The following is a 57,671-nucleotide window of genomic DNA, read 5'->3' as shown; positions in this document are numbered from 1 at the left end:
ATCGCGTCATCATGACCCGGATCGCAATCGAGAATAATAGGCTGTGCCATAGCGTTCTCCATACGTAGCGTTATTTTGTGACAAGGTTAACGCTGCAATGTGACGCCGACGAGAGGAAGTGAGTGAAAGCGTGAAGCAGTGCGCAATCCGCAGATTGCGCACTGAGAAGATTAATGCAGAATTTTTGCAAGGAAGTCTTTTGCACGTTCCGATTTCGGGTTAGCGAAGAACTCTTCTTTCGGCGAGTCTTCCACGATCTTCCCTTCGTCCATAAAGATCACGCGGTTTGCTACTTTGCGGGCGAAGCCCATTTCGTGGGTCACCACCATCATGGTCATCCCTTCGTGTGCCAGTTCGACCATGACGTCCAGCACTTCGTTGATCATCTCTGGATCGAGCGCCGACGTTGGCTCATCAAACAGCATCGCCACCGGATCCATGCACAGCGCGCGGGCGATCGCCACACGCTGCTGTTGGCCGCCAGATAGCTGTGCCGGAAACTTATCGGCATGCGCAGAGAGCCCAACGCGTTCCAGGAGTTTCAGCCCTTTCTCGCGCGACGCTTTTTTATCGCGCTTAAGCACTTTTACCTGCGCCAGCGTCAGGTTCTCAATAATGGAAAGGTGAGGGAACAGCTCAAAATGCTGGAACACCATGCCAACGTGAGAGCGAAGCTGGGCGAGATTGGTTTTTTTGTCATTGACTTTAGTGCCATTGACGACGATCTCACCCTGCTGCACCGGCTCCAGTCCGTTGACGGTTTTGATCAGCGTGGATTTACCGGAACCTGACGGTCCGCACACTACCACCACATCGCCTTTTTTCACTTCGGTGGAGCAGTCGGTCAGCACCTGAAAGTGCCCATACCATTTAGAAACATTTTTCAGGGAAATCATTATACCGTCCTTTTCTTCAGCCAACTGACCAACAGCGACGCGCTTAAACTAATCACAAAATAGACCGCACCCGCAAAGAGCACCATCTCGACCTGCGTACCATCACGCTCACCGATGGTGGAGGCGGTACGGAAGAAGTCTGCCAGGCTGAGTACATATACCAGAGAGGTATCCTGGAACAGCACGATACCCTGAGTCAGCAGGAGTGGAACCATGGCGCGAAACGCCTGCGGCAGAATGATGAGCTGCATGGACTGCCAGTGTGTCATCCCCAGCGCCAGGGCGGCACTGGACTGCCCACGCGAGATACTCTGGATACCCGCACGGATAATCTCTGAATAGTAAGCGGCCTCAAACATGGAGAACGCCACCATCGCCGAGATCAGGCGGATATCGGTTTTCGGTGACAGTCCCAGCACGTTCTGCAGGAAGCCGGGAACAATCAGGTAAAACCACAGCAGCACCATCACCAGCGGGATGGAGCGGAACACGTTAACGTAGGCGGTCGCAAACCAGGCGAACGGCTTAAAGCTCGACAGGCGCATGACCGCCAGCAGGGTACCCCAGACAATACCGATGATGATGGCGATAACGGTGATTTTTAAGGTAATCACCAGGCCATCAAGTAGGTATGGCATGGATGGAACAATGGAACTCCAGTCAAATTCGTACATTATTTGCCCCCCAGATTGCCCGGCAGGCGAATTTTGCGTTCAACCAGGTTCATCACCAGCATGATGAAAGCGTTAATAAGAACATAGGCGAGCGTGATTGCGGTGAAGGATTCCCACGCATGAGCGGAGTAATCCAGCAGCTTGCCCGCCTGCGCAGCCATATCCACCAGGCCGATGGTCGAGGCGATGGCCGAGTTTTTCACCAGGTTCATCATCTCAGAGGTCATCGGTGGAACGATAACGCGGTAGGCGTTGGGCAGCAGCACATAACGGTAGGTTTGTGGCAGTGTTAATCCCATCGCCAGGCCTGCATTTTTTTGTCCACGTGGCAATGACTGAATGGCGGCACGCACCTGCTCGCACACGCGCGCAGCGGTAAACAGCCCCAGACAGAGCATCGAGGAGACAAAGAACTGAACGTTAGGATCCAGTTCCGACTTGAACCACATGCCAATATTTTCCGGCAGCAGTTCAGGAATCACCAGATACCAGGTAAAGAACTGCACAATCAGCGGAACGTTACGAAACAGTTCAACGTACAAGGTGCCGAGGGTTGAAAGAAAGCGGTTAGGGACGGTACGCAAAATACCGAACAGCGAGCCGACAAGAAATGCGATGATCCATGCCGTTATGGATAAAGCGACAGTGACCTGAAAGCCGCTCCATAACCAGCCAAGATAGGTGGTGTTGCCGAACGGGGCTTGTTGCAGAAAGATGCCCCAGTTCCAGTCTATTGACATAATAAACTCCAGAAAAAAAAGGGTAGCAGCGCTACCCTCGAAGATTGGTGAGAAGCTCATTTTTCGCGCTGAGTGGGGAACGACCACTCAACGTATAGTCTGTCCATGCTTCCCGACAATCGAGAGGGCAGGAGATCCCGCCCCTGTTGTTCTAATTAGTTAAGAGCCTTGTCATTTGGTGATTTGAACAGCGCTTTCATGTCGTCAGACAGTTCAAAGTTCATGTTCAGGTTTTTTGGTGGAATTGGGTTCTTGAACCACTTGTCGAACCATTTTTCCGCTTCGCCGGAAGTTTGTGCCTGGGCGATGGTGTCATCGATCAGTTTTTTGAACTCAGCGTCGTCTTTACGCAGCATGCAGCCATAAGCTTCTTTTGACTGTGCAGTTCCGACGATTTCCCAGTTGTCCGGTTTCTTCGCTTTCGCGCGTTCGCCCGCCAGCAGGGCGTCATCCATCATAAACGCGACGGCACGGCCACTTTCCAGGGTACGGAAGGAGTCGCCATGGTCTTTCGCGCTGATGATGCGCATATCCATTTTCTTCTCATCATTCAGTTTGTGCAGCAGCACTTCTGAGGTGGTACCGGAGGTGACAACGACCGCTTTGCCTTTCAGGTCAGCAAAATCTTTAATCTCGCCGCCTTTTTTGGTCAGCAGGCGGGTACCTACCACGAAGATGGTGTCAGAGAAAGCAGCCTGTTTCTGACGCTCAAGGTTGTTGGTGGTGGAGCCACACTCAAAATCAAAGGTGCCGTTTTGCAACAGTGGAATACGGTTTTGTGAAGTGATTGGGATCAGCTTCACCTGCAGGTCAGGTTTGTTCAGCTTTTTCTTCACGGCTTCAACGATGGCGTTGGAGTAATCCTGTGAATAACCCACGACTTTTTGCGTGTTGTCGTAGTAAGAGAACGGAACAGAAGATTCACGGTGGCCGACCACGATCACGCCGTTTTTGGCGATCTTGTCGAGAGTGCTCCCGGCAGCCGGAGCGTCTTCAGCGTGGACCACGCCTGCAGACATCCCCATCACCAGCATTGCTGTGGCCAGTTTACGTAATTGCATACCCAACTCCTTTTTTATCAGCGCCAGAGACGCATTGATACCCATTGTGATGTTGTTATATCTCGCGCTATGCGAGTGCAGTGTTATGCAAGCTTGTTAACATTTAGTCTGGCTTAATGTAAAGATTTTGCTGCGTTATTGTTTATTTTTGCGAAGCGCGCCGCACCATTCAGAGGCAAAAATCTCTCGTTGCACCGTTTCGGTGCTACCGATGATCTACGCTGGTGCGACCAGGTTGCGCGTTAAGCCAAACTGCGTTTACCTGAATAAACAAAGCAATAGGCGTGCCAGAATTGGAGTCTGGAGGGAATGGTAGGATGGTAGCAACAGTATGGAAAAGTTGACCGGGTAAGCGTCAACGCCACCCGGCAACATAAGGTAAGGTTATTTACGACGCTGACGAAGACTCATCAACACCGCACCAAAACCAAACAGCGCGGTCAGGATCCACAGCGGCCAGTTGCCGGTGCGGGCGTACGGCGTCAGTCCCGTGGTTGGCGTGACGTTGGTGGTCAGCACCTCACGGGTAAACTGCGGGATCATGGCCTGAATTTCACCCTGTGGGCCAATTACGGCGGTGATGCCGTTGTTGGTGCTACGCAGCAGTGGACGCGCCAGCTCCAGGGAACGCATCCGCGCCATCTGGAAGTGTTGCCATGGGCCAATCGACTTACCAAACCACGCGTCATTGGAGATGGTCAGAAGGAAGTCCGTGTCCGGGCGGAAGTTATCGCGTACCTGCTCGCCGAGGATAATTTCGTAGCAAATGGCTGCGGTCAGGGCAAAACCGTGCGCATGCAGCTGCGGCTGAACGTATGGACCACGGCTGAAAGAGGACATCGGCAGGTCAAAGAACGGTGCCAGCGGGCGCAGAATGGACTCCAGCGGGACAAATTCACCAAACGGAACCAGGTGATTTTTGTTGTACCTGTCAGTGGAGTTGTAGCTGTATTCGCTATCTTTGCCGAGGGTAATGATGGTGTTATAGGTGTCATAACGGTTCTGCTGATTCAGACGCGCATCAACAATACCGGTAATCAGCGTGCTGCCGCGCGCGAGCAGCAGATCGTTCATCATGTTCAGGAACGGCTGCTGGTTTATTTCCAGGTCCGGGATCGCAGATTCCGGCCAGATAATCAGCTGTGATTTGCCCATGACCTCTTCGGTCGCGTTGGCGTAGATCTTCAGCGTATTCAGAAGCTGCTTTTCATCCCACTTCATGGCCTGCGGGATATCACCCTGCACCATGGAAACCTGCGTAGCGCGTTCTGGCTCCAGGGTATACCACTGGATATAGCGCAGCGGGAAGGGCAGTGCGAACAATACCAGTGCCGCAACCAGCGGCTTCCAGCAGCGCTTGGCCAACGCCAGTACCAGCAGGCCGCTGACAACCATCAGCAGGAAGTTAATCGCCTCAACGCCCATCACCGGTGCCAGGCCTTTCAGCGGCCCGTCAATCTGGCTGTAGCCGAACTGCAACCATGGAAAACCGGTCAATACCCAGCCACGCAGGAACTCGGTAATTTGCCAGACAACCGGTGCCGCAATGGCGACGCGCAGCCAGGTTGTTTGTGGCCACAGACGAGAAAGAATGCCGGCGAACAGACCGGTATAGAGCGAGAGATAGGCCGCGAGCAGGACGACCAGGAAGACGTTCACCGGCCCTGGCATACCGCCAAACTGAGCAATGCTGACATAGACCCAGTTGATACCGGAACCAAACAGCCCCAGTCCCCAGAAGTAGCCAATCGCAGCGGCCTGCACCGGACGACGATTCAGGGTCAGCCCCTGTAGCCCCATCAGGGAGAGTATGGCGGCGGGCCAGATATCGTAAGGAGAAAAAGCCAGCGTACCGCTGGCTCCGAGTAACAGCGCCAGCAGCAAACGGACGCGCTGGCGTTCAAGCAGTGGGGCAAATGCCATTTACATTAATCTTCCAGTTTTGGCACCGGTGAGTCATCCGGCGTTCTGACATGAACCTGTATAATACGTCGGCTGTCGGCCATCGCTACCTTGAACTGGTAACCGTCGATGTCAACGGTTTCACCGCGCGCCGGGAGGTGGCCAAAGGCCTGCATCACCAGACCGCCAATGGTATCAACCTCTTCATCGCTGAAGTGGGTGCCGAAAGCGTCGTTAAAGTCTTCAATCGAGGCCAGCGCACGCACAGTCCAGGTGTGGCGGCTCAGTTGACGGAAGTCGATATCTTCTTCTTCGTCATACTCATCTTCGATTTCTCCCACGATCAGCTCAAGGATATCTTCGATCGTGACAAGACCCGACACACCGCCAAATTCATCAATAACAATCGCCATGTGGTAACGCTGAGAGCGAAACTCTTTCAGCATCCGATCCACACGTTTACTTTCCGGCACAACCACGGCCTGGCGTAACACTTTTTCCATGCTGAAAGCGTCAGAATCGCTGCGCATAAACGGCAGCAGATCTTTCGCCATCAAAATCCCTTCAATGTGATCTTTGTCTTCGCTGATGACCGGGAAACGTGAGTGAGCGGATTCGATAATCACATCGAGGCACTCGTCCAGTGTCTGGTTACGTTTCAGGGTGATCATTTGCGAACGGGGGATCATGATATCGCGAACACGCTGGTCGGCGATGTCCATGACCCCTTCGAGCATTTCGCGCGTATCTTCATCGATAAGGTCGTTTTGCCCGGAATCACGAATCAGCTCCAGCAGTTCATCACGGTTTTTCGGTTCGCCGTGGAAAAGCTGGTTTAGAATGAGGGAGAAAAATCCCTTTTTACCGTTTGTCGTGTCGCTACTGTGTGAATTGTCGTCGCTCATGGCGTTTGTTAAGGGTTCTCTTGTTAGTTCAACGTTTACCGCCACGCGATTTCCTTTCGTGGCGGCATGTTAGTCAGTGGGGAGACTGACTATTCTTTCTCGGCAATGTACGGATCCTCATAGCCCAGAGCAAGCATTATCTCTGTCTCGAGGGACTCCATCTCTTCTGCTTCGTCATCTTCTATATGATCGTAGCCGAGCAGATGCAGGCTGCCATGTACCACCATATGCGCCCAGTGGGCTTCAAGGGATTTTTGCTGCTCTTTGGCTTCCTGCTCAACCACCTGGCGACAGATGATCAGATCGCCCAGCAGCGGCATCTCGATGCCCGGTGGGGCTTCGAACGGGAAAGAGAGCACGTTGGTAGGCTTATCTTTCCCGCGATAGGTCAGGTTAAGCTCATGGCTTTCGGCTTCATCCACCAGGCGAATCGTGACTTCTGATTCTTCCTGAAATTGGGGGATAACGGCATCCAGCCATTTCTGAAACTGCGCCTCTTCTGGCATACCGGAATTATCTTCACAGGCCAGCTGTAAATCGAGGATCACCTGACTCATTTCTGTTCTTGCTCCTGCGCTTCGCGCTTACGTTCTGCTGCCAGTTCGGCCTTACGCTTCTGATCGGCTTCTTCCCAGGCCTCGTAGGCGTTAACAATACGCGCGACGACCGGGTGGCGTACCACGTCTTCACTGTGGAAGAAGTTAAAACTGATTTCTTCGACCTCGGCCAGCACCTCAATGGCGTGACGCAGGCCAGATTTGGTGCTGCGCGGCAGGTCGATCTGGGTGACGTCACCGGTAATGACCGCTTTCGAGTTAAAGCCGATACGCGTCAGGAACATCTTCATCTGTTCGATGGTGGTGTTCTGACTTTCATCGAGAATGATAAACGCATCGTTCAGCGTACGGCCTCGCATATAAGCGAGCGGAGCAACTTCGATAACGTTACGCTCAATAAGTTTCTCAACTTTTTCAAAACCGAGCATTTCAAACAGCGCGTCGTATAAAGGACGCAGATATGGGTCGACTTTCTGGCTCAGGTCGCCTGGCAGGAAGCCCAGTTTCTCGCCCGCTTCAACCGCAGGGCGAGTCAGCAGAATACGGCGGATCTCCTGACGCTCCAGCGCATCCACTGCTGCTGCTACCGCCAGATAGGTTTTACCGGTACCGGCCGGTCCAACGCCGAAGGTGATGTCATGGTCGAGGATATTCGCGATGTACTGTGCCTGGTTTGGCGTACGCGGTTTAATCACGCCACGTTTGGTTTTGATGTTAATTGCCTTGCCGTAGTCAGGCACACTTTCCGCGCTCTGCTCGAGCACTCGCGCTTCTTTAATGGCGAGGTGGATCTGTTCTGGCTCGATATCCTGAATTTCGCCACGCATTGGGGAGGTATCCACATACAGGCTACGCAGAATATCTGCAGCGGCGTTGACGCAGATAGGGCGTCCGGTCAGTTTGAAATGATTATCGCGACGATTGATTTCGATACCCAGACGTCGCTCCAGTTGCTTGATGTTGTCATCAAACGGCCCGCACAGGCTCAGCAGGCGAGCGTTGTCTGCTGGCTCAAGGCTAATTTCACGCGTGTCTATATTCAAACCGTTCCTCTTTGAGTGTTTAGTAGGGCTGGCATCATAAAACTGTCATTACCGAAATTATTCACGCCACAGAATAAAGGCGCAAGCATTGCGATGGATATTGGGGGCGAAGAGGGGAATTACAAGGCCTGCCAGAAAGGCAGGCCTGGACGCATTACGGCTGATAGATACCCACGCCAGAATCGTTTTCTTTTCGGGTGCGGGAAATGACGGATTCCGGAGATTCTGCAATGCGCAGACCCATTTCATCCTCGGTACGTACCACCTTCGCACGCAGCGAGTTGGTCAACACTTCCACAATCTCGACGTCCACGAATTTACCGATCATATCCGGGGTGCCTTCGAAGTTTACCACGCGGTTATTTTCGGTACGACCGGAGAGTTCCATAATGCTCTTGCGGGAAGTGCCTTCAACCAGAATACGCTGTACAGTACCAAGCATACGACGGCTCCAGGCATTGGCCTGCTGGTTGATACGCTCCTGCAGAATATACAGACGCTGCTTTTTCTCTTCTTCCGGCACATCGTCAACCATATCTGCCGCAGGGGTTCCAGGACGTGCAGAGAAGATGAAGCTGTAGCTAACGTCAAAATTCACGTCGCCGATGAGCTTCATGGTGCGCTCAAAGTCGTCGGCAGTTTCGCCTGGGAAGCCGACGATAAAGTCCGAGCTAATCTGGATATCAGGACGGGCTTCACGCAGTTTACGAATGGTGGATTTGTACTCCAGCACCGTATGCGGGCGCCCCATCAGGTTCAGCACACGGTCAGAACCACACTGAATCGGCAGGTGCAGAAAGCTCACCAGTTCCGGCGTGTCGCGATAAACATCGATGATGTCATCGGTAAATTCCATCGGATGGCTGGTGGTGAAGCGAATGCGGTCGATACCGTCAATGGCTGCGACCAGACGCAGCAGTTCAGCAAAGCTGCCGGTGCTGCCGTCGTAGTTCTCGCCGCGCCAGGCGTTAACGTTCTGGCCCAGCAGGTTCACTTCGCGTACGCCCTGCGCGGCAAGCTGCGCGATTTCAAACAGAATGTCATCCGCCGGACGGCTGACCTCTTCACCGCGCGTGTAAGGCACCACGCAGTAAGTGCAGTATTTGTTGCAGCCTTCCATGATAGAGACAAAAGCGGTCGGGCCATCCGCGCGCGGCTCTGGCAGACGGTCAAATTTTTCAATCTCCGGGAAGCTGACGTCAACAACCGGGCTACGATTACCGCGAACCTGATTGATCATCTCAGGCAGGCGGTGCAGGGTCTGAGGGCCAAAGACAATATCCACATACGGGGCTCTCTGGCGGATCAGTTTCCCTTCCTGCGACGCAACACAACCGCCAACACCAATGATCAAGTCCGGATTTTTTCGTTTGAGAAGTTTCCAGCGACCTAACACATGAAAGACTTTTTCCTGCGCTTTTTCACGAATAGAACAGGTGTTTAGCAGTAGCACATCGGCTTCTTTCGCATTTTCAGTCAGCTGGTATCCGTGGGTTGTATCCAGCAGATCGGCCATCTTGGATGAATCGTATTCGTTCATCTGACAGCCCCAGGTTTTTATATGGAGTTTTTTAGTCATCGACTTGCTCAGCTCAGGATTGCAAGCCGCGTATTGTAATGCTTTGGTGCGGTTGTGACCAGTATGAAGGTTGTCAACCTCCTGACCCCAAAAATCCGGTAAACTTAAGGGATTCTGCAATAAGGAAAATTGACCATGACACTCCAACAAACCGAAATCGCCGTTGTCGGCGGCGGTATGGTCGGCGGCGCACTGGCGCTGGGGCTGGCGCAGCAGGGATTTGAGGTAACGGTTATCGAGCAGGCTGCTCCTGCTACGTTTGACCCGACGGCAAAGCCGGATGTGCGTATTTCCGCGATCAGTGCCGCCTCAGTTGATCTACTGCGCGGGCTGGGCGTTTGGGACGCGGTGCTGACGATGCGTGCTCACCCTTACAGCCGCCTCGAAACGTGGGAGTGGGAAAATGCCCACGTCGCGTTTGATGCCGCTGAACTCAAGCTGCCCCGTCTGGGCTATATGGTGGAAAACAACGTCCTCCAGCAGGCGCTCTGGCAGGCGCTGGAGGCACACCCGAAGGTGACGCTGCGTGTCCCATCGTCACTCAAAGCCTTGCATCGTCATGACAACGGATATCGCCTGACGCTGGACAATGATGATGAATTAGCCGTGAAGCTGGTGGTGGGCGCTGATGGCGCCAACTCTCAGGTCAGAGAGATGGCGGGGATTGGGGTTCATGCCTGGCAGTATCAACAGTCTTGTATGTTGATTACTGTCCAGTGTGAGAATGCGCCAGGAGAGAGCACCTGGCAGCACTTTACGCCGAATGGTCCGCACGCGTTTTTACCGTTGTTCGATAACTGGGCATCGCTGGTGTGGTACGACAAACCGGCGCGTATTCGTCAGTTACAGGGGCTTTCGATGGCGCAACTGCAAGACGAAATTATGCGCCACTTCCCGAGCCGGCTGGGGTATGTGACGCCGGTTGCGGCAGGAGCATTCCCGCTGACTCGTCGACACGCGTTGCAATATGCCCGCGAAGGGCTGGCTCTGGTAGGAGATGCGGCACATACCATTCACCCGCTGGCAGGGCAGGGGGTAAACCTGGGGTATCGTGATGTTGATGCATTACTGGATGTGCTGGGTAGTGCACGCGGGCATGCGGAGGACTGGTCAAGCCATCAGGTACTTAAGCGTTACCAGACGCGGCGTATGGCGGATAACTTCATCATGCAGTCAGGGATGGATCTGTTCTATGCCGGGTTCAGCAATGACGTAGGGCCGGTGCGTATTCTGCGTAATATTGGATTGATGGCGGCTGAGCGTGCCGGAGGTCTGAAGCGTCAGGCGTTGAAATACGCCCTCGGACTCTAAACTTTATTCCCTCTCCCGGTGGGAGAGGGCCAGGGTGAGGGCATCAGGCCGCACAATACTAGCAACAAAAACAAAAAAGCCCGCAGAGCGGGCTTTTTTGTTACTAAGTGGCTGGGGTGCAGGGATTCGAACCCCGGAATGCTGGTATCAGAAACCAGAGCCTTACCGCTTGGCGACACCCCAATTGCGTTAAACAGTGTTTAACGGCTTTTTTAAATTGGCTGGGGTACGAGGATTCGAACCTCGGAATGCCGGAATCAGAATCCGGTGCCTTACCGCTTGGCGATACCCCAACAATTTGTCTTGATTACCGAAAAATCGACAATCTAAATATGGTGGCTACGACGGGATTCGAACCTGTGACCCCATCATTATGAGTGATGTGCTCTAACCAACTGAGCTACGTAGCCAGTACTGCAATCTTCGATGGCTGGGGTACCTGGATTCGAACCAGGGAATGCCGGTATCAAAAACCGGTGCCTTACCGCTTGGCGATACCCCAATACCGCGGAGAACCGCAAAATCGAAGAAATATGGCTGGGGTACCTGGATTCGAACCAGGGAATGCCGGTATCAAAAACCGGTGCCTTACCGCTTGGCGATACCCCATCCGTGCAACGCTTACCTGGGAATGGTGCGGGAGGCGAGACTTGAACTCGCACACCTTGCGGCGCCAGAACCTAAATCTGGTGCGTCTACCAATTTCGCCACTCCCGCAAAAAAGATGGTGGCTACGACGGGATTCGAACCTGTGACCCCATCATTATGAGTGATGTGCTCTAACCAACTGAGCTACGTAGCCATCTTTTTTTCGCGTTACCTTATCGGCGTTGCGGGGCGCATTATGCGTATAGACCCTTGCAGCGTCAACACCTTTTTCAACGAAAATGGCCGGAATGTGACTGTTTGGTTAGGTTGCGAACAGCGTGACCGAATATTCGGCAATTATTGGTTATTAATCAGATTTAGGTGGTGAAATGTGAGGCAAAAAAATCAGGCCCCTGAGGGGCCTGATTGCGATCTGAGCGATTATTTGTAGGCTGACTGGTGAACGCCTACCGCGCGTCCTGATGGATCGTTCATGGATTTGAAAGATTCATCCCATTCAATCGCTTTTGCTGAAGAGCAGGCGACGGACGGGCCACCCGGCACACATTCCGCAGCACTTGGAACCGGGAACAGTTCTTCAAAAATTTCACGGTACAGATAGGCTTCTTTGGAACCCGGCGTGTTGTACGGGAAGCGGAAGCTCGCTGTTTCCAGTTGTTGGCCGGAAACCTGTTTTGCCGCCACCTCTTTCAGGGTGTCGATCCAGCTGTAACCTACACCGTCAGAGAACTGCTCTTTCTGACGCCACGCCACGCTTGCCGGCAGGTAGGATTCAAAACATTCGCGCAGGATATGTTTTTCCATTTTGCCGTTGCCGCACATCTTGTCCTGCGGGTTGATACGCATCGCGACGTCGAGGAATTTCTTATCCAGGAACGGGACACGCGCTTCCACACCCCAGGCCGACATCGCTTTGTTGGCACGCGCACAGTCAAACATATGCAGCGCCTGAAGTTTGCGCACTGTCTCTTCATGCAACTCTTTGGCATTCGGCGCTTTGTGGAAATACAGGTAGCCACCGAATACTTCGTCAGAACCTTCGCCAGACAGCACCATCTTAATGCCCATCGCTTTGATCTTACGGGACATCAGATACATAGGCGTAGAGGCGCGGATGGTCGTCACATCATAAGTTTCGATGTGATAGATAACATCGCGGATCGCATCCAGACCTTCCTGCACGGTGAAATGAATTTCGTGGTGCACGGTGCCAAGATGGTTTGCCACTTCCTGTGCGGCTTTCAGATCCGGCGCGCCTTCCAGGCCCACGGCAAAGGAGTGCAACTGTGGCCACCAGGCTTCAGAGCGTTCCTGATCTTCCACGCGACGGGCGGCAAATTTCTTGGTGATCGCGGAGATCACGGAAGAATCCAGGCCGCCGGAGAGCAGCACGCCGTACGGCACGTCTGACATCAGGTGGCTTTTAACGGAGTCTTCCAGCGCCTGACGCAGCTCGGCTTTGTCCGTGACGTTGTCTTTTACCGCATCATAGTCGAACCAATCGCGCTGATAATACTGACGGATCTCGCCGTCTTTGCTCCACAGGTAGCTACCTGCAGGGAACTCTTTAATGGTGCGGCAAACCGGTACCAGGGCTTTCATTTCAGAGGCAACATAGAAGTTGCCGTGTTCATCGTGACCCATATACAGCGGGATAATGCCGATGTGGTCACGGCCGATCAGGTAGGCGTCTTTTTCGCTGTCGTACAGTGCGAAGGCAAACATGCCCTGCAGGTCGTCCAGGAACGCCGGGCCTTTCTCCTGATACAGCGCGAGGATCACTTCACAGTCAGAACCGGTCTGGAACGCGTAGCGGTCGCCGTACTCGGCACGCAGTGCCTGATGGTTGTAGATTTCACCGTTGACAGCCAGCGCGTGCGTTTTTTTCTCGTTATACAGCGGCTGAGCACCAGCGTTGACGTCTACGATCGACAGACGTTCGTGAGCCAGAATGGCTTTATCGCTGGCGTAAACGCCGGACCAGTCCGGGCCGCGATGGCGCATCAGGCGGGACAATTCGAGTGCTTTTTTACGCAGTTCGCCCGCGTCAGTTTTAATATCCAGTACGCCAAAAATAGAACACATAACCTTCTCCGTTAACCCTGTTGCATTGTGATGTTGCTTGCTTATGAAAATGCCGCAAAGGGACAGGGTGCGCAAGCGTTTTACGGGCTAAAACGGAAATAGTGCAATGGTAATTGCTGAATAGTGAAAAACGAGTATGTCATGCATGCTTTTATTGATGATTATTCAATAAAACGTGGTTTTTGTTAGATGGGTTTTTATTTGGCTGGGCTGAAAATGAAAAACCACGCCCTGAGGCGTGGTTTGGTATCAGATAATGTCAATTTCATCAACGGAGGGGTAAATCCAGCTCGGCCGGAACGGCATCGAATCAATGTCATCAAGCTGAGAGACGCCAGAGAGCACCAGAATAGTTTCAAGACCCGCCTGGAAACCGGCCAGAATATCGGTGCGGAGGTTGTCGCCGACAATGACGGTTTCTTCAGAGTGAGCCTGCATTTTGTTCAGTGCGGCACGGATGATCCACGGGCTAGGTTTCCCGACCACAAACGGCTGACGACCAGATATTTTCTCGATACCGGCGCAGAGCGCACCACATGCCGGATAAAAGCCACGGCCGTGCGTATCCGGGTTGGTGGCGATAAAACGCGCGCCGCTGGCGACAAAGTATGCCGCTTTATGCATCATCTCCCAGTTAAAGGAGCGCGTTTCACCCACAATCACAAAGTCCGGGTTCACATCGGTGATGGTAAAACCGGCTTTGTACAGTTCGTGGATCAGCGCGCCTTCACCGACCACGTAGGCTTTTTTTCCTTCCTGACGTTTCAGAAAATCAGCCGTTGCCATCGCCGAGGTATAAAACACGCTGTCCGGCACGTCGACACCGGCTGTGGCAAAACGGTTCGCCAGATCCTGACCGGTCTGAGAAGGGTAGTTCGTGAGAAGAACCAGAGGCATTCCTTTGTCGATGATGCGGTGAAGAAACTCCGCAGCACCCGGCACAGCAACGTTGTCGTGCATCAGCACGCCGTCGATATCACAAATTACATTCTTAATGGTCATGGACAGTCCGACATCAAAAAAAGAAGGCGTTACTATAAGGTTCGATCAACTTTCCAGCAAATGCTGCAACAGAATGCCGTTGAGCATCGCACGTTTTACCAGCGCGAATGCGCCAATCGCTGAACGATGGTCAAGCTTTGAACGAACAACCGGGAGATTCTGGCGGAATGCTTTCAGCGCCTGGGTATTAATACAGCCTTCAATGGCGGGCAGCAGTACCTTTTCTGCCTCAACAATTTCACCGGCGATCACCACTTTTTGCGGGTTAAACAGGTTAATCGCGATAGCAATGGTTTTACCCAGGTGGCGTCCAACCTGCTCGATCACCTCACAGGCCAGCGCGTCGCCTTTATTGGCGGCTTTACAGATAGTTCCTATCTTGCAATCGTCCAGCGTGACGCGGCTTTGATAACCCTGTTCAAGCAAATGGCGAACACGCTGCTCAATGGCCGTGTTGGCGGCAATGGTCTCAAGACAACCAAAGTTTCCGCAGTGGCAACGTTCGCCAAGCGGCTCGACCTGAATATGGCCTATCTCGCCGACGTTACCGTTGCGACCAATAAAAATACGCCCGTTAGAGATAATGCCTGCACCTGTACCGCGGTGAACGCGCACCAGAATAGAGTCTTCGCAGTCCTGACTGGCACCAAAATAGTGCTCCGCCAGCGCCAGAGAGCGAATGTCATGGCCTACAAAACAGGTCACTTTAAAGCGCTTTTCCAGCGCATCGACCAGCCCCCAGTTTTCAACCTGGATGTGCGGCATATAGCGGATCACGCCGCTTTCCGGGTCGACCAGACCAGGCAGAATCACGGAGATGGCGATGAGTTCACGGATTTTACGCTGACAGCTTTCAATAAACTGCGCGATGGTATTCAGCAGCGCGTGTTCCAGGGTCTCCTGAGTGCGTTCAGGAAGGGGGTAGTGCTCTTCCGCAATGGCTTTGCTGCTCAGATCGTAGAGCGTAAGCGTGGTGTCATGACGGCCAAGGCGGACGCCAATGGCCTGAAAATTACGGGTTTCGGTAATAATAGAGATAGCGCGGCGGCCTCCGGTGGAGGCCTGTTGATCGACTTCTTTGATCAAACCGCGCTCGATGAGCTGGCGGGTAATTTTTGTCACGCTGGCGGGAGCAAGCTGGCTTTGTTCGGCTATCTGAATTCGCGAGATAGGCCCGTGCTGGTCAATCAGACGATAAACCGCCGCACTGTTAAGTTGTTTAACGAGATCGACATTACCTATTTGAGCTTGTCCGCCTGGTGTCATACTTTTACTTACTCAGTGACGACCTCGTTACCATTAACGATGGTCTTAATAATTTTATAATCGTGTGTGAATGCCGTCAGGTTTGCAACCATACCTGGTGCAATTCCGCCAAGCTGTTTATCGACGCCCATTGCGCGCGCCGGATAAAGCGTCGCCATACGCAGCACTTCATCGAGGGCAATACCGCAATGCTCAACCAGGTTGCGTACCCCTTCAATCATGGTCAGGGCAGAACCACTCAGCGTGCCGTTCTCATCCACACACAGTCCATTGCGGTAGTATATTGTTTTACCGGCAAAAATGAACTGCTCAATATTTGCACCTGCTGGCGCGGTGGCATCGGTGACCAGACAAAGCTTGTCACCTTTCAGCCGCTTGGCATTACGAATGTTGGTGTAATCGACATGTAAGCCGTCAGCAATAATACCGCAGTAGACGTCTAGCTCATCCAGAATCGCTCCGACCAGACCCGGTTCACGACCGGTTATATACGGCATTGCGTTGTAGAGGTGCGTGGCGAAGGTAATGCCCGCGCGGAAACCCGCTTTGGCTTCTTTCAGCGTCGCGTTTGAGTGACCCGCTGAAACGATAATCCCGGCGGCAGCCAGTTTGCTGATGACATCCGTACCTGTCATTTCAGGCGCCAGCGTCACTTTGGTGATCACATCGGCGTTAGCACACATGTAGTCAACCAGCTCCGCATCAGGTTTACGCACGTAATTCGGGTTATGCGTCCCTTTTTTGACCATATTCAGCCATGGTCCTTCAAGGTGCAGACCCAGCGCCTGATTCGGGTGTTTTGCCAGGTATTCACGCATCACGCGGATGCCCTGTTTCATAAGGTCATCACTGCTGGTGATGAGCGTTGGCAGATAGCTGGTGCAGCCCGATTTCTCGTTGGCTTTTTGCATGATCTCCAGCGTTTCTACCGTCACCGCATCCGCAGTGTCATTGAATTGCACACCGCCACAGCCGTTGAGCTGTACGTCGATGAAACCGGGGGAGATTACTGCTCCATTGAGTGAGCGCTGTTCAATCTCCGGCGGCAGTTCTGCCAGCGGGCAAACACGTTCAATCAGGCCATTAGCGATAACAATCGCATGGTCATCCAGAATATCATGGCCGGTATAAATCCGACCGTGGGTTAAAGCGTACATAACGACCCCCGGTTAAAAAAAGCGGCCGCCTCTTGATGAAGAGGCGGTTATTCAATTACAGACCTTTGATGTTCTCTGCTTCTAATTCGTTGAAGTATTTCAGCGTTTTCACTTTCAGCTCCATCGTGGACGGTTCGTCACAAACGATGACTGATTTCGGATGCAGCTGCAGGCAGCTGATGGTCCACATGTGGTTAACGTTGCCTTCAACGGCAGCCTGGAGCGCCTGCGCTTTCACGCCGCCCAGGACCAGAATCATCACTTCTTCGGCATCCAACAGGGTGCCTACACCTACGGTCAGGGCGTATTTTGGAACCTGGTTAACGTCACCGTCAAAGAAGCGGGAGTTTGCCACGCGTGTGTCATGGGTCAGCGTTTTAATACGGGTACGGGAAGCCAGAGAAGACGCCGGTTCGTTAAACGCGATATGACCATCATTACCTACACCACCCATAAACAGGTGGATTTTACCGTAGGAACGGATTTTTTCTTCATACTGACGACATTCTGCGTCAATATCAGGCGCGTTTCCATTCAGCAGGTTAATATTTTCAGATGGAATATCAACGTGATCAAAGAAGTTGCGGTGCATAAAGCTATGGTAGCTTTCCGGGTGATCCTTCGGTAAGCCAACATATTCGTCCATATTGAAGGTCACAACATGTTTAAAGCTAACCTGGCCTGCTTTATGCATCTCAACCAGTGCCTTATACGCGGTTAGGGGTGTGCCGCCTGTTGGAAGACCAAGAACGAAAGGACGATCGGCAGTAGGTTTAAATGCGTTAATACGGTTAACGATATGGCGAGCGGCCCATTTACCAACTTGTTCAGCAGTTGCCAGGGGAATCAGTCTCATTGTTCACCTCAAGAGTTAAAGTAGAAGAGTGGGCGGATGGCTATCGGAACCTGAATTAAGCGTAACCTGGAATCTTTCAGGCCGGATCAATCCGTCTTGATTTTTTGAATGATAAAATAAGTTTTCGCAGTTAGCCAGCATAAGGGAGGGTTAATAACGATATTTGGTGACAAAAATCACAAAAAATACGTGTTTAATTTGCGATACGAATTAATTTTTCACACACTCACAATGCCAGTGAATCATCAACTGTATTTATAGTTCGTGACACAATAAAAAACAGAGCTGAGAACATGCCTTAAACGGGGTCTCATAGGGGGAAGAAAGTGAGTATTCTAGGTTATTTACAAAAGGTTGGTCGCGCACTTATGGTGCCGGTCGCCACGCTGCCAGCCGCAGCGATATTAATGGGTGTCGGTTACTGGATTGACCCGGTAAGTTGGGGCGGCGATAACGCTCTGGCGGCATTGTTTATTAAATCGGGCTCCGCCATTATCGATCACATGTCAGTCCTGTTCGCGATTGGTGTGGCTTATGGTATGTCCAAAGATAAAGACGGCGCAGCGGCGCTGACCGGCTTTGTCGGTTTCCTGGTATTAACTACCCTCTGCTCCCCAGCAGCGGTGTCTATGATTCAAAAAATCCCAGCGGATCAAGTTCCTGCCGCATTCGGGAAAATTGAAAACCAGTTCGTTGGTATCCTCGTCGGTATCATCTCTGCTGAACTGTACAACCGCTTCAGCGGCGTAGAGCTGCCAAAAGCGCTGTCCTTCTTCAGCGGTCGTCGTCTGGTGCCTATTCTGACTTCCTTCCTGATGATCGTTGTTGCATTCATCATGATGTACATCTGGCCGGTTATCTTTGACGGTCTGGTGAACTTTGGTGAGCACATTCAGAAGCTGGGTTCCGTCGGTGCGGGCGTATACGCGTTCTTCAACCGTCTGCTGATCCCGGTCGGTCTGCACCACGCGCTGAACTCCGTATTCTGGTTCGATGTTGCCGGTATTAACGATATTCCTAACTTCCTGGGTGGCGCACAGTCCATCGAAGCAGGTAAAGCGGTTGTCGGTATCACTGGTCGTTACCAGGCGGGCTTCTTCCCAATCATGATGTTCGGCCTGCCAGGTGCAGCGCTGGCTATCTACCACTGCGCACGTCCAGAGAACAAAGCGAAAGTCCTGGGTATCATGATGGCGGGTGCATTTGCAGCCTTCTTCACCGGTATCACTGAACCGCTGGAATTCTCCTTCATGTTCGTGGCCCCTGTGCTGTATGTAATCCACGCTGTGCTGACCGGTATCTCTGTGTTCATCGCCGCAAGTATGCAGTGGATTGCCGGTTTCGGCTTCAGTGCGGGTCTGGTGGATATGGTGCTGTCTTCCCGTAACCCGCTGGCAACCCACTGGTGGATGCTGATCCCACAGGGTCTGGTGTTCTTTGCTATCTACTACGTGGTGTTCCGTTTCACTATCACCAAATTCAACCTGATGACCCCAGGTCGTGAACTGGCTGTTGCCGGTAGCGAAGCGGATGGTCAGGACGTGAATGTGAGCGCGGACAAAGACCAGGATGTTGCTGGTCTGGCGCGTCAGTACATCGCCGCTGTCGGCGGTTCTGACAACCTGACCGGTATCGACGCATGTATCACCCGTCTGCGTCTGAACGTAAAAGACTCTTCTCTGGTGAACGAAGCGCTGGCTAAACGCCTGGGTGCATCCGGTGTTATCCGTCTGAACAAAACCAGCGTGCAGATTATCGTTGGGTTCGTGGCGGAAAAAATTGCCAATGCCATGAAAACGACAGGTCCGGTAGCCGCAGCGGAAACGTCTGCAGCTCCAGCCGCTGCGCCAGCTGCCGCAAAACCGCAGGCAGTACCAAATGCTAAAACGATTGCCGCACTGGTTTCCCCAGTGACGGGTGAAGTCGTTGCCATTGAGCAGGTGCCTGACGAAGCCTTCGCCAGCAAAGCGGTCGGTGACGGTGTCGCGGTAAAACCAACGGAAAAAACCGTGGTGTCACCAGCAGCCGGTACCATCGTAAAAATCTTCAATACCAACCATGCGTTCTGCCTCGAAACCGAGAATGGTGCTGAGATCGTTGTCCACATGGGTATTGATACCGTTGCGCTGAACGGCCAGGGCTTTACTCGCCTGGTGGAAGAGGGTGCTGAAGTGGTCGCAGGGCAGCCAATCCTGGAAATGGATCTGGACTTCCTGAACGCCAACGCGCGCTCAATGATTAGTCCGGTCGTTTGCAGCAACATTGATGACTTTAGTGGCCTGGTCATTCAGGCGAAAGGTCAAGTGGTTGCGGGTCAAACGCCACTGTATGAGATTAAAGGCAAGTAATCGCTCCTGAGTAGAGTCATGCCTTAAGCGGCGGGGGATATCCCTCGCCGCTTTTTTTTGCAGCAAATGCCCCCATTATTTTCTTCAGAGCCGTTTTAAGGGTTGTCACTACGTCCGGCTTATAAGATCATATGCCGTTATACGTTGTTTACGCTTTGAGGAATCCACGATGAGTGAGGCAGAAGCCCGCCCGAGTAACTTTATTCGTCAGATCATCGATGAAGATCTGGCCAGTGGTAAGCACACCACAATTCATACGCGTTTCCCGCCGGAGCCGAATGGTTACCTGCATATTGGTCACGCGAAATCTATCTGCCTGAACTTTGGCATTGCCCAGGACTACCAGGGGCAGTGCAACCTGCGTTTCGATGACACCAACCCAGTAAAAGAAGACATCGAATACGTTGAGTCCATCAAGAACGACGTGCAATGGCTGGGCTTTAACTGGTCTGGCGACATCTGCTACTCCTCTGACTATTTTGATCAGCTGTATGCCTATGCGGTAGAGCTGATTAACAAAGGTCTGGCGTACGTCGACGAGCTGTCTGCCGATGAGATCCGTGAATACCGCGGCTCGCTGACCGCGCCGGGTAAAAACAGCCCGTACCGCGATCGCAGCGTGGAAGAGAACCTGGCGCTGTTTGAAAAAATGCGTGCCGGTGGCTTCGAAGAAGGCAAAGCCTGTCTGCGTGCCAAAATTGACATGGCATCTCCGTTCATCGTGATGCGTGACCCGGTGCTGTACCGCATTAAGTTTGCGGAACACCACCAGACGGGTAACAAGTGGTGCATCTACCCGATGTACGACTTCACCCACTGCATCAGCGATGCGCTGGAAGGCATTACTCACTCTCTGTGTACGCTGGAGTTCCAGGACAACCGTCGTCTGTACGACTGGGTACTGGATAACATCACTATCCCTGTGCATCCACGTCAGTACGAGTTCTCTCGTCTGAATCTGGAATACACCGTGATGTCCAAGCGTAAGCTGAACCTGCTGGTGACCGACAAGCACGTTGAAGGCTGGGACGATCCGCGTATGCCGACCATCTCTGGTCTGCGTCGTCGTGGTTACACCGCCGCTTCTATTCGTGAGTTCTGCAAACGCATCGGTGTGACTAAGCAGGATAACACCATTGAAATGGCGTCTCTGGAATCCTGCATTCGTGAAGATCTCAACGAAAACGCGCCGCGCGCAATGGCAGTCATCGATCCAGTGAAACTGGTTATCGAAAACTACCCGCAGGGTGAAAGCGAGCTGGTGTCCATGCCTAACCATCCGAATAAACCGGAAATGGGTAGCCGCGACGTACCGTTCAGCGCTGAAATCTGGATCGATCGTGCTGACTTCCGCGAAGAAGCGAACAAGCAGTACAAGCGTCTGGTATTGGGTAAAGAGGTGCGCCTGCGTAATGCTTACGTCATCAAGGCTGAGCGCGTAGAGAAAGATGCTGAAGGCAATATCACCACCATCTTCTGTTCTTATGATGCTGAAACCCTGAGCAAAGATCCGGCTGATGGCCGTAAAGTGAAAGGCGTTATCCATTGGGTAAGCGCTGCACACGCGCTGCCTGTTGAAATTCGCCTGTACGATCGTCTGTTCAGTGTCCCTAACCCTGGTGCTGCCGAAGACTTCCTGGCGACGATCAACCCGGAATCTCTGGTAATTAAACAGGGTTATGCCGAGCCGTCTTTAAAAGCGGCCGAAGCGGGTAAAGCGTTCCAGTTCGAACGCGAAGGTTACTTCTGCCTGGATAGCCGTTACAGCACGGCGGAAAAACCGGTGTTTAACCGTACCGTTGGTCTGCGTGACACCTGGGCTAAGATCGGCGAATAATATTGCAGTTCTGGTCAATGAGAGACAAACGCCGCGATAAGCGGCGTTTTTTTATTTAACGATCAGGCCATTAACGCGCAGCTCAAATAAGGTATGTGCGAAATTCAGGTCAATGAGGTGCTACTTATTTTACTCAAAAAAAGTTTCAATATTTACGAATAGCCTTAAGGACAAAAAATATACAGAATAAATGGCCGGCACTCCCTCAAAATACGCGTTATTCCCTGTAAATCCTCGCATTGGCACAGATGTTACAAATCACTACCAATTATGTGCACTTCGTCATAATCCTGACTTTTGCTCGCTGAAAAGCATTGATAATTCGCGTCGCGAAAAATAATCTAAAGGCGGTAGTTAATTCGAGGGTATTTCTAACTACCCCTGACCATTAGGTCTTTTATATTTTTCGCCGTTTAAGGCGTTTTAATTCGTCAAAGAGGAATAATCTATGCGTACGTTCAGTGGCAAACGTAGTGCGCTGGCGCTGGCTATTGCCGGTGTGACAGCAATGTCGGGCCTGGTGATTGCACCAGAGGCGAAGGCAGCAGGTTTTATTGATGATTCAACCCTCACGGGGGGGATTTACTACTGGCAGCGTGAACGTGACCGTAAAGACGTCACTGAAGACAAATACAAAACCAACCTTTCTCACTCAACCTGGAACGCCAATCTGGATTTCCAGTCTGGTTATGCTGCCGATATGTTCGGTCTGGATATTGCTGCATTCACGGCAATTGAAATGGCGGAAAACGGCGACAGCGCCCACCCGAACGAAATCGCATTCTCCTCCAGTAATAAAGCCTATAAAGAAGACTGGTCCGGAGATAAAAGCGGTATCAGCCTGTATAAGGCAGCAGCGAAATTCAAATACGGCCCGGTATGGGCGCGCGGTGGTTATATTCAGCCAACCGGTCAGACATTGTTAGCACCACACTGGAGCTTTATGCCGGGTACTTACCAGGGTGCGGAAGCGGGTGCCAACTTTGATTACGGTGATGCAGGTGCGTTGAGCTTCTCCTATATGTGGACCAACGAGTACAAAGCACCATGGCACATTGAAATGGACAAGTTCTACCAGAACGATAAGAAAACCAAAGTAGATTATCTCCATTCACTGGGTGCTAAATACGACTTTAAAAACGACCTGGTACTTGAGGCGGCATTTGGCCAGGCTCAAGGTTACATCGATCAGTACTTTGCCAAGGCCAGCTATAAATTTGATATCGCGGGTAGCCCGCTGAGCACCAGCTACCAGTTCTACGGTACGCGCGACAAAGTCAGTAATGGTGGCGTCAATGATATCTATGACGGCACCGCGTGGTTGCAGGCACTCACCTTCGGCTACAAAGTCGGACAGGTTGATTTGCGTCTGGAAGGCACATGGGTGAAAGCGGAAGGGCAGCAGGGGTACTTCCTGCAGCGTATGACCCCAACCTATGCATCGTCTAACGGTCGTCTTGATATCTGGTGGGATAACCGCTCTGACTTCAACGCCGACGGCGAAAAAGCGGTGTTCTTCGGCGCGATGTATGATCTGAAAAACTGGAACCTGCCAGGCTGGGCGGTGGGTGCATCTTACGCTTATGCCTGGGATGCAAAACCTGCAGATATGGCTACACCGGACGCTTACTACGATCCAAACTATCGCCTGAAAGAGTCTTCTTACAGCCTGGATGCTATCTACACCCTGCAGGACGGCCGCGCGAAAGGCACGATGTTCAAACTGCACTTCACCCAGTATGACAACCACTCCGACATTCCGAGCTACGCAGGCGGTTACGGCAACATCTTCCAGGATGAGCGTGACGTGAAATTCATGGTTATCGCTCCATTCACTATCTTCTAATGGAGACAGAACATGATGAAAAACATCGTAATCGTCGCGTTGCTGGCTGCGGGGCTGGCGGGGTGTGCGCAGGAGCAGGCACCGAAAGAGGACTCGCGTCTTAAAGAGGCGTATAGCGCCTGCATTAACACAGCGGAAGGTTCACCGGAGAAGATCGAAGCCTGTCAGAGCGTGCTGAATGTGCTGAAGAAAGAGAAGGCACATGAGCAGTTCGCCACACAGGAAAACGTTCGCGTGATGGATTACCAGGCCTGTATTCAGGCACGTAAAACCGGAAACGATCAGGAAGTGGCGAAGCGTTGCGACCAGATCTGGAAAGAGATTCGCACTAACAACAGCAAATAATTCTCTGTCATCATGCCCGGTAGCACAACGCTACCGGGCTTTTTTGCGTCAAATAACAGGCAAAAAAAAGCCAACCTCGCGGCTGGCTCAGAGTATGAAAGCTTGAGTTATTTAGCGTCGTGCGCGTGATCGTCTTCGCGGCAATCACCTTCAGCACAGTGACCATACAGGTACAGGCTGTGGTTGGTCAGGCGGATGCCATGACGAGCCGCGATTTCACGCTGGCGCGCTTCGATGGAGTCATCGCTAAATTCAATGACCTTGCCACAGTCGAGGCAGATCAGGTGATCGTGGTGCTGTTGCTGGGTCAGTTCGAATACAGATTTACCGCCTTCGAAATTATGACGGGTAACAATGCCCGCGTCATCAAACTGGTTCAGCACGCGATAGACGGTAGCGAGCCCAATTTCTTCGCCCATGTCAATAAGACGTTTATAAAGGTCTTCCGCACTGACATGGTGATTGTCTGGACCCTGAAGCACTTCAAGGATTTTTAACCGAGGAAGCGTAACTTTCAGGCCAGCCTTCTTTAATGCGGTATTGTTGTCAGTCATGCGGAATCTGTCCTGTTACTAAACGATTCACTTCTGTAGGAAGTGACAGAAAATGCACCTTGGGTAATGCGTCTCATTATAGAACTGCCATGTCTAAATGAAAACAGCAAGTCTCAGGCAAAATATGCTTATAAAAATGGGGTATCACCAACAAACTTGCTCAATGGAAACCACATTTTTCAGGGAGACATTGTACAGGTCTGGGCGAAAAAGTTAAAAGATTGTAGCAATTAATTTAATCGGTTTGACCTGGGGCGTGGCGCAACCGCAGTTGCGCCACGATAAAAATCAGGCGTTCAGAATATCATCCAGGTGCAGTTCTTCACGGATCTGCTTAACCCACTTCTCAACACGCTCTGCGGTCAGTTCAGGCTGGCGGTCTTCGTCGATGGCCAGACCCACGAAATGATCGTCATCAGCCAGGCCTTTAGAGGCTTCGAAGTGGTAACCCGCCGTTGGCCAGTGGCCTACGATAACCGCGCCATTTGGCTCAATGATGTCGCGGATGGTACCCAGCGCATCACAGAAATATTCTGCGTAGTCTTCCTGATCGCCACAGCCAAACAGGGCAACCAGCTTGCCGTTGAAATCAACTTCTTCCAGCGTCGGGAAGAAATCATCCCAGTCACACTGGGCTTCACCGTAGTACCAGGTTGGAATACCCAGCAGCAGAATGTCATAGCCTTCGAGATCTTCTTTGCTGCTCTTGGCGATGTCATGCACATCAGCAACGTCTTTACCGAGCTGTTTTTGAATGTTTTTTGCGATATTTTCGGTATTGCCGGTATCACTGCCGAAGAAAATGCCGATGATTGCCATGAGTAAAATAACCTCTTGAAACTTAATAGTATGGTGGCGCAATTAGGCCACGGATAAGGGCAATAATAGCAGAACTGGCAACCCTGCGGAAACAGCTATCGCGCAGGACTGCACTCTGTGCTACATGAAAAGGGCGATAAAGGGGATTTTCAGACTTATGCCTGGCTGCGTAACGTCTCAAGCTGGACGAGCAACATCTCTTCAATGAGTTCGCTGCGGCTGATATTTCGCGCGTCAGCCAGCTCGTTAAGCGCATCGACGGCGTCGGCGTTGAGCTTCAGTTCGACACGCTTAAGCCCACGATTTTTATCGCGTTTAAGCTGATTGCGTTTATTGATACGCAGCTGTTCATCGCGCGAAAGCGGATTCGTTTTCGGTCGTCCCGGGCGACGCTCATTCGCGAACAGATCTAGTGTCGTACGGTCCGTTTGTTCTTTGGCCATGATTCTGAGACTTCGGGGGAAACACGCCGCCCTGCTAATGCCCGGGCGATAAGCGCGCCATCATACATCACCAAAAACGGCACGCCAACGACTGGAAGCCTGCAGCCTTCCAGTCGCTCTCTTTTTAATCAATTTGCAGTATCAGCAAGATAGCGGCGAATGGCGCGCAATACGGCGTCAGGTTTTTCCGCGTGAACCCAGTGTCCGGCCCCGGCGATAACATGGGCGCGAGCCTGCGGGAATTGCGCCAGCAATGCGTCGCGGTACGCGTCGGTGACGTAAGGCGAGTTACCGCCACGAATAAAGAGGGTAGGGTGTGGCCAGGCAGGTACCGTTTCCCAGCCTACGATATTGTTGTACTGCTCCCAGAGCACCGGCACGTTAAAACGCCATTGTCCGTCAACAAATGACTTCAGCAGGAACTGCACGACACCTTCTTCATCAAGATGCTCACGCATGACGGCAGCCGCTTGTTGACGCGTTGTAGCACCAGCCTCTGTTACCGCGTTGATCGCCGCGAAAATTTCGTCATGGCGTCGAACGTCGTAATCCACCGGAGCAACATCGATTACCACCAGACCCTGAATTCTCTCAGGTGCCAGCGCCGTCAGGGCCATTACCGCTTTGCCGCCCATTGAATGCCCGATGAGGGTGACCTTTTGCAGGTTGTTGGCATCCAGCGTATCCAGCAGATCCTGCGCCATTGCCGCGTAGGTCATCTCTTCTGAGCGCCCTGAAAGACCGTGATTGCGCATGTCGACTTGCAAAATGTCGTGATCGCTAACCAGATCGCGCGCCAGCACGCCCAGGTTATCCAGGCTGCCAAAAAGTCCGTGAACCAGTACGATGGGAGAATTATTGTTCGGCGATTGTGCAGTTTGCGCTCGGGTATTCAATTTCATGGCAAAGTTCTTTTTTTACGTATGTCAGGTTAGGGTATCATGTTGACCATTCTGCCGCCCGGCTGCAAGGTTCCAGTTTAATCTGACTTTTGCCGCCAACCTGGTTTGACGCTATCCGCTGTTGGGATTTGACCTTATAATCCCAATGACTTGTATTCAGATAAGATATCGCACTGGATTAAGATGAAAACAATCGAAGTTGATGACGAACTCTATCAGTATATTGCCAGCCAGACGCGGCATATCGGGGAGAGTGCGTCCGACATTTTACGGCGCATGCTTAAAATTTCCGCCGCTTCACAGCCTGTCACCCCAGTTACCAAAGATGTCGTGTCTCAGCCGAGCGTTGTTGCACAAGCAAAACCTGCCGTGACACCGGCAAAAGATAAAGTACGGGCGATGCGCGAGCTGCTGCTGTCCGATGAATATGCGGAGCAAAAAAAGGCGGTTAACCGCTTTATGCTGGTGCTGTCTACACTCTACTCACTGGATAACAAAGCGTTTGCTGAAGCGACCGAGTCGCTGCACGGTCGTACTCGCGTCTATTTCGCGGGTGACGAGCAAACGCTGCTGCAAAATGGCAATCAAACCAAACCCAAACATGTCCCTGGCACTCCGTACTGGGTGATCACCAATACCAATACGGGCCGCAAGTGCAGCATGATTGAACACATCATGCAGTCTATGCAGTTCCCGGCGGAATTGATTGAAAAGGTTTGCGGTACAATTTAACCCTTGCATCAGAAGGACCCGGTAATGGCAAATCACAGCCGTGCAGGCCAACCTGCACAACAAAGCGATTTGATTAATGTCGCTCAGCTGACCGCGCAGTATTACGTTCTGAAGCCGGTTGTGGGCAATGCAGAACACGCCGTGAAGTTTGGTACATCTGGTCACCGCGGTAGCGCGGCGCGCCATAGCTTTAACGAACCGCACATTCTGGCCATTGCTCAGGCCATTGCGGAAGAGCGCGCCAAAAATGGCGTTACCGGTCCATGCTATGTGGGAAAAGATACCCATGCTTTGTCTGAGCCGGCATTCATTTCTGTCCTGGAAGTGCTGGCCGCAAACGGCGTTGATGTGATTATTCAGGAGAATAACGGATTCACGCCAACGCCTGCGGTGTCTAACGCCATTCTTGTGCACAACAAGAAAGGGGGCGCGCTGGCTGACGGGATCGTTATCACGCCATCCCACAACCCGCCGGAAGATGGTGGTATCAAATACAACCCGCCTAATGGCGGCCCGGCTGATACTAACGTCACCAAAGTGGTGGAAGATCGTGCTAACGCCCTGTTAGCCGATGGCCTGAAAGGTGTGAAGCGTATTTCTCTGGATGCTGCGATGGCATCTGGTCATGTGAAAGAGCTGGATCTGGTGCAGCCGTTTATTGAAGGGCTGGCGGATATCGTCGACATGGCGGCGATTCAGAAAGCCGGTCTGAAGCTGGGTGTGGATCCGCTCGGTGGCTCCGGTATTGAATACTGGAAACGCATTGCTGAGCATTACAAGCTGGATCTGACCATCGTGAACGATCACGTCGATCAGACCTTCCGCTTCATGCACCTGGATAAAGACGGCGCAATCCGTATGGACTGCTCCTCTGAATGTGCGATGGCGGGCCTGCTGGCGCTGCGCGACAAATTCGATCTGGCATTTGCCAACGACCCGGATTACGACCGTCATGGTATCGTCACCCCGGCAGGGCTGATGAACCCGAACCATTACCTGGCGGTCGCGATTAACTACCTGTTCCAGCACCGTCCGCAGTGGGGCAAAGAGGTTGCTGTGGGCAAAACGCTGGTCTCCTCTGCGATGATCGACCGCGTGGTCGACGCGCTGGGCCGCAAGCTGGTGGAAGTGCCGGTGGGCTTCAAATGGTTCGTTGACGGTCTGCACGACGGCAGCTTCGGCTTCGGCGGTGAAGAGAGCGCGGGCGCGTCCTTCCTGCGCTTCGACGGCACGCCGTGGTCAACTGACAAAGACGGCATCATTATGTGCCTGCTGGCGGCGGAAATTACCGCTGTCACCGGTAAAAACCCGCAGGAACACTACAATGAGCTGGCTGCACGCTTTGGTGCACCAAGCTATAACCGTATTCAGGCATCGGCGACTTCAGCTCAGAAAGCCGCCCTGTCCAAACTCTCTCCGGAGATGGTCAGTGCGAGCACGCTGGCTGGCGACCCGATAACTGCACGCCTGACGGCTGCACCGGGTAATGGAGCCTCTATTGGTGGCCTGAAAGTGATGACTGAAAACGGCTGGTTCGCCGCGCGTCCATCCGGTACCGAAGATGCGTACAAGATCTATTGCGAAAGCTTCCTCGGCGCTGAACATCGTCAGCAGATTGAGAAAGAAGCGGTAGAGATTGTCAGTGAAGTGTTGAAAAACGCGTAAGAATGAAAAAGGGAGCCGAATGGCTCCCTTTTTTTTAGCTGTGCTTATTCTTTAACTCGAACCGTGGTGACACCAGACCGTACAGCGTCCAGCCCATAAAGGTGACCATTGCGCCGTAAAGCATCGCTTCCTGGCCGGATGAGTAGAGCGCATAGAAGCTGTAGATTGCCCCAATCAGCGCCACGATATTGGCCGCCCGCGCTTTGCGTGGATCCACCTTCGCCACCTTCTGAATAATCACCAGCGCCGCCATCGACAGAATATACGGAATGATGTTCGTCACGACCGCCAGGTTAACCAGCACGTTGAACTGGCTGTTCAGCGACGGGCTAATGGTCATCAGCGATAATCCACTCTGGAAGATGACAATCGCCAGCATGCCCTGCACCGGTGCATCCGCTTTGGTGACGCGGGAGAAGATTTTCGGGAAGTACCCTTCGTCAGCCGAGGATTTAAAGACCTGAGCGATGGTGAACTGCCAGCCGAGGAGTGAACCGCAGCAGGACATCACCATCAGGCCCATGATCACTTTCCCGACTTCTGGCGTGAACATCTGCGCAAAGGCCAGACCAAACGGCGCCGTAGAGTTAGCCAGATCCATGTTTGGCACAATCCCGGCAATCACGTTAGTCGAGACGATATAGATCACCGCCGCGCCCAGCGTTCCGCCGAGGACTGCAATCGGCACGTTCTTCTCAGGGTTCTCAACCACTTCCGCATTCGCGCAGGCAGATTCCAGACCGAGGAAGGCCCAAAGCGTCATGGCAATGGAAGAACCCACTGCGGTAAAGAACGGTACATGGTGAGGGTTCCAGGAGTTCGCGTACAAGGTCGGGCTGAACCAGAACCAGCCGATGATGCACAGGCCAACAACCGGGATAATCACGCCCCAGACGGTGATGCTGCTGAGCTGTCCGGTGATACGCGCGCCGCCAAAGTTAGCCACGGTGCAGATCCACAGCACACCGATGGTCGCCAGCCCAATTTGTACCGGGCTCAGCGTGGCACCAAACAGCTCCGTACCGTAACCCACGGCGGAAATGGCAATCGCCACGTTGGCGATCAGCAATGACACACCATAGGTATAGTTGGCCATAAAGTTGCCTGACTTACCAAAGGCGTATTCTGCATACCCCCCCATCCCGCCTGACTTGCGGCTGAACATCCCGCATTTGGCAAAGGCCCATGCCAGTGCCATTGACCCTACGGCGGTCACCAGCCAGGAGATAATCGAAATGGTTCCCACTTCTGCAAGCTTGGTCGGCAGCATGATGATCCCTGACCCCATCATGTTAACCATGGTAAGGATGGTCAGCTGCACCACGCCCATTTTGTTGGATTTACTCATAATTTCTCTCCTTTCAGCAGTGCAGGCTGAGCGGTGGGTTGTTTGATGACGTTGCAGCGAACCTCTTTGCGCCCTTCACACACCTCGACATACACGCCCTGCAGTTCCGGTGCGAAGCCAGGCAGAAGGTTGATGCCTTCTTCCAGTGCGGCAAAGTAGCGCAGTACGGAACCGCCCCAGACTTCCCCTGGGACAACACACAACACTCCTGGTGGATAAGGGAGTGCGCCTTCGGCAGCGATGCGACCTTCCGCGTCGCGCAGGGACACCAGTTCAACTTCACCGCGCAGATAGGCGTAGTTCGCATCTTGTGGATTCATCATCACGCGTGGGAAGTGGGATTTGCGGAACATCTCTTTTTGCAGCTGTTTCACGTTGTGACGGGCATACAGGTCATGCATCTCCTGGCAAATCTGGCGCAGGGTGTAATCTGCGTAACGCTCAGGATGTTGTTTGTAAAGAGAAGGCAGGACGTCTTTCAGCGGAACATCGCTCTCGAGCAGTTTTTCGAAGCGCACCAGCTGTGCCACCAGTTGTTGCAGCTTGCCCATATCCTCTGCTGGGGTGAGCAGGAACAGGATCGAGTTGAGGTCGCATTTCTCCGGCACAATGCCGTTTTCACGCAGGAAGTTGGCAAGGATTGTGGCTGGTACCCCGAAATCCTCATACTCGCCGGTACGCGCGTTAATGCCTGGCGTGGTCAGCAGCAGTTTGCACGGGTCGATAAAATATTGATGTTCGGCGTAGCCCTCAAAAGCATGCCAGTTCTCACCGGGAACAAAATGGAAGAAGCGCAGATCGGTAGCGATTTCCGCCGTCTCCCAGCTTTCCCACGGACGACCATCCACCATATCTGGCACGAATGGACGCAGATACTGGCAATTCTGCAGGATCAGCTTGCGCGCTTCGATACCGGTGACCACGCAGTCCATCCACATGTTGCGGCCACTCTGGCCTTCATGCATGCGGGCGTTGATATCCAGTGCGGCAAACAGCGGATAGAACGGGCTGGTGGAGGCGTGCATCATAAAGGCATTATTCAGACGCTTGTGGGGCACATAGCGCTGTTGACCTTTAATGTGGCTGTCTTTCTTGTGGATCTGCGAGGTTTGCGAGAAGCCAGCCTGTTGTTTATGCACGGACTGGGTCACCAGAATGCCCGGGTCGTTTTCGTTCAGTTCCAGCAGCAGTGGAGAGCAGTCGGCCATCATCGGAATAAACTGCTCGTAACCTACCCAGGCCGAGTCAAACAGGATGTAGTCACACAGAGGGCCAATCTTATCTACCACCTGACGAGCGTTATAAATGGTGCCATCGTAAGTACCTAGCTGGATTACCGCCAGGCGGAACGGACGTGCATCACGCGCTCTGCCTGGTGCGACTTCTGATACCAGTTCGCGCAGATAACTCTCTTCAAAGCAGTGGGCGTCAATACCCCCGATAAAGCCGTACGGGTTACGGGCTGTTTCCAGATAGACCGGTGTTGCACCTGCCTGGAGGAGGGCACCGTGATGGTTCGATTTATGGTTGTTACGGTCAAACAGGACCAGGTCGCCAGGAGTGAGCAGGGCGTTAAGCACTACTTTGTTGGATGATGACGTTCCATTCAGCACGAAGTAGGTCTTATCGGCATTAAAGACTTTCGCCGCATGTTGCTGCGCAATGCACGGCGCACCTTCATGGATCAGCAGATCGCCCATCGCCACGTCGGCGTTGCACAGATCGGAACGGAAGAGCGTTTCACCAAAGAAATCGACAAACTGATTACCGGCAGGATGGCGGCGGAAGAACTGGCCGCCCTGATGCCCCGGGCAGTCAAAGGCGCTGTTACCCTGTTTCACGTAGTCGACCAGGGCGCGGAAAAACGGCGGTCGCAACTGGGTTTCATACTTCTGGGCCGCCGCTTCCAGTTGACGTCCATAAAAGTCGTTGCTGGTGTCTGAGTGTTCGAAAACGCCGTGAATGCGCGATAAATAGTCTGCCGGGATGATCTCTTCTTTGTGCGTTGCGACAAAAACAGGAATGCCAAACCCGGTGGCTTCTATTTCTTCCAGAATGCCGCTGGAAATATCGCTGACCGCCAGAACAATAGCGGCAACATCAATATAATCAGAGGCTCTGACATCCACGAGTTCACGCTGAGTGGTAAAGCAATCAGGGCATGCACGGCTGGCTGCGATTTTTAAATTTTTCATCTTTATCTCTTTATTTTAGGTAATAGAAGTCCCTCGATTCCTTGTAAAAAAGAAATCGATAAATTCCCGGAAAAAAAGCAAAGGGTGACCGCTGATTAAAATCAGTGAGTTGCTTTTTGATGATTGAAATTCAGTCTGCCCGGTTGCAGATGCGTCTGAATTAAGATGAATAAGCGCACGGGTTCACAGGCAATTGCCTGTAAATAAATGAGTTTCAGGATGACCTGTAAGCGGGTGCGCCAGAAGTCGAAGGACTACCGGGCATTAAAGAGATGAAAGTCAAAGCAGTTTCGGTGGGCAAACATCATGATATGTGTTGTCCGCCTTATATGGGGCATTAAACGATTGTTGTTTTCCATGTTTCATTTTCCTTTCAGTAATTGAAAGCATGGTCATTTTATCCAGGAGAGGGCTATGAACTGTGAAGAAGATCACCATTAACCGATCAAATCAGAAATAAATATTCGTTTTTGATGAATATCGCAGATCAAAATGCTGATTTGTTGGTTATGCGTTAATGGGTTGTGTTATTAATGTTTTGAATGGGCAAAAATAAGACGGAAAAATAACCATCGGGTTATTTTTCGAATATTTAATAAGTGAGCTTAGTTTTATTTATAAATAAAATGAATAGTTATTCAAAGCATAAACCGATAACCGATACCGGTTTCAGTTAATAAATGACGAGGGCGAGCGGGGTCGACTTCGAGTTTCTGACGAAGGTGTCCCATATATATGCGTAAATAGTGACTATGCTCCACGGCATTTGGCCCCCATACCTGGTTCAGTAGCTGGCGTTGGGTGAGCACCTTCCCGTGGTTATTGAGCAACACGGCAAGCAGTCGAAATTCTATTGGGGTGAGATGGATCTCCTCCTCACCACGCACAATGCGCCGGGCGGCAAGGTCAACCTGGATATCACCAAACGTGTACGTGGGATCGGCGGGCGTGGTGGCGCTGTGACGACGCAGCGCCACGCGAAGGCGAGCCTGTAGCTCGCCAATGCCGAAAGGTTTAATCAGATAGTCATCCGCTCCGGCGTCCAGCGCCGCGATTTTATCCGTCTCTTCAGTACGTGCTGAAAGCACCAGAATCGGCATCTGGCTCCACTGGCGGACTTCACGGATAAAATCAATACCGTCACCATCCGGCAGACCAAGGTCGAGGATCACCAGGTCCGGCTTGCGTGTGGCGGCTTCAATTAAACCCCGTTGGAGCGTACCCGCATCATGAACGCGCAAGCCATCTCCTTCCAGCGCAGCGCGCAGAAAGCGGCTAATGGCGATCTCATCTTCAACAATCAGAACGTTGATCACAAATCCTCTGGTAATTCATTAAGTTCCGGCGGGGTTTCCAGAGGAAGTGTAACACAAAAACGCGCGCCTCCATCCGGACGGTTCTCTGCGGAAATGGTCCCGCCATGGACATCAATAATCGCCTGGCAAATGGCCAGACCCAGCCCAACCCCCGGAATGGCCGACTCCTTATTGCCACGCGCGAATTTTTCGAAAATGGCCAGCTCTTGTCCGGCCGGAATACCTGGCCCGGTATCCCAGACTTCAAGGCGAAGCGTCTGATCTTCCACCGTTGCATCGACCCCAATCTGGGCGCTGGATCCCGCATACTTACCGGCATTTTCCAGCAGGTTGATCAGCACCCGTTCAAACAGCGGACCATCAACGTGAATTAAGGTAAGCGGTTCGGGCATGTTCAACGCAATATGACGCCCGCCAAGGCCTGGCTCCAGCATTTTCAGCGCGCTGCCAACTACCTCTTCGAGCGTGAGCCACTCTTTTTTGAGGTTAAATCCGCCTGACTGAATACGCGCCATATCAAGCAGATTATTCACCAGACGCGTGGTATTCAGTACATGCTGGCGGATCTCGCTGGCCTGAAGAGCATGTTTAGAACCTTCTGCCGCCAAATCCAGGGTCAGGATTTCTGACTGACCAAACAGGACGGTGAGTGGGGTCCGCAGATCGTGAGAGAGCGCCGCAAGCAATGAGTTACGAATACTCTCACGCTCGCTTGCCAGACGAGCCTGTTCTTCGCTGGCAGTCAGCGCCAGCCGTTCGAGCGCGCTGGCAACCAGCAGCGTAAAGGTTTCCAGCAGTCGTTGCTGCTCAGGGATCATCAGTTGACGCAGATTTGACGGCTCAACGATAACCAGCCCCTGGTTTTTATCTGCACTGCGCAGCGGCAAAATTTGATAAGGCACGCCGGGCAGGGTGTCTGTCCCCGCGCCCGCCGGTAACCCCTTGTCAAAGCTCCAGCGCGCGATGGCTTCGTCCCAGGGCGTCATGCCTGTGGCCGACGTCAGTGGGCGCAGCTTGCCGTGTTCGTCCGGGAGTAAAATCAGGTTGCTGGCATGAAACGTCGAGCGGATAAACTGCTCGCTGGTCTGCACGATATCCAGCGGCGTGCGACCCACCGCCAGCGATTTCGACATCTCATAGAGATGACGCGTGCGTTGTTCGCGATAACGGGCAATACGCGCCTGATAGCGCACGCCCGCCGTCAGATTACCGATCACCAGCCCGACGGTGAGCATCACGGCGAAGGTGAGTATGTACTGTACGTCCGAAACGGCAAGCGTTCCGCGGGGGGCAATAAAGAACAGATCAAAGCTGATAACGTTGATAACCGTCGCCAGTACCGACGGCCAGCGTCCGTAAAAGAGTGCCACAACCACCACGCCAAGGAGGTAGACCATCACCAGGTTGGCGGCATCAAACGCAATCAGCCACTGGCTGGCAATCACGGTAATCAGGGCGCAAAGCACGACGGCGACAAAGCAACCGCGAAGCTGAATGCGCCATTTATCGCTAAAGGTGCGGCTGTCTGGCGCGCGAGTCGGTAAGGGGGTGGGTTTGTCATCCAGTGCAACGATCACCAGATCCAAATCAGGCGCGCGGCGAGCCAGTTTGTCGGCAAAAGATTCGCGGCTAAACCAGCGACGGTGCTGGCGACGACCAATCACAATCTTCCCCAGGTTATGTTCGCGCGCGTAGCGCAGAATAGCTTTATCTTCCTGAGGATCGGAAAGGGTCGCCGTTTCCGCGCCCAGCTCCTGGGCCAGGCGCAGCGAACTCAGAATTGCCCGGCGTTGGTTTTCTGGTAGCGCGTGTAGCTGCGGCGTTTCGACATACACCGCATGCCAGACGCTGCCAAATTTGGCCGCAAGGCGAGCGGCGGTGCGGACAAGTTTTTCATTGCCGCTGCCGTGACCAATACACAGGAGGATGGCATCCCGCGTATGCCAGACGCGTTCCTGGCCTTGCAGATCACGCCAGGCACGCATCTGATCGTCAACACGGTCAGCAGTTCGGCGTAAAGCCAGTTCGCGCAGGGCAATCAGGTTGCCTTTGCGAAAGAAATGTTCGATGGCGCGCTCGGCCTGGCCGGCGATATAGACTTTGCCTTCGTGCAGACGCTGGCGCAAATCATCAGGCGGAAGGTCGACCAGCACCACCTCGTCCGCGGAATCGAAGAAGGGGTCAGGCACCGTCTCGCGCACCTGAATGCCGGTCACGCCGCTCACCACGTCGTTCAGGCTTTCGAGATGCTGAACGTTAACCGTCGTGAAAACGTCAATACCGGCTTCAAGTAACTCTTCAACGTCCTGCCAGCGTTTTGGATGGCGTGAGCCTGGCGCATTGCTGTGCGCCAGTTCGTCCATCAGGATAAGCGCGGGACGACGGGCGAGGGCGGCATCGAGATCGAATTCGGTGACTAACCGACCACGATGGCTGATGCGTCGGGGCGGCTGCGTGGCCAGCCCCTTCAGCAGCGACGCCGTCTCTTTACGTCCGTGGGTTTCTACCACGCCGATCAGTATATCGAGCCCCTGTGCCCGAAGCCGCTGGGCTTCTGTCAGCATGGCGAAGGTTTTCCCGACGCCCGCGCAGGCGCCGAAGAAGATTTTCAATTTGCCACGATGGGCTTCAGCCGTCTGTTCTAGCAGCCTGTCCGGATCCGGGCGCATGGGCTCGTCGGTCATTTAGTTTTTCCTTAGCGCGTCCAGCGCCAGATTCAGCTCAACAATATTTACCACAGGCATGCCGATGAAGCTGACCAACGGCTTTTGCGTGTGCTCTGCAACCAGCTGGCTGACCTGCTCGACGGTCAACTGACGGGCGGCGGCGACGCGCGGGATCTGCCATGCCACTGCTGCTGGCGTCAGGCTGTAGTCCAGCCCGCTGGCAGAGGCCGTCACCAGTTCCACGGGAACCTCGCGGCTGGCCTGAGGATTGGCGCTGCGCAGGGCTGCCACGCGTTCAGCGACGGCTTTGTCCAGCTCCGGATTGCTGCCTGCCAGGTTGCTGCCGCCGGAAGCCATTGGATTATACGGGCTTTCAGCAGTGGCGGAAGGGCGTCCCTGGAAGTAACGGGCATCCGTAAAGTTCTGTCCAATCAGGCGCGAACCGCGGTTTTCACCGTTTTGCATAATCAGCGAGCCATTGGCCTGATCCTTAAACCACCACTGGCCCAGCGCGGTGGTCACCAGCGGATACAGCCCGCCAGTAATCAGAGACAGCAGAATAAACAGAAGTATAGCGGGGCGTAACATCGTCATTTGATTCACCTTTTAAACCAGGCCGAACAGCGTCAACAGCAAGTCGATAACCTTGATGCCGATGAAGGGCACCACAAGTCCACCCAGGCCGTAAATCCACAGGTTGCGGCGCAGCATGGCGGCCGCAGTGAGTGGTTTATAGCTCACGCCTTTCAGCGCCAGCGGGATCAGGAAGACAATAATCAGGGCGTTAAAGATCACTGCGCTCAGAATGGCCGAGGCCGGAGAGTGCAGGTGCATCACGTTCAGCGCATTCAGTTGTGGATAGGTCGCAGCAAACGCGGCCGGAATAATGGCGAAATACTTTGCCACGTCATTGGCGATACTGAACGTGGTCAGCGAACCGCGCGTCATCAGCATCTGTTTGCCGATGTGCACCACTTCAATCAGCTTGGTCGGGTTAGAGTCGAGATCAACCATGTTGCCCGCCTCTTTGGCTGCCTGGGTACCGGAGTTCATCGCCACTGCCACGTCGGCCTGCGCAAGGGCAGGGGCATCGTTGGTACCGTCCCCGGTCATCGCCACCAGACGACCTTCCGCCTGATACTGGCGGATCAACGCCAGTTTGGCTTCCGGTGTGGCTTCGGAAAGAAAATCATCGACGCCCGCTTCGGCGGCAATCGCCGCGGCAGTAAGACGGTTGTCCCCGGTGATCATCACCGTTTTGATCCCCATTTTACGCAACTGGGCAAAACGTTCTTTGATGCCGCCTTTGACGATGTCCTTCAGGGCAATCACCCCCAGAACATGAGCCCCCTCAGCCACTACCAGCGGTGTGGCACCCTGACGGGCAACGCTCTCAACCAGGTTGTCTACTTCCGGTGGGAAATGACCGTTGTTGGCTTCAATATGACGACGAATCGCATCAACGGAACCTTTACGGATCATGCGATCCTGAATGTTAATCCCACTCATGCGGGTTTGCGCCGTAAAGGGCACGAAAGTGGCATGCAGGCTCTGAACGTCGCGCTGGCGCAGGTTAAAGCGCTGCTTAGCAAGAATCACAATACTGCGGCCTTCCGGCGTTTCATCGGCAAGAGAAGAGAGTTGCGCGGCATCTGCCAGCGTTTTTTCATCCACGCCTGGAGCGGGTAAGAAATCTGACGCCTGGCGGTTGCCGAGGGTGATGGTCCCGGTTTTATCCAGCAGCAACACATCCACGTCGCCGGCGGCTTCAACGGCACGTCCACTGGTAGCGATGACGTTGGCACCGAGCATACGGCTCATCCCGGCCACGCCGATAGCCGACAACAGGCCGCCAATCGTGGTTGGGATCAAGCAGACCAGCAACGCCACCAGAACGGTAATGGTCACCGCAGTGCCACCGTAGGCGGAGAATGGCCACAGCGTCGCGGTTGCCAGCAGGAAGACGATCGTCAAGGCCACGAGCAGAATGGTCAGTGCGATTTCGTTAGGTGTTTTACGACGCTGCGCGCCTTCCACCATGGCGATCATCCGGTCGAGGAACGTTTCCCCCGGGTTAACGCTACACTGGATCACCAGCCAGTCGGAGAGAATGCGCGTCCCGCCCGTCACGGAGGCGAAATCGCCGCCGGACTCACGGATCACCGGCGCGGATTCACCGGTGATGGCGCTTTCATCCACCGATGCGCCGCCTTCAATCACTTCACCATCACAAGGGATAATGTCGCCGGCTTCCACCAGTACCACATCGCCCTTACGCAGTTCATCCGCCGGAACGTGATCCATCTGCGCACCGTATTTCGGTTCACGCAACTTGCGCGCGAAGGCAGTCTTTTTTACCCCTTTCAGGCTGTTGGCCTGGGCTTTACTCCGGCCTTCTGCCAGTGCTTCTGCAAAGTTGGCAAACAGCACGGTAAACCACAGCCACAGGCTGATGGCGCCGGTAAACATCGTATTTCCCGGCATGTGGCCCGTTCCCATGGCAATCGCCAGGGCGGTGGTCAGAACACTGCCCGCCCAGACAATAAACATCACCGGGTTGTGCCACTGGACGCGCGGACTCAACTTTTTCACCGCATCCATAAGCGCCTGGCGAACTAATGACGGTTCGAGCAGGGCCAGTTGTTTACGACTCATGACAATTTCTCCGCAAAATCAGCGTAAAGAGAGGAATTCCGCGACCGGGCCTAACGCGAGGGCGGGGATAAAGGTCAGGGCGCCGACCAGCAACACGGTGCCTGTCAACAGGCCGATAAACAGCGCGCCGTGGGTCGGTAATGTGCCAGTGGTGGTCGGTTGAATTTTTTTACTCACCAGCGATCCGGCAATGGCCATGACCGGCACAATGACGCCAAAGCGACCAAAGAACATGCAGAACGCCAGCAGGCAGTTCCAGAAAGGCGAGTTGGCGCTTAAGCCGGCAAAGGCGCTACCGTTGTTGTTAGCCGCAGACGAGACGGCATACAGCACTTCACTGAAGCCATGGATACCCGGGTTAAAGATGCCGCTGCGTCCGGCTTCGGTCATCAGCGCCAGCGCGGTGCCGAGCAGCACGAGGGCAGGGGTGACCAGAATCGCCAGCGCGGTTAATTTCATCTCGCGAACGTCGATTTTTTTACCGAGGTATTCCGGGGTGCGGCCAATCATCAGACCGGCAATAAACACCGCCAGCAGCACAAACAGCAGCATGCCGTAAAGACCTGAGCCCACGCCACCAAACACCACTTCGCCAATCTGCATCAGCCACATTGGGATCATGCCACCCAGTGCCGTAAAGGAGTCATGCATAGCATTTACCGCCCCGCAGGATGCCGCCGTGGTGACGACGGCATACAGGCTGCTGGCGAGAATGCCAAAGCGGCTCTCTTTACCTTCCATGTTGATCGCGCTATCAGCACCCAGTGAGAGGAAATGCGGATTACCCTGCCATTCTGCCCACATGACCAGCGCAACGCAGACCACGAAGATCAGCGACATAGTCCACAGCAGTGTGCGTCCCTGACGGCGATCGTTGACCACGTCGCCAAAGGCAAAGCAGAGTGCGGCAGGGATCAGGAAGATCGCCAGCATCTGCACGTAATTGGTCAAGGCGGTTGGGTTTTCAAACGGATGAGACGAGTTGGCGTTAAAGAAGCCGCCGCCGTTCGTTCCGAGCATCTTGATGGCTTCCTGTGATGCCACCGGACCCATCGGCAGGAGCTGTTTTGCACCTTCCAGCGAGGTATAAGATGCATAAGGCAGCAGGTTTTGCAGGGTGCCTTGCTGAATAAAGAACAGCGCGATCAGCAGCGCAATGGGCAGCAGGATCCACAGCGTGATGCGCGTCAGATCCACCCAGGCATTTCCCAGCGTACTGATTTTTTGACGTGCAAAAGCGCGCGTCAGCGCGAAGATAACGGCGATACCAGTGGCGGCCGAGAGGAAGTTCTGCACGGTTAAACCGACCATCTGGCTGAAGTAGCTGAGCGTGGTTTCACCAGAATAGGACTGCCAGTTGGTGTTGGTGACAAAGCTGACTGCCGTGTTCAACGCAAGGTGCCAGGACAGACCCGGTAACTGCTGTGGATTGAGCGGCAGAATACCCTGCAACATCAGCATGGCAAAAAGCGCAATAAGGCCAACGATATTCAGCAGCAGAATGGCTGTCAGATATTGACGCCAGTTCATTTCCTGATCACGTACTCCCAGTACACGCCAGATCCCTTTTTCAACGCTTCCCGTGCCCGGCAAAGGTACGTTGTTGATCAGCCGTGCCAGTCCTGTTCCCAGTGGCCTTGCCAGAACGAACAATACCACTAAGAAGCTGGCAATAAGCAAAAACGCCTGAGCAGCCATCAGAATGCCTCCGCATTAATCAGGGCATAGACCAGATAACCCAATAACAGGAACACCAGCACGATGCCGGCAATAAGACCTGCACTCACAATCCACCTCCGGGTGACTTTTGTTGTTGTGTTAACGGTAGGATTTCTGGCGCAAAGATTTCGCAAAAATGGGGAGGGCGGGTGTAAAAAAAGTATAAAAATGACAAAGCCCACAATTTAACTATTGATAAGTAAACTGTTAACTTTTTTGTAACTTAATTACGGCGCGAGTGTAAATTTTCACTAAACGGACAAAAATAAGTGGTCGGATGAGTAGTAAAATTACAAACAAAGCGATATTATTTTAGCCAGGTCACAGATTTTGAATTTTCCGGATGACGTTTCCGGCCAACTATAGGGGAGAAAAATATGGATCTTTATAAAGAGTTTCCGGCTCATATCGTTTTCATGCGTCGCACTTTCGCCGTAGTGGCTGGTGTGCTGGCGCTGCCGGTGATGCTGTTCTGGAAAGATCGTGCACGTTTTTACAGCTATCTGCACCGCGTCTGGGCGAAAACCAGCGAGAAGCCGGTGTGGATGGACCAGGCCGAGAAAGCGACCTGCGATTTCTACTGATACAAAGATTACACACAGCAATAAAAAAACCGCCAACAGCAATGTGGCGGTTTTTTGTCCCTCGGGATTCGCGGTCCGTTGGGTGGTTTTCAAGCTCTCACACAGAGGTTTCCAAGCATACTTCTGCAAGTCTAATATTCAAATGCTTAGATCATAAATATATTCTTAAAAACCATTTTAATGGATTACGCTTCGTTCGTGTGGAGATTACTATGCAGCGTCCCTTTCCGCCATCTCGCAAATGGGCACCGGTCACGGGAGAGGTATTTCCACAACCGTGAGTCAGGCTCCACACAGAGCTTGTGTCCACCGACTTATCACCGGTGGTGAACGGTGGAGCGGTTAGCTGCAGGGACCGCATAATGAAACGCTATATATGCATCGCGTTCATTGTCGCCAGCGTACTCGTTGTAAAAAGTGATGAACCGGATGCGTTTGTTGCTTTAACCACGATAGCGCAGGACAAGTAGCGTTAAGGCCGCCCCGGGCGGCCTTTTTTATTTCATCGCGTCTACACTTCATGGCAAAGTACATAAAAGCCTGCACCATTTTCTCTTTGGTGGCATGGCCTTACGGACATAATGGATATTTGCCTGGAGTTTTATGCCCACCCATCTGGTTTGGTTTCGCGCGGACCTGCGCGTACATGACAACATCGCACTCGCGGCGGCCTGTCGCGCCAAAGACGCTAACGTACTGGCTCTGTTTATTGCCACGCCCGAGCAGTGGCGGCAGCATGATATGGCTCCCCGCCAGGCGGCCTTGCTCCGTGCCTGGCTGAACGATCTGCAGCACTCGCTGGCCGAAAAAGGCATTCCCCTGATTTATAGAGAGGTGAGTGACTTTGCCGCACAGCTTCAGACGGTACAGGAGATCTGTCAGCAGAACGAAGTCACACATCTTTTTTATAACTATCAGTACGAACTGAACGAACGTCAGCGAGATCGCCAGCTGGAGTCAATCCTGAAGGATGTTCAGTGCCAGGGATTTGATGACAGCGTGATGCTGGCACCGGGCAGCGTCATGACCGGTGGTCATGAAATGTATAAAGTGTTTACGCCCTTTAAAAATGCCTTTGTTAAACGTCTTAAAGAGGCACTGCCGGAGTGTGTGGCCGCTCCTGCAGTCCGGGGCGACGTGATAGCGGATCTGCCTGAGCTGACATTTAACTATCCCCAGCAGGCGTTCAATGCACTTCTGATCCCCGAAAACGAGAAATCTGCTATCGCGAAACTGCGCCAGTTTTGCAAACAGGGTGCGGGCGAATATGACACGCGCAGGGATTTTCCCGCTATTGAAGGAACCAGCCGTTTATCGGCCTGTTTAGCGCTGGGTGTCCTTTCTCCGCGCCAGTGTTTGCACCGCCTTCTGGCCGAACAACCTCAGGCGCTGGACGGAGGAGCGGGCTCAGTCTGGCTTAACGAACTTATCTGGCGCGAATTCTATCGCCATTTGATGACGTATCACCCTGATTTATGTAAGCATCGGCCATTCATTCCCTGGACCGATAACGTAAAATGGCAGCATAGCGAGACGCTTTTACAGGCCTGGCAGAAGGGAGAAACGGGCTACCCAATTGTTGATGCCGCGATGCGCCAACTGAATGAAACCGGGTGGATGCACAACCGTCTGCGGATGATCGCCGCCAGCTTCCTGGTGAAAGATCTGCTTATCGACTGGCGTATCGGGGAGCGCTATTTTATCTCTCAGTTGATCGATGGCGATCTGGCGGCAAATAACGGTGGCTGGCAGTGGGCGGCCTCTACCGGCACCGATGCGGCTCCCTATTTCCGGATTTTTAATCCAACCACCCAGGGGCAAAAATTTGACGCTGAAGGTGCGTTTATTCGCGCCTGGGTACCTGAACTGAAGGATGTTCCCGCCAAAGCGATTCACGAACCGTGGGTCTGGGCGGATAAACAGCGCGTCACGCTGGATTATCCTCGTCCGATTGTTGACCATAAACAGGCGCGCGTCGCCACGCTGGCGGCGTACGAAGCCGCCCGTAAAGCTTAAGAGAATCATGATGAAAAATAGCGAACTGGAAAGCCTGATTAACGAAAAACTGAACAGTGCCTCCTTCAGCGATTATGGCCCGAATGGGCTTCAGGTTGAAGGACGTGAAACGGTACAGAAAATTATCACCGGTGTGACGGCAAGCCAGGCGCTGCTGGATGAAGCTGTCCGTCAGGACGCAGACGCGGTGATTGTCCATCACGGTTATTTCTGGAAAAACGAATCGCCGATTATTCGCGGAATGAAGCGCAACCGCCTGAAAACGCTGCTGGCAAATGACATCAACCTGTACGGCTATCACCTGCCACTGGATGCACACCCGGAACTGGGAAACAACGTCCAGCTCGCACAGCTTCTGGGAATTACCGTTATGGGTGAGATTGAACCTCTGGTGCCGTGGGGCGAACTGGCGATGCCGGTTCCGGGTCTGGAGCTGGCCTCCTGGATTGAAGCGCGTCTGGGGCGTCGCCCATTGTGGTGTGGTGATACCGGACCGGACCTGGTTAAACGTGTTGCCTGGTGTACCGGTGGCGGACAGGGCTTTATCGACAGCGCTGCCCGCTTCGGCGTCGATGCGTTCATCACCGGCGAAGTTTCAGAGCAGACGGTTCACTCTGCTCGTGAGCAGGGTCTGCACTTTTACGCGGCAGGCCACCATGCCACTGAGCGCGGTGGCATTCGTGCCCTCAGTGAATGGCTGACGGAAAATACCGAGCTGGATGTGACCTTTATTGATATCCCCAACCCGGCCTGATGAGAGGTGATTAAGTGCAGCGAGCGCGTTGTTATCTTCTGGGGGAAACCGCAGTCGTACTGGAGCTTGAACCCCCGATCACGCTAGCCACACAAAAGCGTATCTGGCGGCTGACGCAGCGTCTGGCCGAGATCCCTGAAGTGGTGGAAACCATTCCAGGTATGAATAACATCACCGTGGTACTGCGTAATCCGCATACTCTGGCCCTCGATGCCATCGAACGTTTGCAGCGCTGGTGGGAAGAGAGTGAGGCGCTGGAGCCTGACTCCAGAACGATTGAGATCCCGGTCGTTTATGGTGGTGCGCAGGGGCCCGATCTCTCTGTGGTGGCTGAACACTGCGGCTTAACGGAAAAGCAGGTCGTTGAGCTGCACGCCTCCGTTGATTACGTTGTCTGGTTTTTAGGATTTCAACCGGGCTTTCCGTATCTGGGAGGGCTCTCTTCAAGGCTGTATACGCCGCGTCGCGCCGAGCCTCGCCTGAGTGTGCCAGCAGGTACTGTTGCGATTGGCGGTGAGCAGACCGGCATTTATCCACTGGCATCACCGGGTGGCTGGCAGCTTATTGGACACACGTCCACGCCGTTATTTGAACCCGGGCAGGAATCGCCGGTTCTCTTGCGTCCAGGCGATACCCTTCGCTTTATCCCGCAGAAGGAGGGGGTATGTTAACGCTTATTCGCGCCGGGCTTTACACCTCCGTTCAGGATGCAGGCCGCTTTGGTTTGCGCCAGTCTGGCGTCAGCTATTGTGGTGCGCTGGACAGGCCTGCACTGGAGATTGCTAACGTGCTCGTGGGCAACCCCGGCAATACGGCTGCGCTTGAAATTACGCTCGGTCAATGTGTCATTGAGTTTGCTCAGGAGACATGGTTTGCCTTAACCGGAGCGGGGTGTGACGCCACGCTGGATGGCAAAGCCGTCTGGACGGGCTGGAGATTGCGGGCGAAAGCCGGGCAGCGTTTGACGCTTAAACGACCTCTGCACGGCGTCCGGAGCTATCTTGCGGTCGCGGGCGGCATTGATGTACCGGAGGTCATGGGGTCTTCCAGTACCGATCAAAAAGCGGGTATCGGTGGTCACGAAGGACGTTTGTTGCGCGACGGAGATCGTCTTGCGATTAAACCTTCAGCCCGCCATTTCTCTACGACGCTGGGCGTAAAACAGCTGTTGTGGGGAAATCAAATCCGCGCGTTGCCCGGACCGGAATATCAGGAGTTTGATGAGGTTTCTCAGGAGTCTTTCTGGCGTTCACCGTGGAAAATAAGTCCGCAAAGTAACCGCATGGGCTATCGTCTTCAGGGGCAACCACTGACCCGTACCACCGACCGGGAATTGCTTTCCCACGGTTTATTGCCCGGTGTCATTCAGGTACCGGGTAACGGTCAACCCATCGTACTGATGAACGATGCGCAGACGACGGGGGGATACCCGCGAATTGCCTGCATTATTGAAGCCGATCGCTACCATCTGGCACAAATCCCTCTCGGGCAGCCGATTCATTTTGTGCAATGTTCGCTGGAGGAAGCGCTAAAAGCGCGTCAGGATCAGCAGCGTTATCTGGAACAACTGGCGTGGAGGCTTGATGGCAAAGATTGATTTAAACGCCGATCTGGGCGAGGGCGGGAGTGCCGACGCGGAGCTGATGACACTGGTCTCTTCGGTCAATATCGCCTGCGGCTTTCATGCGGGCGATGCGCAAACCATGCTCGCAAGCGTGCGTCGAGCCATCAAAAATGGCGTGGCGATTGGCGCTCACCCGAGCTTCCCTGACCGGGAGAACTTTGGTCGCACCGCGATGAGCCTGCCACCTGAGACGGTCTACGCTCAGGTGCTCTACCAGATTGGCGCGCTGGAGGCGATGGTTCGCGCCGAGAAGGGCGCGCTGCGCCACGTGAAGCCGCACGGCATGCTCTATAACCAGGCGGCACAAGATCCGGCGCTGGCAGATGCAATTGCCCGTGCGGTAAGAGACTGCAATTCACAGCTGATCCTGGTGGGTCTGGCAGGCAGCGAGCTTATTCGCGCCGGCGAGCGTCTGGGGTTAACCACGCGGCAGGAGGTCTTTGCCGACCGGGGTTATCAACCCGACGGCAGTCTTGTACCGCGTACGCAAGCCGGTGCGCTGATAACGGACGAAGGTAAAGCGTTGGCCCAGACGCTGGAGATGGTGCGCGCCGGGCGGGTCACCGCCGTGGATGGCACATCGGCGCACGTTCAGGCTGATACGGTATGTTTACATGGTGATGGCGAGCATGCGCTCCAGTTCGCGCGCCGCTTGCGGGCAGCGTTCTCTGAGGAGGGCATCCTTGTCAGCGCAGACTAATCATGAAAGGACAGAAAAATGCCAGAAGGCCCGGAGATCCGCCGCGCGGCGGATAGCCTCGAGGCGGCGATAAAGGGCAAACCCCTGACGGAGGTCTGGTTTGCTTTTCCTCAACTGAAACCGTTTGAATCACAGCTGGTGGGGCAGACGGTAACCCATATTGAAACGCGCGGCAAAGCGTTGCTCACGCATTTTTCCCATAACCTGACGTTATATAGCCATAACCAGCTTTACGGCGTCTGGCGAGTGGTGGAGGCGGGTGAACAGCCGCAGACTACCCGCGTGCTGCGCGTCAGGTTGCAAACTGCCGATAAGGCGATCCTGCTCTATAGCGCCTCTGATATCGAAATGTTAACGCCGGAGCAACTGCTCGCACACCCGTTTCTACTGCGAGTAGGACCGGACGTACTGGATATGCGTCTGACGGCGAGCGATGTGAAGGCCCGACTGTTATCGCCCAAATTCCGCAACCGGCAGTTTTCCGGCCTGTTCCTTGACCAGGCGTTTCTGGCCGGGCTTGGCAACTACCTGCGGGTGGAAATCCTCTGGGAAGTCGGGCTGGCGCCGCAGCATAAAGCCTCTCAGCTGAGCGATGAACGGCTGGAGGCGCTGTCCCACGCGCTGCTGGACATCCCGCGGCTGTCGTACAACACGCGCGGCGTGGTGGATGACAATAAGCATCACGGGGCGTTGTTCCGGTTCAAGGTGTTTCACCGGGCGGGGAAAAAGTGCGAGCGGTGCGGCGGGATTATCGACAGGATGATGCTTTCTTTAAGACCTTTTTACTGGTGCCCGCACTGCCAGAAATAAAAGTAAAACGGTAACCCAGGGGTTACCGTTTTTAAGGTTTTCACCCTCTCCACAGGGAGAGGGCCGAGGTGAGGGCATCAGGCCACACCCAGCGTCTTTTAGCGCTTCAGATCAGACTTAAAATCACGCTGCTCGTAGCCGGTATACAGCTGACGAGGACGGGCGATTTTCATGCCTTCGCTGTGCATTTCGTTCCAGTGCGCAATCCAGCCTACGGTACGTGCCATAGCGAAGATTACGGTGAACATGGAAGACGGAATGCCCATCGCTTTCAAAATAATGCCAGAGTAGAAATCGACGTTCGGGTAGAGTTTCTTCTCGATGAAGTAAGGGTCGTTCAGCGCGATGTGTTCCAGCTCCATCGCCACTTCCAGCAGATCATCTTTGGTGCCCAGCTCTTTCAGCACTTCGTGGCAGGTCTCACGCATCACGGTGGCGCGTGGGTCGTAGTTTTTGTAAACACGGTGACCAAAGCCCATCAGGCGGAAGGAATCATTCTTGTCTTTCGCGCGACGCACGAACTCAGGAATGTGTTCAACAGAGCTGATTTCTTCCAGCATCTTCAGTGCTGCTTCGTTCGCGCCGCCGTGCGCCGGTCCCCACAGGGAGGCAATGCCCGCAGCGATACAGGCGAACGGGTTCGCGCCTGAAGAGCCTGCGGTACGTACGGTGGAGGTAGAGGCGTTCTGTTCGTGGTCAGCGTGCAGGATCAGAATACGGTCCATTGCGCGTTCCAGAACCGGGTTCACTTCGTACTCTTCGCACGGCGTGGAGAACATCATGCGCAGGAAGTTGCCGGCATAGGAGAGGTCGTTACGTGGATACACAAACGGCTGACCGATGGAGTATTTGTAGCACATCGCTGCCATGGTTGGCATTTTGGACAGCAGACGGAACGCCGCGATATCACGGTGGCGTGGGTTATTCACGTCCAGAGAATCGTGGTAGAACGCCGCCAGCGCACCGGTAATCCCGCACATCACCGCCATCGGGTGAGAGTCACGACGGAACGCATGGAACAGACGAGTAATCTGTTCATGGATCATGGTGTGACGGGTCACGGTGGTTTTGAATTCATCGTATTGTGCCTGCGTCGGTTTTTCGCCGTTCAGCAGGATGTAGCACACTTCCAGGTAGTTGGATTCAGTGGCTAATTGATCGATGGGGAAGCCGCGATGGAGCAGGATACCTTCATCACCGTCAATGTAGGTGATTTTGGATTCGCAAGATGCGGTAGAGGTGAATCCAGGGTCAAAGGTGAAAACTCCTTTAGAACCCAGCGTACGGATATCAATAACATCCTGACCGAGCGTGCCTTTTAGCACATCCAGTTCAATAGCAGTGTCACCATTTAGGGTGAGCGTTGCCTTCGTATCAGCCATTTACGGTCTCCTTAGCGCCTTATGCTTAAGACTGCGCTTTACCGGATTTGCTTTCAGCTGTTAATCACCGTTACCAGATTGTTATTTGGCTTACCGCTCAGCTCACGAGGACAAACCAGGGTACAGAGCTATGGCGCCTTGCAGGTAAACGAATGAAATATCAGTGAAACAACAGCAAATCAGCGTTTTTGCAGTCCGAATTATTCAAACCTGTATATCACTAATAACTGTCCTGATAACTTCGGTCAATACCATCACACTGTTACATAACTATTTGTCAGGTGAAAGAGAGACCTCATAACTTTTGCGCATTATATGCCTTTTCTGCTGACGTTTGTAACAATATTGTTTAACATTTGTCAAATCAGATGATTAAAATTTAAAAAGATGTTGTTATCGTGACCCTGATCACTGTTCCAGAGAAAACCCGACAAACTGTATGTAGGTTAATTGTAATGATTTTGTGAACAGCCTATACTGCCGCCAGGTCTCCGGAACACCCTGCAATCCCGAGCCACCCAGCGTTGTAACGTGTCGTTTAAGCATCTGGAAGCAATGTTTTGCATGACGCGCAGTTATAGAAAAGGAACGCTGCTTGACCCGCATCGCAGTCCGGAGGAAGGAAACAATAAGAACAGCATGTGGGCGTTATTCATGATAAGAAATGTGAAAAAACAAAGACCTGTCAATCTGGACCTCAAAACGATCCGGTTCCCTGTAACAGCAATAGCGTCCATTTTGCACCGCGTTTCTGGTGTGATTACGTTTGTGGCGGTCGGTATTCTGCTGTGGTTACTGGGCACCAGCCTCTCTTCTCCTGAAGGATTCCTCCAGGCCTCTGCCATCATGAACAGCTTCTTCGTGAAATTTATCATGTGGGGCATTCTGACCGCGCTGGCGTACCACGTTGTGGTGGGTGTTCGCCATATGCTGATGGACTTTGGCTACCTGGAAGAAACCTTCGAAGCCGGGAAACGCTCCGCTAACATTTCATTTGTGATTACAGTCGTGCTTTCACTTCTCGCAGGAGTTCTCGTATGGTAAGCAACGCCTCCGCATTAGGACGCAACGGCGTACATGACTTCATTCTGGTCCGTGCTACCGCTATCGTTCTCACCCTTTACATTATTTATATGATCGGTTTCTTCGCGACCAGCGGCACGCTGACGTGGGAAATCTGGAGTGGGTTCTTCGGATCTGCCTTCACCAAAGTGTTCACCCTGCTGGCGCTGTTCTCCATCCTTATTCATGCCTGGATTGGCATGTGGCAGGTGTTGACCGATTACGTTAAACCACTGGCTATTCGCCTTCCTCTGCAGCTGGCAATCGTCGTTGCTCTGGTGGTTTACGTTATTTATGGATTCGTTGTGGTGTGGGGTGTGTAATGAAACTGCCAGTCAGAGAATTTGATGCTGTCGTGATTGGTGCGGGTGGCGCAGGTATGCGTGCCGCACTGCAAATTTCCCAGAGCGGCCAGACCTGTGCGCTGCTCTCAAAAGTATTCCCAACCCGTTCCCACACTGTGTCTGCGCAGGGCGGTATCACCGTTGCGCTGGGTAACTCCCATGAAGATAACTGGGAATGGCACATGTACGACACGGTAAAAGGTTCCGACTACATCGGCGACCAGGATGCCATAGAATATATGTGTAAGACTGGCCCGGAAGCGATTCTGGAGCTGGACCATATGGGTCTGCCGTTCTCCCGTCTGGAAAATGGCACCATCTATCAGCGTCCGTTTGGCGGCCAGTCGAAAAACTTCGGCGGCGAGCAGGCGGCACGTACTGCGGCGGCGGCTGACCGTACCGGTCACGCGCTGCTGCACACCCTGTACCAGCAGAACCTGAAAAACCACACCACCATCTTCTCCGAGTGGTACGCGCTGGATCTGGTGAAAAACGCCGATGGCGCAATTGTGGGTTGTACCGCGCTGTGCATCGAAACCGGTGAAGTGGTCTACTTCAAAGCACGTGCAACCGTGCTGGCAACCGGCGGTGCAGGCCGTATCTATCAGTCCACCACTAACGCCCACATCAACACCGGTGACGGCGTCGGTATGGCTATCCGCGCGGGCGTGCCGGTGCAGGATATGGAGATGTGGCAGTTCCACCCAACCGGTATCGCTGGTGCGGGCGTTCTGGTAACAGAAGGCTGCCGCGGTGAAGGTGGTTATCTGCTGAATAAACACGGCGAGCGCTTCATGGAGCGTTATGCCCCGAATGCGAAAGACCTGGCGGGTCGTGACGTGGTGGCGCGCTCCATCATGATCGAAATCCGTGAAGGCCGCGGCTGTGACGGCCCATGGGGTCCACACGCCAAGCTGAAACTCGACCATCTGGGTAAAGAAGTACTGGAGTCCCGTCTGCCAGGCATCCTGGAACTGTCCCGTACCTTCGCTCACGTTGACCCTGTAAAAGAGCCAATTCCGGTAATCCCAACCTGCCACTATATGATGGGCGGTATTCCGACCAAAGTGACCGGTCAGGCGCTGACCGTGAACGAGCAGGGCGAAGACGTGGTCATCCCTGGCCTGTTCGCGGTAGGCGAAATCGCCTGCGTATCCGTACACGGTGCCAACCGTCTGGGCGGCAACTCCCTGCTGGACCTGGTGGTGTTTGGTCGTGCGGTGGGTCTGCATCTGCAGGAATCCATTGCCGAGCAGGGCGACCTGCGTGACGCGACCGACGACGAAATTGATGCCTCTCTTGAGCGCCTCAACCGCTGGAACGGCAACCGTAACGGCGAAGATCCGGTGGAAATCCGTAAAGCGCTTCAGGAATGTATGCAGCACAACTTCTCGGTATTCCGTGAAGGTGACGCGATGGCCAAAGGTCTTGAGCAGCTGAAAGCGATCCGCGAGCGTCTGAAAAATGCCCGTCTGGACGACACTTCCAGCGAGTTCAACACCCAGCGCGTTGAGTGCCTGGAGTTGGATAACCTGATGGAAACTGCATTTGCCACCGCAATGTCGGCAAACTTCCGTACCGAAAGCCGTGGCGCGCATAGCCGCTTCGACTTCCCGGAGCGTGACGATGAAAACTGGCTGTGCCATTCCCTGTATCTGCCAGAATCGGAAACCATGACGCGCCGTCAGGTGAACATGGAACCGAAACTGCGTCCGGCGTTCCCGCCGAAGATTCGTACTTACTAATGCGGAGACAGGATAATGAAACTCGAATTCTCAGTTTATCGTTATAACCCGGATGTTGATGATGCTCCGCGTATGCAGGATTACACCCTGGAAGCGGAAGAAGGTCGTGACATGATGCTGCTGGATGCCTTAATCCAGCTGAAAGAAAAAGATCCGACGCTGTCGTTTCGCCGCTCCTGCCGTGAAGGGGTGTGTGGCTCTGACGGCGTGAACATGAACGGCAAAAATGGCCTGGCCTGCATCACGCCAATTTCCGCGTTGCAGCGTCCAGGTCAGAAAATTGTTATCCGTCCTCTGCCTGGCCTGCCGGTCGTGCGTGATTTGGTGGTGGACATGGGGCAATTCTATGCACAATATGAGAAGATTAAGCCTTACTTGTTGAATAATGGGCAAAATCCGCCCGCTCGCGAGCACTTACAGTCTCCTGAGCAGCGTGAAAAACTCGATGGGCTGTACGAGTGTATTCTCTGTGCATGCTGTTCGACGTCCTGCCCGTCGTTCTGGTGGAACCCGGACAAGTTTATCGGCCCGGCGGGTCTGTTGGCTGCCTATCGCTTCGTGATCGATAGCCGCGACACCGAAACCGATAGCCGTCTGGAAGGGCTGAGTGACGCTTTCAGCGTATTCCGCTGCCATAGCATCATGAACTGCGTCAGTGTGTGTCCGAAGGGGCTGAACCCGACGCGCGCCATCGGCCATATTAAGTCGATGTTGTTGCAGCGCAGTGCGTAAGTAGTGAGAGGGGAGCGCTGTTCCCCTCATCCTGACCCTCTCCCGCAGGGAGAGGGAACAGATTGCAGAAACCTTTAAAAACTGCCCTGTACTACCCTGAAGTCCAGACAGTTTCTAAAGGTTCCTTCGCGGGCCAAATGAAAAGAGCTCGCAGGTGAACCCCGGCACGTACACGTGGTGTGCGTGGTAGTTTCTACGGCGAAAGTAAGCATAAAAATGCTTAAGGGATCACGATGCAGAACGGCGCAATGAAAGCCTGGCTGGACTCTTCTTACCTCTCTGGTGCTAACCAGAGCTGGATAGAACAGCTCTATGAAGACTTCTTAACCGATCCTGACTCAGTGGACGCAAACTGGCGTTCCATGTTCCAGCAGTTGCCTGGCACGGGAGTCAAACCGGATCAATTCCATTCCAAAACACGTGATTATTTCCGTCGTCTGGCGAAGGATGCCTCACGTTACTCTTCTGCGATTTCCGACCCTGACACCAATGCGAAGCAGGTTAAAGTCCTGCAGCTTATCAACGCTTATCGCTTCCGTGGTCACCAGCATGCGAATCTCGATCCGCTGGGACTGTGGCAGCAAGACCGTGTGGCGGATCTCGATCCGGCGTATCACGATCTGACCGAGGCCGATTTCCAGGAAAGCTTTAACGTAGGTTCCTTTGCCATCGGCAAAGACACGATGAAGCTGGGCGATCTGATTGACGCGCTCAAGCAAACCTACTGCGGCTCCATCGGCGCGGAATACATGCACATTACCTCTACCGAAGAGAAACGCTGGATCCAGCAGCGTATCGAATCCGTAGCGGGCCACGCGACCTTCTCGGCTGACGAGAAAAAACGCTTCCTGAACGAACTGACCGCTGCCGAGGGTCTTGAGCGCTATCTTGGCGCGAAATTCCCGGGCGCAAAACGCTTCTCGCTGGAAGGTGGTGATGCGCTGGTGCCGATGCTGAAAGAGCTGATTCGTCACGCCGGCAAGAGCGGCACCCGTGAAGTGGTGCTGGGTATGGCGCACCGTGGTCGTCTGAACGTACTGGTCAACGTGCTGGGTAAAAAACCGCAGGACCTGTTCGACGAATTTGCGGGCAAACATAAAGAACACCTCGGCACCGGCGACGTGAAGTACCACATGGGCTTCTCGTCTGATATCGAAACCGAGGGCGGTCTGGTTCACCTGGCGCTGGCGTTTAACCCGTCACACCTTGAAATCGTTAGCCCGGTGGTTATCGGTTCCGTGCGTGCGCGTCTGGATCGTCTGGACGAGCCGAGCAGCAATAAAGTACTGCCAATCACCATCCACGGTGACGCAGCCGTAACAGGGCAGGGCGTGGTTCAGGAAACCCTGAACATGTCCAAAGCGCGTGGTTACGAAGTGGGCGGTACCGTTCGCATCGTGATTAACAACCAGGTGGGCTTCACCACCTCTAACCCGCTGGATGCACGTTCTACCCCGTACTGCACAGACATCGGTAAAATGGTACAGGCGCCGATCTTCCACGTTAACGCGGATGACCCGGAAGCTGTTGCTTTCGTTACCCGTCTGGCGCTGGACTTCCGTAACACCTTCAAGCGCGATGTGTTCATTGACCTGTTCTGCTACCGTCGTCACGGCCACAACGAAGCGGATGAGCCAAGTGCAACCCAGCCGCTGATGTACCAGAAAATCAAAAAACACCCGACCCCGCGCAAAATCTATGCTGACAAGCTGGAGAGCGACAAAGTGGCGACGCTGGAAGATGCGACCGAAATGGTCAACCTCTACCGCGACGCGCTGGATGCGGGTGAATGCGTGGTGAAAGAGCTGCGCCCAATGAACATGCACTCCTTTACCTGGTCGCCGTACCTCAACCACGAGTGGGATGAGAGCTACCCGAACAAGGTCGAAATGAAGCGTCTGCAGGAGCTGGCTAAACGCATCAGCACTGTGCCTGACGCCATTGAGATGCAGTCTCGCGTGCAGAAAATCTACGCTGACCGTCAGTCCATGGCGGCAGGCGAGAAGCTGTTTGACTGGGGCGGCGCGGAAACCCTGGCTTACGCAACGCTGGTTGACGAAGGTATTCCTGTTCGTCTGTCCGGTGAAGATGCGGGCCGTGGCACCTTCTTCCACCGTCACGCGGTTGTTCACAACCAGTCCAACGGTTCAACCTACACTCCGCTGCAGCACGTGCACAACGGTCAGGGCCAGTTCAAGGTCTGGGACTCCGTGCTGTCTGAAGAAGCGGTGCTGGCATTCGAATACGGTTACGCCACCGCAGAACCTCGCACCCTGACTATCTGGGAAGCGCAGTTCGGTGACTTCGCCAACGGTGCGCAGGTTGTAATCGACCAGTTCATCTCCTCCGGCGAGCAGAAATGGGGCCGTATGTGTGGCCTGGTGATGCTGCTGCCGCACGGCTATGAAGGCCAGGGTCCGGAGCACTCCTCCGCGCGTCTGGAGCGTTATCTGCAGCTCTGCGCTGAGCAGAATATGCAGGTCTGCGTGCCGTCCACCCCGGCTCAGGTGTACCACATGCTGCGTCGTCAGGCGCTGCGCGGTATGCGCCGTCCGCTGGTGGTGATGTCGCCGAAATCCCTGCTGCGTCATCCGCTGGCCGTGTCCAGCCTGGATGAACTGGCGAATGGCACCTTCCTGCCAGCCATCGGTGAGATTGATGAACTGGATCCGCAGGCTGTGAAGCGTGTGGTGATGTGTTCTGGTAAGGTTTATTACGACCTGCTGGAACAGCGCCGTAAGAACGATCAGAAAGATGTCGCCATCGTGCGTATCGAACAGCTTTATCCGTTCCCGCACCAGGCGGTGCAGGAAGCGCTGAAACCTTACGCTCACGTACATGATTTTGTCTGGTGCCAGGAAGAGCCGCTCAACCAGGGCGCATGGTACTGCAGCCAGCATCATTTCCGTGAAGTGATTCCATTTGGGTCAGCCCTGCGTTATGCAGGTCGCCCGGCCTCCGCCTCACCGGCGGTAGGGTATATGTCCGTTCACCAGAAGCAGCAACAAGATCTGGTCAATGACGCGCTGAACGTCGATTAATTAAAGGATACATAATGAGTAGCGTAGATATTCTTGTTCCCGACCTGCCTGAATCTGTAGCAGATGCGACCGTCGCTACCTGGCACAAAAAACCAGGCGATGCCGTTAAGCGCGATGAAGTGCTGGTAGAAATCGAAACTGACAAAGTGGTACTGGAAGTACCGGCTTCGGCGGATGGTGTTCTGGATGCTGTGCTGGAAGATGAAGGCACAACCGTAACCTCTCGTCAGATCCTGGGTCGCCTGCGCGAAGGCAACAGCGCGGGCAAAGAGTCCAGTGCGAAATCTGAAGAGAAAGCCTCTACGCCGGCTCAACGCCAGCAGGCTTCTCTGGAAGAGCAGACCAACGATGCGCTCAGCCCGGCGATCCGTCGCCTGCTGGCTGAGCACAACCTGGACGCGGCGGCCATTAAAGGCACCGGTGTGGGTGGTCGTCTGACCCGTGAAGATATCGAGAAGCACCTGGCGAAAGCGCCTGCGAAAGCAGAAGCGAAAGCCCCTGCGGCGGCACCAGCAGCACAGCCTGCTCTGGGTGCCCGCAGCGAAAAACGCGTACCAATGACTCGCCTGCGTAAGCGTGTGGCTGAGCGTCTGCTGGAAGCGAAAAACTCCACCGCGATGCTGACCACCTTCAACGAAGTGAACATGAAGCCAATCATGGACCTGCGTAAGCAGTACGGTGACGCGTTTGAAAAACGTCACGGTATCCGTCTGGGCTTTATGTCCTTCTACGTGAAAGCGGTAGTTGAAGCGCTGAAACGCTACCCGGAAGTGAACGCGTCCATCGACGGTGATGACGTGGTTTACCACAACTACTTCGACGTCAGCATGGCGGTATCTACTCCGCGTGGCCTGGTGACCCCAGTACTGCGTGACGTGGATACCCTGGGTATGGCTGATATCGAGAAAAATATTAAAGAGCTGGCTGTGAAAGGCCGCGACGGCAAGCTGACCGTAGATGACCTGACCGGTGGTAACTTCACCATTACCAACGGCGGCGTATTCGGTTCGCTGATGTCTACCCCAATCATTAACCCGCCGCAGAGCGCGATCCTGGGTATGCATGCCATCAAAGATCGTCCTATGGCGGTAGACGGTAAAGTTGAGATCCTGCCGATGATGTACCTGGCACTGTCTTACGATCACCGTCTGATCGATGGCCGCGAGTCCGTGGGCTTCCTGGTGGCGATTAAAGAGCTGCTGGAAGATCCAACGCGTCTGCTGCTCGACGTCTAGTTTGCAGTCTTGCCCGGCGGCATATAGCTGCCGGGCCTATAAAAGCACGACCTAACGATTACCTGAAGGATGGATAGAACACATGAACTTACATGAATATCAGGCCAAACAGCTGTTTGCCCGGTATGGCTTACCGGCTCCGGTGGGTTATGCCTGTACTACCCCGCGTGAAGCAGAAGAAGCCGCATCTAAAATCGGTTCCGGCCCTTGGGTAGTTAAGTGTCAGGTTCACGCTGGTGGCCGTGGTAAAGCGGGCGGTGTGAAGGTTGTTAAGAGCAAAGAAGAGATTCGTGCGTTTGCTGAACATTGGCTCGGCAAGCGTCTGGTGACCTACCAGACAGATGCGAACGGCCAGCCGGTTAACCAGATCCTGGTAGAAGCCGCGACCGACATCGCGAAAGAACTGTACCTGGGTGCGGTTGTTGACCGTAGTTCCCGTCGCGTGGTGTTCATGGCGTCTACCGAAGGCGGCGTGGAAATCGAAAAAGTGGCAGAAGAAACCCCTCATCTGATCCACAAAGTGGCTATCGATCCGCTGGCAGGCCCAATGCCTTACCAGGGTCGTGAGCTGGCGTTCAAACTGGGTCTGGAAGGTAAACTGGTTCAACA

At 53.7% G+C, this 57,671-nt stretch carries 50 protein-coding genes and 7 tRNA genes (2 of these 57 cut by a window edge); 21 read left to right on the top strand and 36 right to left on the bottom strand.

Features of this window, described 5'->3' with window-relative positions; translation table 11 throughout:
• From rihA to miaB, 10 genes are all read right to left on the bottom strand, one after another.
• Positions 1–50: the beginning of a pyrimidine-specific ribonucleoside hydrolase RihA gene (gene rihA, locus AC0XWG_RS00830; protein ID WP_475680280.1), read on the bottom strand. The gene continues 892 nt to the left of window position 1, outside the view; 50 of the gene's 942 nt are visible here — the first part of the coding sequence; the start codon lies at positions 48–50; its stop codon lies beyond the left edge, outside the window.
• Positions 51–170: 120 nt separating this feature from the next.
• A complete protein-coding gene (locus AC0XWG_RS00825) occupies positions 171–896 on the bottom strand; it encodes an amino acid ABC transporter ATP-binding protein (RefSeq protein ID WP_014883001.1) in 726 nt (241 codons plus the stop codon).
• On the bottom strand, positions 896–1,570 hold the full coding sequence (gene gltK, locus AC0XWG_RS00820) for a glutamate/aspartate ABC transporter permease GltK (protein WP_023334900.1): 675 nt from the start codon (positions 1,568–1,570) through the stop codon (positions 896–898). The genes AC0XWG_RS00825 and gltK overlap by 1 nt, the downstream gene beginning before the upstream one ends.
• Positions 1,570–2,310, bottom strand: a complete 741-nt coding sequence (gltJ, locus tag AC0XWG_RS00815) for a glutamate/aspartate ABC transporter permease GltJ (protein WP_028019467.1) — start codon at positions 2,308–2,310, stop codon at positions 1,570–1,572. The genes gltK and gltJ overlap by 1 nt, the downstream gene beginning before the upstream one ends.
• A 155-nt stretch (positions 2,311–2,465) precedes the next feature.
• On the bottom strand, positions 2,466–3,371 hold the full coding sequence (locus AC0XWG_RS00810; protein ID WP_014069338.1) for an amino acid ABC transporter substrate-binding protein: 906 nt from the start codon (positions 3,369–3,371) through the stop codon (positions 2,466–2,468).
• Between the two features lie 384 nt (positions 3,372–3,755).
• Positions 3,756–5,294, bottom strand: a complete 1,539-nt coding sequence (lnt, locus tag AC0XWG_RS00805) for an apolipoprotein N-acyltransferase (RefSeq protein ID WP_128347810.1) — start codon at positions 5,292–5,294, stop codon at positions 3,756–3,758.
• 5 nt (positions 5,295–5,299) lie between these two features.
• Complete coding sequence (gene corC / locus AC0XWG_RS00800; RefSeq protein ID WP_028019465.1) at positions 5,300–6,178, bottom strand: CNNM family magnesium/cobalt transport protein CorC; 879 nt, start codon at positions 6,176–6,178, stop codon at positions 5,300–5,302.
• Between the two features lie 89 nt (positions 6,179–6,267).
• Positions 6,268–6,735 carry an rRNA maturation RNase YbeY gene (gene ybeY / locus AC0XWG_RS00795; RefSeq protein WP_061098875.1) on the bottom strand — a complete coding sequence of 156 codons (468 nt, stop codon included), beginning with the start codon at positions 6,733–6,735 and terminating at the stop codon, positions 6,268–6,270.
• A complete protein-coding gene (locus AC0XWG_RS00790; protein ID WP_028019464.1) occupies positions 6,732–7,778 on the bottom strand; it encodes a PhoH family protein in 1,047 nt (348 codons plus the stop codon). Before AC0XWG_RS00790 ends, ybeY begins: the two co-directional genes overlap by 4 nt.
• Positions 7,779–7,932: 154 nt before the next feature.
• Complete coding sequence (miaB, locus tag AC0XWG_RS00785; RefSeq protein WP_049007961.1) at positions 7,933–9,357, bottom strand: tRNA (N6-isopentenyl adenosine(37)-C2)-methylthiotransferase MiaB; 1,425 nt, start codon at positions 9,355–9,357, stop codon at positions 7,933–7,935.
• A gap of 135 nt (positions 9,358–9,492) precedes the next feature.
• On the opposite strand from miaB, the gene ubiF reads away from it, so the two are divergent.
• The gene (gene ubiF, locus AC0XWG_RS00780; protein WP_028019462.1) at positions 9,493–10,668 is read left to right on the top strand and encodes a 3-demethoxyubiquinol 3-hydroxylase; all 1,176 of its coding nucleotides are present in this window, start codon (positions 9,493–9,495) and stop codon (positions 10,666–10,668) included.
• 108 nt (positions 10,669–10,776) lie between these two features.
• Here the strand turns inward: ubiF and AC0XWG_RS00775 are convergent.
• The 12 genes from AC0XWG_RS00775 to nagB all read right to left on the bottom strand — a co-directional run bounded on the left by AC0XWG_RS00775 (position 10,777) and on the right by nagB (position 17,643).
• Positions 10,777–10,851: transfer RNA gene (locus tag AC0XWG_RS00775), tRNA-Gln, on the bottom strand.
• Positions 10,852–10,886: 35 nt separating this feature from the next.
• Positions 10,887–10,961: transfer RNA gene (locus AC0XWG_RS00770), tRNA-Gln, on the bottom strand.
• Positions 10,962–11,001: 40 nt separating this feature from the next.
• Positions 11,002–11,078, bottom strand: a tRNA-Met gene (locus tag AC0XWG_RS00765).
• Positions 11,079–11,095: 17 nt separating this feature from the next.
• Positions 11,096–11,170: transfer RNA gene (locus tag AC0XWG_RS00760), tRNA-Gln, on the bottom strand.
• A gap of 32 nt (positions 11,171–11,202) precedes the next feature.
• Positions 11,203–11,277 (bottom strand) — tRNA-Gln (locus tag AC0XWG_RS00755).
• Between the two features lie 23 nt (positions 11,278–11,300).
• Positions 11,301–11,385 (bottom strand) — tRNA-Leu (locus AC0XWG_RS00750).
• A gap of 8 nt (positions 11,386–11,393) precedes the next feature.
• Positions 11,394–11,470 (bottom strand) — tRNA-Met (locus AC0XWG_RS00745).
• Positions 11,471–11,697: 227 nt separating this feature from the next.
• A complete protein-coding gene (gene asnB, locus AC0XWG_RS00740; protein ID WP_475680279.1) occupies positions 11,698–13,362 on the bottom strand; it encodes an asparagine synthase B in 1,665 nt (554 codons plus the stop codon).
• A 249-nt stretch (positions 13,363–13,611) separates the two neighbouring features.
• Complete coding sequence (nagD, locus tag AC0XWG_RS00735; protein WP_023310763.1) at positions 13,612–14,364, bottom strand: ribonucleotide monophosphatase NagD; 753 nt, start codon at positions 14,362–14,364, stop codon at positions 13,612–13,614.
• A 45-nt stretch (positions 14,365–14,409) separates the two neighbouring features.
• A complete protein-coding gene (gene nagC / locus AC0XWG_RS00730; protein ID WP_021242995.1) occupies positions 14,410–15,630 on the bottom strand; it encodes a DNA-binding transcriptional regulator NagC in 1,221 nt (406 codons plus the stop codon).
• Positions 15,631–15,638: 8 nt separating this feature from the next.
• The gene (gene nagA / locus AC0XWG_RS00725) at positions 15,639–16,787 is read right to left on the bottom strand and encodes an N-acetylglucosamine-6-phosphate deacetylase (RefSeq protein WP_475680278.1); all 1,149 of its coding nucleotides are present in this window, start codon (positions 16,785–16,787) and stop codon (positions 15,639–15,641) included.
• A 55-nt stretch (positions 16,788–16,842) separates the two neighbouring features.
• Positions 16,843–17,643, bottom strand: a complete 801-nt coding sequence (gene nagB, locus AC0XWG_RS00720) for a glucosamine-6-phosphate deaminase (RefSeq protein WP_023310765.1) — start codon at positions 17,641–17,643, stop codon at positions 16,843–16,845.
• A 326-nt stretch (positions 17,644–17,969) separates the two neighbouring features.
• Between nagB and nagE the strand changes: the two genes are divergently transcribed.
• From nagE to chiQ, 4 genes are all read left to right on the top strand, one after another.
• Complete coding sequence (nagE, locus tag AC0XWG_RS00715; protein WP_028021393.1) at positions 17,970–19,991, top strand: N-acetylglucosamine-specific PTS transporter subunit IIBC; 2,022 nt, start codon at positions 17,970–17,972, stop codon at positions 19,989–19,991.
• Positions 19,992–20,160: 169 nt separating this feature from the next.
• Entirely contained in the window at positions 20,161–21,828 is a 1,668-nt protein-coding gene (gene glnS, locus AC0XWG_RS00710) for a glutamine--tRNA ligase (protein WP_028019458.1), read from the top strand.
• A 448-nt stretch (positions 21,829–22,276) separates the two neighbouring features.
• Complete coding sequence (gene chiP / locus AC0XWG_RS00705; RefSeq protein WP_028019457.1) at positions 22,277–23,674, top strand: chitoporin ChiP; 1,398 nt, start codon at positions 22,277–22,279, stop codon at positions 23,672–23,674.
• 15 nt (positions 23,675–23,689) lie between these two features.
• A complete protein-coding gene (gene chiQ, locus AC0XWG_RS00700) occupies positions 23,690–24,019 on the top strand; it encodes a ChiQ/YbfN family lipoprotein (RefSeq protein WP_475680755.1) in 330 nt (109 codons plus the stop codon).
• A 107-nt stretch (positions 24,020–24,126) separates the two neighbouring features.
• Here chiQ and fur read toward each other — a convergent pair whose 3' ends face one another.
• From fur to ybfF, 4 genes are all read right to left on the bottom strand, one after another.
• On the bottom strand, positions 24,127–24,573 hold the full coding sequence (gene fur / locus AC0XWG_RS00695) for a ferric iron uptake transcriptional regulator (RefSeq protein WP_014169146.1): 447 nt from the start codon (positions 24,571–24,573) through the stop codon (positions 24,127–24,129).
• Between the two features lie 288 nt (positions 24,574–24,861).
• A complete protein-coding gene (gene fldA, locus AC0XWG_RS00690) occupies positions 24,862–25,392 on the bottom strand; it encodes a flavodoxin FldA (RefSeq protein WP_008501067.1) in 531 nt (176 codons plus the stop codon).
• A 155-nt stretch (positions 25,393–25,547) separates the two neighbouring features.
• Complete coding sequence (gene ybfE / locus AC0XWG_RS00685) at positions 25,548–25,835, bottom strand: LexA regulated protein (protein WP_028019455.1); 288 nt, start codon at positions 25,833–25,835, stop codon at positions 25,548–25,550.
• Positions 25,836–25,963: 128 nt separating this feature from the next.
• Positions 25,964–26,737, bottom strand: coding sequence for an esterase (gene ybfF / locus AC0XWG_RS00680; protein ID WP_049005347.1), 774 nt, complete (start codon positions 26,735–26,737; stop codon positions 25,964–25,966).
• 183 nt (positions 26,738–26,920) lie between these two features.
• On the opposite strand from ybfF, the gene seqA reads away from it, so the two are divergent.
• Together seqA and pgm are read left to right on the top strand one after the other, a co-directional pair.
• On the top strand, positions 26,921–27,469 hold the full coding sequence (gene seqA / locus AC0XWG_RS00675; RefSeq protein ID WP_028019453.1) for a replication initiation negative regulator SeqA: 549 nt from the start codon (positions 26,921–26,923) through the stop codon (positions 27,467–27,469).
• A gap of 24 nt (positions 27,470–27,493) precedes the next feature.
• The gene (gene pgm / locus AC0XWG_RS00670; RefSeq protein WP_028019452.1) at positions 27,494–29,134 is read left to right on the top strand and encodes a phosphoglucomutase (alpha-D-glucose-1,6-bisphosphate-dependent); all 1,641 of its coding nucleotides are present in this window, start codon (positions 27,494–27,496) and stop codon (positions 29,132–29,134) included.
• 34 nt (positions 29,135–29,168) lie between these two features.
• On the opposite strand, the gene potE is transcribed toward pgm, so the two are convergent.
• From potE to kdpF, 9 genes are all read right to left on the bottom strand, one after another.
• The gene (gene potE, locus AC0XWG_RS00665) at positions 29,169–30,482 is read right to left on the bottom strand and encodes a putrescine-ornithine antiporter (RefSeq protein WP_014831099.1); all 1,314 of its coding nucleotides are present in this window, start codon (positions 30,480–30,482) and stop codon (positions 29,169–29,171) included.
• On the bottom strand, positions 30,479–32,677 hold the full coding sequence (gene speF / locus AC0XWG_RS00660) for an ornithine decarboxylase SpeF (RefSeq protein WP_475680277.1): 2,199 nt from the start codon (positions 32,675–32,677) through the stop codon (positions 30,479–30,481). Before speF ends, potE begins: the two co-directional genes overlap by 4 nt.
• Positions 32,678–32,931: 254 nt before the next feature.
• Complete coding sequence (gene speFL, locus AC0XWG_RS00655; protein ID WP_003858645.1) at positions 32,932–33,036, bottom strand: leader peptide SpeFL; 105 nt, start codon at positions 33,034–33,036, stop codon at positions 32,932–32,934.
• Between the two features lie 279 nt (positions 33,037–33,315).
• The gene (kdpE, locus tag AC0XWG_RS00650; protein WP_049005345.1) at positions 33,316–33,993 is read right to left on the bottom strand and encodes a two-component system response regulator KdpE; all 678 of its coding nucleotides are present in this window, start codon (positions 33,991–33,993) and stop codon (positions 33,316–33,318) included.
• Entirely contained in the window at positions 33,990–36,677 is a 2,688-nt protein-coding gene (kdpD, locus tag AC0XWG_RS00645; RefSeq protein WP_049005344.1) for a two-component system sensor histidine kinase KdpD, read from the bottom strand. Before kdpD ends, kdpE begins: the two co-directional genes overlap by 4 nt.
• Entirely contained in the window at positions 36,678–37,253 is a 576-nt protein-coding gene (gene kdpC, locus AC0XWG_RS00640) for a potassium-transporting ATPase subunit KdpC (protein ID WP_108090589.1), read from the bottom strand.
• A 12-nt stretch (positions 37,254–37,265) separates the two neighbouring features.
• Positions 37,266–39,314, bottom strand: a complete 2,049-nt coding sequence (kdpB, locus tag AC0XWG_RS00635) for a potassium-transporting ATPase subunit KdpB (protein ID WP_028019447.1) — start codon at positions 39,312–39,314, stop codon at positions 37,266–37,268.
• A gap of 18 nt (positions 39,315–39,332) precedes the next feature.
• The gene (gene kdpA, locus AC0XWG_RS00630; RefSeq protein WP_129323560.1) at positions 39,333–41,012 is read right to left on the bottom strand and encodes a potassium-transporting ATPase subunit KdpA; all 1,680 of its coding nucleotides are present in this window, start codon (positions 41,010–41,012) and stop codon (positions 39,333–39,335) included.
• Positions 41,012–41,101: a K(+)-transporting ATPase subunit F gene (gene kdpF / locus AC0XWG_RS00625; protein ID WP_014069365.1), complete on the bottom strand. Its 90-nt coding sequence runs from the start codon at positions 41,099–41,101 to the stop codon at positions 41,012–41,014. Before kdpF ends, kdpA begins: the two co-directional genes overlap by 1 nt.
• Positions 41,102–41,410: 309 nt before the next feature.
• Here kdpF and AC0XWG_RS00620 point away from each other — a divergent pair, with 309 nt between their 5' ends.
• The 7 genes from AC0XWG_RS00620 to nei all read left to right on the top strand — a co-directional run bounded on the left by AC0XWG_RS00620 (position 41,411) and on the right by nei (position 47,521).
• Positions 41,411–41,617 (top strand): YbfA family protein, encoded by a 207-nt coding sequence (locus AC0XWG_RS00620; RefSeq protein WP_028019445.1) that lies wholly within the window; start codon positions 41,411–41,413, stop codon positions 41,615–41,617.
• A gap of 603 nt (positions 41,618–42,220) precedes the next feature.
• Positions 42,221–43,633 carry a deoxyribodipyrimidine photo-lyase gene (phrB, locus tag AC0XWG_RS00615; RefSeq protein ID WP_475680276.1) on the top strand — a complete coding sequence of 471 codons (1,413 nt, stop codon included), beginning with the start codon at positions 42,221–42,223 and terminating at the stop codon, positions 43,631–43,633.
• Between the two features lie 10 nt (positions 43,634–43,643).
• Positions 43,644–44,387, top strand: coding sequence for a type 2 GTP cyclohydrolase I (locus AC0XWG_RS00610; RefSeq protein ID WP_028019443.1), 744 nt, complete (start codon positions 43,644–43,646; stop codon positions 44,385–44,387).
• A gap of 14 nt (positions 44,388–44,401) precedes the next feature.
• The gene (gene pxpB, locus AC0XWG_RS00605; RefSeq protein WP_028019442.1) at positions 44,402–45,058 is read left to right on the top strand and encodes a 5-oxoprolinase subunit PxpB; all 657 of its coding nucleotides are present in this window, start codon (positions 44,402–44,404) and stop codon (positions 45,056–45,058) included.
• The gene (gene pxpC, locus AC0XWG_RS00600; RefSeq protein ID WP_108090586.1) at positions 45,052–45,984 is read left to right on the top strand and encodes a 5-oxoprolinase subunit PxpC; all 933 of its coding nucleotides are present in this window, start codon (positions 45,052–45,054) and stop codon (positions 45,982–45,984) included. Before pxpB ends, pxpC begins: the two co-directional genes overlap by 7 nt.
• Complete coding sequence (pxpA, locus tag AC0XWG_RS00595; protein ID WP_028019440.1) at positions 45,971–46,711, top strand: 5-oxoprolinase subunit PxpA; 741 nt, start codon at positions 45,971–45,973, stop codon at positions 46,709–46,711. The genes pxpC and pxpA overlap by 14 nt, the downstream gene beginning before the upstream one ends.
• Before the next feature lie 18 nt (positions 46,712–46,729).
• The gene (gene nei / locus AC0XWG_RS00590; RefSeq protein ID WP_475680275.1) at positions 46,730–47,521 is read left to right on the top strand and encodes an endonuclease VIII; all 792 of its coding nucleotides are present in this window, start codon (positions 46,730–46,732) and stop codon (positions 47,519–47,521) included.
• A 98-nt stretch (positions 47,522–47,619) separates the two neighbouring features.
• On the opposite strand, the gene AC0XWG_RS00585 is transcribed toward nei, so the two are convergent.
• Complete coding sequence (locus AC0XWG_RS00585) at positions 47,620–48,903, bottom strand: citrate synthase (RefSeq protein WP_028019438.1); 1,284 nt, start codon at positions 48,901–48,903, stop codon at positions 47,620–47,622.
• A 639-nt stretch (positions 48,904–49,542) separates the two neighbouring features.
• On the opposite strand from AC0XWG_RS00585, the gene sdhC reads away from it, so the two are divergent.
• The 7 genes from sdhC to sucC form a co-directional block, all read left to right on the top strand.
• The gene (sdhC, locus tag AC0XWG_RS00580) at positions 49,543–49,947 is read left to right on the top strand and encodes a succinate dehydrogenase cytochrome b556 subunit (protein ID WP_020684965.1); all 405 of its coding nucleotides are present in this window, start codon (positions 49,543–49,545) and stop codon (positions 49,945–49,947) included.
• On the top strand, positions 49,941–50,288 hold the full coding sequence (sdhD, locus tag AC0XWG_RS00575) for a succinate dehydrogenase membrane anchor subunit (RefSeq protein WP_008501088.1): 348 nt from the start codon (positions 49,941–49,943) through the stop codon (positions 50,286–50,288). Before sdhC ends, sdhD begins: the two co-directional genes overlap by 7 nt.
• The gene (gene sdhA, locus AC0XWG_RS00570; RefSeq protein ID WP_028019437.1) at positions 50,288–52,054 is read left to right on the top strand and encodes a succinate dehydrogenase flavoprotein subunit; all 1,767 of its coding nucleotides are present in this window, start codon (positions 50,288–50,290) and stop codon (positions 52,052–52,054) included. Before sdhD ends, sdhA begins: the two co-directional genes overlap by 1 nt.
• 15 nt (positions 52,055–52,069) lie before the next feature.
• Positions 52,070–52,786, top strand: coding sequence for a succinate dehydrogenase iron-sulfur subunit SdhB (gene sdhB / locus AC0XWG_RS00565; RefSeq protein ID WP_475680274.1), 717 nt, complete (start codon positions 52,070–52,072; stop codon positions 52,784–52,786).
• A gap of 233 nt (positions 52,787–53,019) precedes the next feature.
• Positions 53,020–55,827 (top strand): 2-oxoglutarate dehydrogenase E1 component, encoded by a 2,808-nt coding sequence (gene sucA / locus AC0XWG_RS00560; protein WP_028019436.1) that lies wholly within the window; start codon positions 53,020–53,022, stop codon positions 55,825–55,827.
• A gap of 14 nt (positions 55,828–55,841) precedes the next feature.
• Positions 55,842–57,062: a 2-oxoglutarate dehydrogenase complex dihydrolipoyllysine-residue succinyltransferase gene (gene odhB, locus AC0XWG_RS00555; RefSeq protein WP_028019435.1), complete on the top strand. Its 1,221-nt coding sequence runs from the start codon at positions 55,842–55,844 to the stop codon at positions 57,060–57,062.
• 82 nt (positions 57,063–57,144) lie between these two features.
• Positions 57,145–57,671, top strand: partial view of an ADP-forming succinate--CoA ligase subunit beta gene (sucC, locus tag AC0XWG_RS00550; RefSeq protein WP_006809579.1) — the start only. 640 nt of this gene lie beyond the right edge of the window; only the first 527 of its 1,167 coding nucleotides appear in the window; it begins with the start codon at positions 57,145–57,147; the stop codon falls past the right edge of the window.

This window comes from Enterobacter sp. DVT3837, from assembly GCF_056238685.1.
The sequence above is the reverse complement of the archived record's forward strand: the minus strand, read 5'-3'. Positions and strand labels throughout refer to the sequence as shown.

Excerpts from the sequence above, each read along its gene's own strand:
- AC0XWG_RS00825 (WP_014883001.1), bottom strand. The coding sequence starts at position 896 with ATGATTTCCCTGAAAAATGTTTCTAAATGGTATGGGCACTTTCAGGTG.
- gltK (WP_023334900.1), bottom strand. The coding sequence starts at position 1,570 with ATGTACGAATTTGACTGGAGTTCCATTGTTCCATCCATGCCATACCTA.
- gltJ (WP_028019467.1), bottom strand. The coding sequence starts at position 2,310 with ATGTCAATAGACTGGAACTGGGGCATCTTTCTGCAACAAGCCCCGTTC.
- AC0XWG_RS00810 (WP_014069338.1), bottom strand. The coding sequence starts at position 3,371 with ATGCAATTACGTAAACTGGCCACAGCAATGCTGGTGATGGGGATGTCT.
- lnt (WP_128347810.1), bottom strand. The coding sequence starts at position 5,294 with ATGGCATTTGCCCCACTGCTTGAACGCCAGCGCGTCCGTTTGCTGCTG.
- corC (WP_028019465.1), bottom strand. The coding sequence starts at position 6,178 with ATGAGCGACGACAATTCACACAGTAGCGACACGACAAACGGTAAAAAG.
- ybeY (WP_061098875.1), bottom strand. The coding sequence starts at position 6,735 with ATGAGTCAGGTGATCCTCGATTTACAGCTGGCCTGTGAAGATAATTCC.
- miaB (WP_049007961.1), bottom strand. The coding sequence starts at position 9,357 with ATGACTAAAAAACTCCATATAAAAACCTGGGGCTGTCAGATGAACGAA.
- ubiF (WP_028019462.1), top strand. The coding sequence starts at position 9,493 with ATGACACTCCAACAAACCGAAATCGCCGTTGTCGGCGGCGGTATGGTC.
- asnB (WP_475680279.1), bottom strand. The coding sequence starts at position 13,362 with ATGTGTTCTATTTTTGGCGTACTGGATATTAAAACTGACGCGGGCGAA.
- nagD (WP_023310763.1), bottom strand. The coding sequence starts at position 14,364 with ATGACCATTAAGAATGTAATTTGTGATATCGACGGCGTGCTGATGCAC.
- nagC (WP_021242995.1), bottom strand. The coding sequence starts at position 15,630 with ATGACACCAGGCGGACAAGCTCAAATAGGTAATGTCGATCTCGTTAAA.
- nagA (WP_475680278.1), bottom strand. The coding sequence starts at position 16,787 with ATGTACGCTTTAACCCACGGTCGGATTTATACCGGCCATGATATTCTG.
- nagB (WP_023310765.1), bottom strand. The coding sequence starts at position 17,643 with ATGAGACTGATTCCCCTGGCAACTGCTGAACAAGTTGGTAAATGGGCC.
- glnS (WP_028019458.1), top strand. The coding sequence starts at position 20,161 with ATGAGTGAGGCAGAAGCCCGCCCGAGTAACTTTATTCGTCAGATCATC.
- chiP (WP_028019457.1), top strand. The coding sequence starts at position 22,277 with ATGCGTACGTTCAGTGGCAAACGTAGTGCGCTGGCGCTGGCTATTGCC.
- chiQ (WP_475680755.1), top strand. The coding sequence starts at position 23,690 with ATGAAAAACATCGTAATCGTCGCGTTGCTGGCTGCGGGGCTGGCGGGG.
- fur (WP_014169146.1), bottom strand. The coding sequence starts at position 24,573 with ATGACTGACAACAATACCGCATTAAAGAAGGCTGGCCTGAAAGTTACG.
- fldA (WP_008501067.1), bottom strand. The coding sequence starts at position 25,392 with ATGGCAATCATCGGCATTTTCTTCGGCAGTGATACCGGCAATACCGAA.
- ybfE (WP_028019455.1), bottom strand. The coding sequence starts at position 25,835 with ATGGCCAAAGAACAAACGGACCGTACGACACTAGATCTGTTCGCGAAT.
- ybfF (WP_049005347.1), bottom strand. The coding sequence starts at position 26,737 with ATGAAATTGAATACCCGAGCGCAAACTGCACAATCGCCGAACAATAAT.
- seqA (WP_028019453.1), top strand. The coding sequence starts at position 26,921 with ATGAAAACAATCGAAGTTGATGACGAACTCTATCAGTATATTGCCAGC.
- pgm (WP_028019452.1), top strand. The coding sequence starts at position 27,494 with ATGGCAAATCACAGCCGTGCAGGCCAACCTGCACAACAAAGCGATTTG.
- potE (WP_014831099.1), bottom strand. The coding sequence starts at position 30,482 with ATGAGTAAATCCAACAAAATGGGCGTGGTGCAGCTGACCATCCTTACC.
- speF (WP_475680277.1), bottom strand. The coding sequence starts at position 32,677 with ATGAAAAATTTAAAAATCGCAGCCAGCCGTGCATGCCCTGATTGCTTT.
- speFL (WP_003858645.1), bottom strand. The coding sequence starts at position 33,036 with ATGGAAAACAACAATCGTTTAATGCCCCATATAAGGCGGACAACACAT.
- kdpD (WP_049005344.1), bottom strand. The coding sequence starts at position 36,677 with ATGACCGACGAGCCCATGCGCCCGGATCCGGACAGGCTGCTAGAACAG.
- kdpC (WP_108090589.1), bottom strand. The coding sequence starts at position 37,253 with ATGACGATGTTACGCCCCGCTATACTTCTGTTTATTCTGCTGTCTCTG.
- kdpB (WP_028019447.1), bottom strand. The coding sequence starts at position 39,314 with ATGAGTCGTAAACAACTGGCCCTGCTCGAACCGTCATTAGTTCGCCAG.
- kdpA (WP_129323560.1), bottom strand. The coding sequence starts at position 41,012 with ATGGCTGCTCAGGCGTTTTTGCTTATTGCCAGCTTCTTAGTGGTATTG.
- AC0XWG_RS00620 (WP_028019445.1), top strand. The coding sequence starts at position 41,411 with ATGGATCTTTATAAAGAGTTTCCGGCTCATATCGTTTTCATGCGTCGC.
- phrB (WP_475680276.1), top strand. The coding sequence starts at position 42,221 with ATGCCCACCCATCTGGTTTGGTTTCGCGCGGACCTGCGCGTACATGAC.
- AC0XWG_RS00610 (WP_028019443.1), top strand. The coding sequence starts at position 43,644 with ATGAAAAATAGCGAACTGGAAAGCCTGATTAACGAAAAACTGAACAGT.
- pxpC (WP_108090586.1), top strand. The coding sequence starts at position 45,052 with ATGTTAACGCTTATTCGCGCCGGGCTTTACACCTCCGTTCAGGATGCA.
- pxpA (WP_028019440.1), top strand. The coding sequence starts at position 45,971 with ATGGCAAAGATTGATTTAAACGCCGATCTGGGCGAGGGCGGGAGTGCC.
- nei (WP_475680275.1), top strand. The coding sequence starts at position 46,730 with ATGCCAGAAGGCCCGGAGATCCGCCGCGCGGCGGATAGCCTCGAGGCG.
- AC0XWG_RS00585 (WP_028019438.1), bottom strand. The coding sequence starts at position 48,903 with ATGGCTGATACGAAGGCAACGCTCACCCTAAATGGTGACACTGCTATT.
- sdhC (WP_020684965.1), top strand. The coding sequence starts at position 49,543 with ATGTGGGCGTTATTCATGATAAGAAATGTGAAAAAACAAAGACCTGTC.
- sdhD (WP_008501088.1), top strand. The coding sequence starts at position 49,941 with ATGGTAAGCAACGCCTCCGCATTAGGACGCAACGGCGTACATGACTTC.
- sdhA (WP_028019437.1), top strand. The coding sequence starts at position 50,288 with ATGAAACTGCCAGTCAGAGAATTTGATGCTGTCGTGATTGGTGCGGGT.
- sdhB (WP_475680274.1), top strand. The coding sequence starts at position 52,070 with ATGAAACTCGAATTCTCAGTTTATCGTTATAACCCGGATGTTGATGAT.
- sucA (WP_028019436.1), top strand. The coding sequence starts at position 53,020 with ATGCAGAACGGCGCAATGAAAGCCTGGCTGGACTCTTCTTACCTCTCT.
- odhB (WP_028019435.1), top strand. The coding sequence starts at position 55,842 with ATGAGTAGCGTAGATATTCTTGTTCCCGACCTGCCTGAATCTGTAGCA.